This window comes from Methanocaldococcus vulcanius M7 (assembly GCF_000024625.1).
GTDB lineage: Archaea > AGJL01 > Methanococci > Methanococcales > Methanocaldococcaceae > Methanocaldococcus > Methanocaldococcus vulcanius.
The window spans coordinates 461,374-519,044 of the sequence record NC_013407.1; the positions used below are offsets into that span (position 1 = coordinate 461,374).

60 protein-coding genes (2 of these 60 only partly in view) are annotated in these 57,671 nt (G+C 30.8%); 26 read left to right on the forward strand and 34 right to left on the reverse strand.

The features are described 5' to 3' along the window. From METVU_RS02400 to METVU_RS02420, 5 genes are all read left to right on the forward strand, one after another. A protein-coding gene (locus METVU_RS02400) for an NADH-quinone oxidoreductase subunit B family protein (protein ID WP_015732567.1) crosses the window boundary here: on the forward strand, positions 1-248 show its 3' portion. Its footprint begins 211 nt before the window's first position; the window shows 248 of its 459 coding nt (coding positions 212-459); its start codon lies beyond the left edge, outside the window; it ends in the stop codon at positions 246-248. A gap of 70 nt (positions 249-318) precedes the next feature. After that, positions 319-1,449: a hydrogenase large subunit gene (locus METVU_RS02405; RefSeq protein ID WP_015732568.1), complete on the forward strand. Its 1,131-nt coding sequence runs from the start codon at positions 319-321 to the stop codon at positions 1,447-1,449. Between the two features lie 202 nt (positions 1,450-1,651). After that, positions 1,652-2,848 (forward strand): 4Fe-4S binding protein, encoded by a 1,197-nt coding sequence (locus tag METVU_RS02410; protein WP_015732569.1) that lies wholly within the window; start codon positions 1,652-1,654, stop codon positions 2,846-2,848. Continuing rightward, a complete protein-coding gene (locus METVU_RS02415) occupies positions 2,845-3,330 on the forward strand; it encodes a 4Fe-4S binding protein (protein WP_015732570.1) in 486 nt (161 codons plus the stop codon). Before METVU_RS02410 ends, METVU_RS02415 begins: the two co-directional genes overlap by 4 nt. A 42-nt stretch (positions 3,331-3,372) precedes the next feature. After that, the gene (locus METVU_RS02420; RefSeq protein ID WP_015732571.1) at positions 3,373-4,116 is read left to right on the forward strand and encodes a 4Fe-4S binding protein; all 744 of its coding nucleotides are present in this window, start codon (positions 3,373-3,375) and stop codon (positions 4,114-4,116) included. Here METVU_RS02420 and METVU_RS02425 read toward each other — a convergent pair. From METVU_RS02425 to METVU_RS02445, 5 genes are all read right to left on the reverse strand, one after another. Next, a complete protein-coding gene (locus METVU_RS02425) occupies positions 4,113-4,721 on the reverse strand; it encodes a precorrin-2 dehydrogenase/sirohydrochlorin ferrochelatase family protein (protein WP_015732572.1) in 609 nt (202 codons plus the stop codon). The two genes, METVU_RS02420 and METVU_RS02425, sit on opposite strands and share 4 nt — an antisense overlap. 347 nt (positions 4,722-5,068) lie before the next feature. Then, positions 5,069-5,752, reverse strand: a complete 684-nt coding sequence (ribB, locus tag METVU_RS02430) for a 3,4-dihydroxy-2-butanone-4-phosphate synthase (RefSeq protein WP_015732573.1) — start codon at positions 5,750-5,752, stop codon at positions 5,069-5,071. 44 nt (positions 5,753-5,796) lie between these two features. Continuing rightward, positions 5,797-6,204, reverse strand: a complete 408-nt coding sequence (ribK, locus tag METVU_RS02435) for a CTP-dependent riboflavin kinase (RefSeq protein WP_015732574.1) — start codon at positions 6,202-6,204, stop codon at positions 5,797-5,799. 4 nt (positions 6,205-6,208) lie between these two features. After that, positions 6,209-7,477, reverse strand: a complete 1,269-nt coding sequence (locus METVU_RS02440; RefSeq protein ID WP_048196726.1) for a cation:proton antiporter — start codon at positions 7,475-7,477, stop codon at positions 6,209-6,211. A gap of 229 nt (positions 7,478-7,706) precedes the next feature. Then, positions 7,707-8,000 (reverse strand): DUF211 domain-containing protein, encoded by a 294-nt coding sequence (locus METVU_RS02445; RefSeq protein WP_015732576.1) that lies wholly within the window; start codon positions 7,998-8,000, stop codon positions 7,707-7,709. A 335-nt stretch (positions 8,001-8,335) separates the two neighbouring features. On the opposite strand from METVU_RS02445, the gene fhcD reads away from it, so the two are divergent. The 7 genes from fhcD to METVU_RS02480 all read left to right on the forward strand — a co-directional run bounded on the left by fhcD (position 8,336) and on the right by METVU_RS02480 (position 14,069). Continuing rightward, a complete protein-coding gene (gene fhcD, locus METVU_RS02450) occupies positions 8,336-9,241 on the forward strand; it encodes a formylmethanofuran--tetrahydromethanopterin N-formyltransferase (protein ID WP_015732577.1) in 906 nt (301 codons plus the stop codon). 243 nt (positions 9,242-9,484) lie between these two features. Beyond that, entirely contained in the window at positions 9,485-10,159 is a 675-nt protein-coding gene (locus tag METVU_RS02455) for a hypothetical protein (RefSeq protein WP_015732578.1), read from the forward strand. A 272-nt stretch (positions 10,160-10,431) separates the two neighbouring features. Then, complete coding sequence (locus METVU_RS02460; protein ID WP_015732579.1) at positions 10,432-10,929, forward strand: pyruvoyl-dependent arginine decarboxylase; 498 nt, start codon at positions 10,432-10,434, stop codon at positions 10,927-10,929. Between the two features lie 134 nt (positions 10,930-11,063). Next, complete coding sequence (speD, locus tag METVU_RS02465) at positions 11,064-11,435, forward strand: adenosylmethionine decarboxylase (protein WP_211204361.1); 372 nt, start codon at positions 11,064-11,066, stop codon at positions 11,433-11,435. A 265-nt stretch (positions 11,436-11,700) separates the two neighbouring features. After that, positions 11,701-12,582, forward strand: coding sequence for a spermidine synthase (speE, locus tag METVU_RS02470; protein WP_015732581.1), 882 nt, complete (start codon positions 11,701-11,703; stop codon positions 12,580-12,582). Between the two features lie 443 nt (positions 12,583-13,025). Further along, positions 13,026-13,610, forward strand: a complete 585-nt coding sequence (locus METVU_RS02475; protein ID WP_048196729.1) for a hypothetical protein — start codon at positions 13,026-13,028, stop codon at positions 13,608-13,610. Positions 13,611-13,724: 114 nt separating this feature from the next. After that, positions 13,725-14,069 (forward strand): roadblock/LC7 domain-containing protein, encoded by a 345-nt coding sequence (locus tag METVU_RS02480; protein WP_015732583.1) that lies wholly within the window; start codon positions 13,725-13,727, stop codon positions 14,067-14,069. Between the two features lie 32 nt (positions 14,070-14,101). Here METVU_RS02480 and METVU_RS02485 read toward each other — a convergent pair whose 3' ends face one another. Both METVU_RS02485 and cobQ read right to left on the reverse strand, forming a co-directional pair. After that, on the reverse strand, positions 14,102-15,130 hold the full coding sequence (locus METVU_RS02485; protein ID WP_015732584.1) for an ATP-binding protein: 1,029 nt from the start codon (positions 15,128-15,130) through the stop codon (positions 14,102-14,104). 1 nt (position 15,131) lies between these two features. Continuing rightward, on the reverse strand, positions 15,132-16,613 hold the full coding sequence (gene cobQ / locus METVU_RS02490; protein ID WP_048196731.1) for a cobyric acid synthase CobQ: 1,482 nt from the start codon (positions 16,611-16,613) through the stop codon (positions 15,132-15,134). 118 nt (positions 16,614-16,731) lie between these two features. Here cobQ and METVU_RS02495 point away from each other — a divergent pair, with 118 nt between their 5' ends. Then, positions 16,732-17,799 carry a transglutaminase-like domain-containing protein gene (locus tag METVU_RS02495; RefSeq protein WP_015732586.1) on the forward strand — a complete coding sequence of 356 codons (1,068 nt, stop codon included), beginning with the start codon at positions 16,732-16,734 and terminating at the stop codon, positions 17,797-17,799. Here the strand turns inward: METVU_RS02495 and METVU_RS02500 are convergent. Genes METVU_RS02500 through METVU_RS02545 form a run of 10 tightly spaced genes read right to left on the reverse strand, consistent with a single transcriptional unit; the run spans position 17,796 to position 26,544 of the window. Beyond that, a complete protein-coding gene (locus METVU_RS02500; RefSeq protein ID WP_015732587.1) occupies positions 17,796-18,551 on the reverse strand; it encodes an A24 family peptidase in 756 nt (251 codons plus the stop codon). The two genes, METVU_RS02495 and METVU_RS02500, sit on opposite strands and share 4 nt — an antisense overlap. Positions 18,552-18,575: 24 nt before the next feature. After that, entirely contained in the window at positions 18,576-19,733 is a 1,158-nt protein-coding gene (locus METVU_RS02505) for a hypothetical protein (protein ID WP_015732588.1), read from the reverse strand. Then, positions 19,721-20,089, reverse strand: coding sequence for a hypothetical protein (locus tag METVU_RS02510; RefSeq protein WP_015732589.1), 369 nt, complete (start codon positions 20,087-20,089; stop codon positions 19,721-19,723). Before METVU_RS02510 ends, METVU_RS02505 begins: the two co-directional genes overlap by 13 nt. Then, on the reverse strand, positions 20,086-20,640 hold the full coding sequence (locus METVU_RS02515) for a hypothetical protein (protein ID WP_015732590.1): 555 nt from the start codon (positions 20,638-20,640) through the stop codon (positions 20,086-20,088). The genes METVU_RS02510 and METVU_RS02515 overlap by 4 nt, the downstream gene beginning before the upstream one ends. Before the next feature lies 1 nt (position 20,641). Then, the gene (locus tag METVU_RS02520; RefSeq protein WP_048196733.1) at positions 20,642-22,375 is read right to left on the reverse strand and encodes a type II secretion system F family protein; all 1,734 of its coding nucleotides are present in this window, start codon (positions 22,373-22,375) and stop codon (positions 20,642-20,644) included. A gap of 2 nt (positions 22,376-22,377) precedes the next feature. Then, positions 22,378-23,997 (reverse strand): type II/IV secretion system ATPase subunit, encoded by a 1,620-nt coding sequence (locus METVU_RS02525; RefSeq protein WP_015732592.1) that lies wholly within the window; start codon positions 23,995-23,997, stop codon positions 22,378-22,380. Between the two features lie 5 nt (positions 23,998-24,002). Beyond that, the gene (locus tag METVU_RS02530; RefSeq protein ID WP_015732593.1) at positions 24,003-24,377 is read right to left on the reverse strand and encodes a hypothetical protein; all 375 of its coding nucleotides are present in this window, start codon (positions 24,375-24,377) and stop codon (positions 24,003-24,005) included. A 1-nt stretch (position 24,378) separates the two neighbouring features. Further along, entirely contained in the window at positions 24,379-24,876 is a 498-nt protein-coding gene (locus METVU_RS02535; RefSeq protein ID WP_015732594.1) for a hypothetical protein, read from the reverse strand. Next, a complete protein-coding gene (locus METVU_RS02540; protein WP_015732595.1) occupies positions 24,877-25,803 on the reverse strand; it encodes a hypothetical protein in 927 nt (308 codons plus the stop codon). An 18-nt stretch (positions 25,804-25,821) separates the two neighbouring features. After that, positions 25,822-26,544 (reverse strand): hypothetical protein, encoded by a 723-nt coding sequence (locus tag METVU_RS02545; protein ID WP_048196734.1) that lies wholly within the window; start codon positions 26,542-26,544, stop codon positions 25,822-25,824. Between the two features lie 211 nt (positions 26,545-26,755). On the opposite strand from METVU_RS02545, the gene METVU_RS02550 reads away from it, so the two are divergent. After that, the gene (locus METVU_RS02550; protein WP_015732597.1) at positions 26,756-29,896 is read left to right on the forward strand and encodes a hypothetical protein; all 3,141 of its coding nucleotides are present in this window, start codon (positions 26,756-26,758) and stop codon (positions 29,894-29,896) included. Between the two features lie 42 nt (positions 29,897-29,938). Here METVU_RS02550 and METVU_RS02555 read toward each other — a convergent pair whose 3' ends face one another. The 5 genes from METVU_RS02555 to METVU_RS02575 all read right to left on the reverse strand — a co-directional run bounded on the left by METVU_RS02555 (position 29,939) and on the right by METVU_RS02575 (position 34,841). Further along, the gene (locus METVU_RS02555; protein WP_015732598.1) at positions 29,939-30,787 is read right to left on the reverse strand and encodes a fumarate hydratase; all 849 of its coding nucleotides are present in this window, start codon (positions 30,785-30,787) and stop codon (positions 29,939-29,941) included. A gap of 244 nt (positions 30,788-31,031) precedes the next feature. Continuing rightward, complete coding sequence (locus METVU_RS02560; protein WP_048196736.1) at positions 31,032-32,324, reverse strand: proteasome-activating nucleotidase; 1,293 nt, start codon at positions 32,322-32,324, stop codon at positions 31,032-31,034. Between the two features lie 198 nt (positions 32,325-32,522). Continuing rightward, entirely contained in the window at positions 32,523-33,875 is a 1,353-nt protein-coding gene (locus tag METVU_RS02565) for a signal recognition particle protein Srp54 (protein WP_015732600.1), read from the reverse strand. Positions 33,876-33,895: 20 nt separating this feature from the next. Continuing rightward, complete coding sequence (locus METVU_RS02570; RefSeq protein WP_015732601.1) at positions 33,896-34,453, reverse strand: UbiX family flavin prenyltransferase; 558 nt, start codon at positions 34,451-34,453, stop codon at positions 33,896-33,898. Positions 34,454-34,538: 85 nt separating this feature from the next. Continuing rightward, complete coding sequence (locus METVU_RS02575; protein WP_015732602.1) at positions 34,539-34,841, reverse strand: monovalent cation/H+ antiporter subunit E; 303 nt, start codon at positions 34,839-34,841, stop codon at positions 34,539-34,541. Positions 34,842-35,310: 469 nt separating this feature from the next. Here METVU_RS02575 and pfdA (METVU_RS02580) point away from each other — a divergent pair, with 469 nt between their 5' ends. Beyond that, entirely contained in the window at positions 35,311-35,745 is a 435-nt protein-coding gene (gene pfdA / locus METVU_RS02580; RefSeq protein WP_015732603.1) for a prefoldin subunit alpha, read from the forward strand. An 18-nt stretch (positions 35,746-35,763) separates the two neighbouring features. On the opposite strand, the gene METVU_RS02585 is transcribed toward pfdA (METVU_RS02580), so the two are convergent. After that, a complete protein-coding gene (locus METVU_RS02585) occupies positions 35,764-36,609 on the reverse strand; it encodes a CheR family methyltransferase (RefSeq protein WP_015732604.1) in 846 nt (281 codons plus the stop codon). Positions 36,610-37,011: 402 nt separating this feature from the next. On the opposite strand from METVU_RS02585, the gene METVU_RS02590 reads away from it, so the two are divergent. Further along, positions 37,012-38,487, forward strand: a complete 1,476-nt coding sequence (locus METVU_RS02590) for a 2-isopropylmalate synthase (RefSeq protein ID WP_015732605.1) — start codon at positions 37,012-37,014, stop codon at positions 38,485-38,487. Positions 38,488-38,571: 84 nt separating this feature from the next. Here the strand turns inward: METVU_RS02590 and METVU_RS02595 are convergent, their stop codons facing one another. Then, complete coding sequence (locus METVU_RS02595; RefSeq protein ID WP_015732606.1) at positions 38,572-39,663, reverse strand: TRC40/GET3/ArsA family transport-energizing ATPase; 1,092 nt, start codon at positions 39,661-39,663, stop codon at positions 38,572-38,574. Positions 39,664-39,972: 309 nt separating this feature from the next. Then, the gene (locus tag METVU_RS02600) at positions 39,973-40,629 is read right to left on the reverse strand and encodes a DUF116 domain-containing protein (protein WP_015732607.1); all 657 of its coding nucleotides are present in this window, start codon (positions 40,627-40,629) and stop codon (positions 39,973-39,975) included. 206 nt (positions 40,630-40,835) lie between these two features. Here METVU_RS02600 and cfbA point away from each other — a divergent pair, with 206 nt between their 5' ends. Further along, the gene (gene cfbA, locus METVU_RS02605; RefSeq protein WP_015732608.1) at positions 40,836-41,261 is read left to right on the forward strand and encodes a sirohydrochlorin nickelochelatase; all 426 of its coding nucleotides are present in this window, start codon (positions 40,836-40,838) and stop codon (positions 41,259-41,261) included. Positions 41,262-41,304: 43 nt separating this feature from the next. Here cfbA and METVU_RS02610 read toward each other — a convergent pair whose 3' ends face one another. Continuing rightward, a complete protein-coding gene (locus tag METVU_RS02610; RefSeq protein WP_015732609.1) occupies positions 41,305-41,610 on the reverse strand; it encodes a hypothetical protein in 306 nt (101 codons plus the stop codon). A 64-nt stretch (positions 41,611-41,674) separates the two neighbouring features. Then, a complete protein-coding gene (nadC, locus tag METVU_RS02615; protein WP_015732610.1) occupies positions 41,675-42,523 on the reverse strand; it encodes a carboxylating nicotinate-nucleotide diphosphorylase in 849 nt (282 codons plus the stop codon). Positions 42,524-42,754: 231 nt separating this feature from the next. Between nadC and METVU_RS02620 the strand changes: the two genes are divergently transcribed. From METVU_RS02620 to METVU_RS02630, 3 genes are all read left to right on the forward strand, one after another. Beyond that, the gene (locus tag METVU_RS02620; protein ID WP_015732611.1) at positions 42,755-43,159 is read left to right on the forward strand and encodes an Rpp14/Pop5 family protein; all 405 of its coding nucleotides are present in this window, start codon (positions 42,755-42,757) and stop codon (positions 43,157-43,159) included. Then, the gene (gene selB, locus METVU_RS02625; RefSeq protein ID WP_015732612.1) at positions 43,159-44,550 is read left to right on the forward strand and encodes a selenocysteine-specific translation elongation factor; all 1,392 of its coding nucleotides are present in this window, start codon (positions 43,159-43,161) and stop codon (positions 44,548-44,550) included. Before METVU_RS02620 ends, selB begins: the two co-directional genes overlap by 1 nt. 93 nt (positions 44,551-44,643) lie before the next feature. After that, entirely contained in the window at positions 44,644-45,087 is a 444-nt protein-coding gene (locus METVU_RS02630; RefSeq protein ID WP_015732613.1) for a hypothetical protein, read from the forward strand. A gap of 179 nt (positions 45,088-45,266) precedes the next feature. On the opposite strand, the gene hjc is transcribed toward METVU_RS02630, so the two are convergent. Further along, entirely contained in the window at positions 45,267-45,689 is a 423-nt protein-coding gene (hjc, locus tag METVU_RS02635; protein ID WP_015732614.1) for a Holliday junction resolvase Hjc, read from the reverse strand. Next, a complete protein-coding gene (locus tag METVU_RS02640; protein ID WP_015732615.1) occupies positions 45,679-46,146 on the reverse strand; it encodes a methanogenesis marker 6 protein in 468 nt (155 codons plus the stop codon). The genes hjc and METVU_RS02640 overlap by 11 nt, the downstream gene beginning before the upstream one ends. 248 nt (positions 46,147-46,394) lie before the next feature. On the opposite strand from METVU_RS02640, the gene METVU_RS02645 reads away from it, so the two are divergent. The 3 genes from METVU_RS02645 (at position 46,395) to METVU_RS09040 (ending at position 47,608) form a co-directional block, all read left to right on the forward strand. Beyond that, a complete protein-coding gene (locus METVU_RS02645) occupies positions 46,395-46,808 on the forward strand; it encodes a CBS domain-containing protein (RefSeq protein WP_015732616.1) in 414 nt (137 codons plus the stop codon). Between the two features lie 208 nt (positions 46,809-47,016). Next, positions 47,017-47,457 carry a prefoldin subunit alpha gene (gene pfdA, locus METVU_RS02650; RefSeq protein WP_015732617.1) on the forward strand — a complete coding sequence of 147 codons (441 nt, stop codon included), beginning with the start codon at positions 47,017-47,019 and terminating at the stop codon, positions 47,455-47,457. After that, on the forward strand, positions 47,438-47,608 hold the full coding sequence (locus METVU_RS09040; RefSeq protein ID WP_015732618.1) for a hypothetical protein: 171 nt from the start codon (positions 47,438-47,440) through the stop codon (positions 47,606-47,608). The genes pfdA (METVU_RS02650) and METVU_RS09040 overlap by 20 nt, the downstream gene beginning before the upstream one ends. Before the next feature lie 30 nt (positions 47,609-47,638). Here the strand turns inward: METVU_RS09040 and METVU_RS02655 are convergent, their stop codons facing one another. Genes METVU_RS02655 through METVU_RS02675 form a run of 5 tightly spaced genes read right to left on the reverse strand, consistent with a single transcriptional unit; the run spans position 47,639 to position 51,424 of the window. Next, positions 47,639-48,145 (reverse strand): DUF2115 domain-containing protein, encoded by a 507-nt coding sequence (locus METVU_RS02655; RefSeq protein WP_015732619.1) that lies wholly within the window; start codon positions 48,143-48,145, stop codon positions 47,639-47,641. A 10-nt stretch (positions 48,146-48,155) separates the two neighbouring features. Further along, positions 48,156-48,731, reverse strand: a complete 576-nt coding sequence (locus tag METVU_RS02660) for a TIGR00267 family protein (protein WP_015732620.1) — start codon at positions 48,729-48,731, stop codon at positions 48,156-48,158. Positions 48,732-48,786: 55 nt separating this feature from the next. Further along, positions 48,787-49,377, reverse strand: coding sequence for an RraA family protein (locus METVU_RS02665; RefSeq protein WP_015732621.1), 591 nt, complete (start codon positions 49,375-49,377; stop codon positions 48,787-48,789). A gap of 32 nt (positions 49,378-49,409) precedes the next feature. Further along, positions 49,410-50,384, reverse strand: coding sequence for a porphobilinogen synthase (gene hemB, locus METVU_RS02670; protein ID WP_015732622.1), 975 nt, complete (start codon positions 50,382-50,384; stop codon positions 49,410-49,412). Between the two features lie 59 nt (positions 50,385-50,443). Beyond that, positions 50,444-51,424 (reverse strand): ABC transporter substrate-binding protein, encoded by a 981-nt coding sequence (locus METVU_RS02675; RefSeq protein ID WP_015732623.1) that lies wholly within the window; start codon positions 51,422-51,424, stop codon positions 50,444-50,446. Positions 51,425-51,794: 370 nt separating this feature from the next. On the opposite strand from METVU_RS02675, the gene METVU_RS02680 reads away from it, so the two are divergent. The 3 genes from METVU_RS02680 to smc all read left to right on the forward strand — a co-directional run. Continuing rightward, positions 51,795-53,039 carry a phosphoglycerate kinase gene (locus METVU_RS02680; protein WP_015732624.1) on the forward strand — a complete coding sequence of 415 codons (1,245 nt, stop codon included), beginning with the start codon at positions 51,795-51,797 and terminating at the stop codon, positions 53,037-53,039. 108 nt (positions 53,040-53,147) lie between these two features. Then, positions 53,148-54,122: a methanogenesis marker 2 protein gene (locus tag METVU_RS02685; protein WP_015732625.1), complete on the forward strand. Its 975-nt coding sequence runs from the start codon at positions 53,148-53,150 to the stop codon at positions 54,120-54,122. A gap of 286 nt (positions 54,123-54,408) precedes the next feature. After that, positions 54,409-57,671: the 5' portion of a chromosome segregation protein SMC gene (gene smc / locus METVU_RS02690; protein ID WP_015732626.1), read on the forward strand. It continues 256 nt past the right edge of the window; 3,263 of the gene's 3,519 nt are visible here — the first part of the coding sequence; it begins with the start codon at positions 54,409-54,411; the stop codon falls past the right edge of the window.

Consider the following 57,671-nt stretch of genomic DNA (forward strand, 5'->3'; position numbering starts at 1 on the left):
AAATTTATGAAAAGACCCCAGAACCGAAAGTTGTGGTTGCAGTAGGAGCATGTGCTCTGAGTGGAGGAATATTTAAAGAAGGGCACGTAATTGGAGGAGTCCATAAAGTTATTCCCGTTGATGCCAAGATTCCAGGATGTCCTCCAAGACCCTCCGAAATAATAGAAACGATATTAAAAGTTGCCCCCAAGGCAATAGCAATGAGAGAAAAACTCATAAAAGAAAAAATGGAGAAAAATGAGGTTTAATATTTAATAATATTTAATAATATTGCGATAATTAGTGAAAGAAAAATAAACAAAATAAAAGCGTGAAAACATGTCCACAGTTCCAATTGGGCCAATTCATCCTGTCTTAAAAGAACCATTAAGAATAAAGCTTGTCTTGGATGGAGAGAAACCCGTCGATGCAGAAATTGAGATGGGTTATGTTCATAGAGGAATAGAAAAAATCATGGAAGGAAAACACTGTCATAAGGGAATTCACTTAGCCGAAAGAGTTTGTGGAATTTGCTCATACATACACACAATGACCTTTGCGGAATGTATAGAGCATATTTCAAAGATAGAGATTCCAGATAAAGCAAGGTATTTAAGAGTTATAACTTGCGAATTGGAGAGGATACATAGTCATTTAATTGCTTCTGCGGTCTATAATTTGTCTATCGAACATGAAACATTGGCAATGTGGCTTTTAAATGTTAGAGAGATAGTTATGGACTTAATGGAGATGATCTCAGGGAACAGAATAAATATGAGTTATAATGTGATTGGAGGAGTTCGAAGAGATATAAATAGAGAGATGATGGATGAAATATACAAAAAACTTGATGAATTTGAGGAGGAAATAAAAAATATCATTGAAGTTTTCGAGACAGGGCCTTTAATTGCTTTAAGAAGTAAGGATATTGGTATTTTGCCTTATCACGAGGTTATGAGGACGAGGGCAGTAGGGCCTGTTTGTAGAGCATCAGGACTACCAGAAAGTGATTGGCGACTGAGACATGCAACCTATCAAGAACTCGACTTTAAACCTGTTTGGAGAACAGAGGGAGATAACTTTGCGAGAATGATGGTTAGGCATGAGGAGGTCTTAGAAAGTGTGAGATTGATCAGAAAAGCGTTAGAGTATTATGAAGAATGTTCTGGAGATATTAGGGTAAAGGCAGAGATAAAAGGAGGAAAGGGAGTTTGGAAAAACGAGGCACATAGAGGAGAGGTTACTTACAAGATGGAAATTACAGATGGAGGAATAATAAAGCGAATAATGATTAGGACTCCAACAGTTATGAACTTAGAAGCATACAAATACATGTTAAAAACTTGTCCGACAGTTGCTGATGCTGTTTCTACTTACACAAGTATAGATCCTTGCATATCTTGCACTGAGAGGAGTATATACATAGTTAAAGATGGAAAAGAGATTCCAGTAGGAGTAAAACATCCATAAAGATGATTACTAATTTAATTTTAATTATTGTAGTTAGGTGGTTGTTATGGCATCATCACTATGGTATCTCTATAGACCATAGGAGGAGACCTCCTATTGGTATACCACACGTCCATTAAGTTGCCTCTTCCAGAGACAATTAATGTCCAAACTCTATATATTATGTTAAAAAATTAGGCGTATTGAGATTTAGGTGGTTGTTATGGCATCATCACTATGGTATCTCTATGAATTCGCAAGGAGAAAATGGATTAAAAGATTTATTAATGCGAAATCAGATAAAAGTTCTTATATCCCTCCCGAGAGGTATAGAAAAGTCCCACCTATTGTAAAATACCCTGAGAGGTGTATTTCTTGTGAAGGATGTAAAGAGAGTTGCCCTGCATTTGCGGTAGAGATGATTTACAGTGAGGAATTTCAAAAAAACATTCCGTTAATAGATGAAGGTTCATGTATTGCCTGTGCCAACTGTGTAGAGATGTGTCCAACCGGAGTTTTGGAAATAGATAAACATAGGATAGAAACAGAAGGATTATTCTTTGATAAACCAAAATATAATAACCTATTAATTGACGATGAGGTGTGTGTCCACTGCGGAAACTGTGAAAGGGCTTGCCCAATAAACGTAATCGAGCGGAAGGAGGGAAGATATGTAATAAATATGTCTCAATGTATTTCTTGTAAGGAGTGTATCAATGCCTGTCCGATAGAAGATGCGATCATAGTTGTTGATGAGAAAACATTAAAGGAGAAAATAGAAAAAGCATTCGAAATTAAAACTAAAAAGATCATGGGAAAATTGGAAGTTAAAGAAAGCATCGATGAAGTTCCTCATATAGTTGACAGCATATGTTTAACTTGTGGATTGTGTAAGGATGTTTGCGTTGGAGAAATTGATCTAAATAAAAAAGTTATTGTTAACTGTGTAAAATGTGGGTTTTGTATAGATGTCTGTCCAACAACTGCCATAAGGACACATAAAGAGATCGTTCCAAAGAGAAAGGATATATGCTACATGGTTGACGAGGATATGTGTATTGGATGTAGAATCTGTCAGAAGGTTTGTGGTTCTGGTGCTATAAAGATCAGCAAAGAGACAAAACTTCCATACATTATTCCAGATCTCTGTGTTAGGGGAGGGGCCTGTGCAAGAGAGTGTCCTGTTGGGGCTATAAAGATTGTTAAACCAGAAGAAGCCGAAAAAGCTGTTAAAGTTAGAATAATTGAAGATAAAATTATCGAAACTATTGAGAAAGATCTAATCTCATTCACAAAGAAATACGGAAAAGTTAAGGAGGAAATAGAAAAACTGTCAATTAAAAAATTAAAAGAAGAGTTAAGAAAAAAGGTCTACGAAGAGAATAAAAGAATAATGAAAAAGAAGAGGGAGTTGCAATGATAAAAGAAATAATCTCTAAACATTTTAATTTAGAAGATAACATCAAACTACTCCCAAAATTTAACATAGTATTGAATAGAAGAGAAATTATTGTTAAAGAGGATAAGTGCATTGGTTGTGGAAAGTGTAGAGAAGTATGCCCAACTAACGCGATAACTTATAACAACAAACTTCACATAGTTATAAACAGAGAAAAATGTGTATTCTGCGGAAAGTGTAAAGAAGTGTGCCCAACTAACGCGATAGTTATAATTCGATTAAGATGCGAAATAAAAGAAGATGCGAAAATAATTGAAGTTGATAAGTATGAATTTATAGAGTATCTAAGTGAGAGATGTGCTTCTTGCTTAGTTTGTTTAAAGAATTGCCCCTTCCATGCCATCGAAGAATATGGAGATAAGATTAGGATTGATATAAACAAATGTGAACTCTGTGGAAAGTGTGAAGAGATCTGTCCTTTGAATGCAATAATATTACGGTAGAGGAATACACTTCTAAATTTTCAAGATAGAAGGTGGTGTGAGTTGATAGAGATTAAAAAGCCATTAAAGGAAATTATAAAAAATATAGATGGAGAGGAATATTATATAAACGAAATTGCAAAGAAAATAACTCCAATATCTTATAAGTTAATATATATAGATGAAACGAAATGTGTTAGATGTAATCTCTGCTACAAAGAATGTCCAGTAAATGCAATAGAAAAAGCAAAAGTCAAAAATCCTGCCAAAATAATAGAAGACAAATGTGTTAAATGTGAAATATGTGCTCAAACGTGTCCAGTTGGAGCGATCTATGTTATAGAAGGAGAGGCAGAGGTTAAAGATGAGGAAGTCCATTACTTGATAAAAGAAAAGCCAGTTCCACATCGAAAAATAAGATTAAAAAGTTATCAACTTGATGAGGAGAAGTGTATAAAATGTGGTATATGTGCAAGATTTTGTCCAACAAATGCGATAAAAGTGGTTAGGAGGAAGAGTATAGAAGTTAACTTAGATCTTTGCATGGGTTGTGGAGCATGTGAATCAGTATGTCCAAAAAAATGCATAAAAGTTGAAAATGAGATAGGAGATGTGATAAGGACGAGAGATATTGATGTCAATAAAAACTTATGTGTTGGTTGTTTCGTTTGTATAGAGGAATGTCCTGTTAATGCAATAGATCAAGATGGAGATAAAGTAAAAATAAACAAGGAAAAGTGTATACTCTGTGGAAGATGTGTTGATGTCTGCCCAACAAACGCGATAAAGATGTGGGATATACATTAGATCCATTTCTCAATTAAGTTTTTTAAATCTTCTCTAAACTCCTCATTTTTTAAGAGATCTTCTAAAATTTTCTTTCTGTCTTTCGAGTTTGGGATTATTTCTTTTAAAACATCTCTGAACTTTGCTATTCCATCTAAATCTGCTGATTTTAGGTAGTTTTCTACAATGATCCTAATATTTCTTGCTATCAAGGGGCTTTTGCCTCCTGTGTATATACTAAAAATCACACCATCAACTTCTGTGCAAGCAGGAATTATAAAATTGATTTCTTCTTCATTCGTAGATGAATTTACAAATTTATTCAGAGATAATGCAATTTTTACTATTTTTTTGTTTGTCTGAGGATCTATTGCGGTTATTACAAAATCATATTTTGTTATAATTTTTTTTAGTTCGTCATCACTTAACTTTTTAATATCTAATTTTATTAAATTTAAATTATCGCATCTATCTTTTAAAGATTTAATTTCCTCACTAAACTCCATAGAATATATATCAACAATTCCTCCGTTTTTCAATATTTTTTTAGCCCGTCTCGTTCCCACAGATCCACAGCCGAATATAACAACCTTCTTTCCCTTAAAAGATAACAAAACAGGAAGCAAAAGAACCCCTCCTATTTTAATTTTATAAGAATTTTATTAAATTTTATTGGGGCTATATTATTTTGTATTAGTTTATTTTTAATTATTTTTTACTTATTTCTAACACGACGTAGATCTACGGCACCCACTATATGAATGTGTCGAATTGTTCATCGACTCACCTCCATACGCTTAGATGTAATTAAAAATAGTTGTATATATTTATTATGTTTATTAATTCCAGTTAACAACATTAGAATAAGAATAGAATTAAGAAAATAGAAAATAAATTAAAATAAATTAAAAAGAGATAAGATTAAAAAGTTTAAAAAATATAAAAAAGAAATATAGAAGATAGAACAAGGTTTTTACTCAAATTTATCTAAATAGTAGTTTATAATATCTTCTCCATTTAGGTAAACTAAATTATGCTTTTCTGCATATTTTCTTGTTTCTGATTTGCTCATTGCTTCTCCATTATCTCCCATCATCTCACAGATGGTAGTTATTGGAGTTAATCCTGACATTTCTGCAAGAGCAACTGTCATTTCTGTATGTCCTTGCCTATTTTTAACTAAACCTTCACATGCTCTAAGAAGAATAACATGTCCCGGACTTCTAAATTCTTTTCCAAAATCGCTGAATCTCTGTTCTTCCACTAACTCTGTTAATTTTTTTATTGTGAAGGATCTATCTTTGTCAGTGATTCCTGTAAATGTTTTTCTATGATTTATTGTTATGGAGAATGATGATTTTTCATCATAGGGAATGTCATTTGGGTAGAGTTCCTTTAAAACTTTAAATTTCTGAGAGGCAAACTCTAAAATATCCACCATAAACGGAATTCCTAAATTTTCACATATTTTCGGATGTAAAGCTGTGCAGATCAACCCTCCAGCATCTTTTCTCATCGTTCTTATATGTTCTGGCGTTATAAATTGAGATGCAACTACCATATCCGTTTCTCCTTCTCTTTCATCAGAATCATACACCAGTATTATCTCTCCTCTTTTCAGTGCTTTAATTGCATTTTCAACGTTTTTATCACTCATATTATCTACCTTATTAAGTTTATGAATTCATGTATGAATTTTATTTATTTGGGGGAAAATTGTATTTTTACCACATCTCCATCTTTTAACCCAAATTCATCTCTTAGCTTTATTGGAGCCACTACTTCTATAATATCGCTACTATGATATGTTTTTTTCGGCAACACTACTGCACCCTTTATTCTCCTGCCTTCAATTATTATATAAACAGGAAAAACTTTTACTCCAAAGAACTTTTTTCCTTCAAATTCAAAATCCTCAGTTTCAATATATTTAAAATATTTAAATGCTTCTTTAAATTTTTCTTTTGAAATATTTCTCAACATTATATTTAACGTTCCTTCATAAGGCACAAAACCAAGGATCTTTTTAAATGTCTTTTTATAGGGAGGGAGGGAAAGGAAGTATCTTCCTTCCCCAAAGCCAGAAACCACTTCTCCTTCAATTAACACTATCTCACTCCTGCTTTTTTGGTTTATATTCTCCAAGCAACTTTAACGCTAAAATTCCAGCCCACGAGGCCTCTAAAACCACACTCAAAAGGATCGTCATAAATGTTCCTATTATGATCGTTCCTGCAATATCTATCGGAGAGATATATTTAGTTATATATTGGGGAATTTTGTCAGCATTTTTTAAAATCTCGATACCAACAGTTACAGCCAGAGCTGCTGGAACAACACCTCTCGGCCCTTCCAAAGCTAAATAAAGTTTTTCCTTAACTGACAGTTTTGAGCCCAATAGCCCTATAAAAACTCCGATGGGTCTTGCTAAAAATATCGACCCAAATGCCACTAACAATCCTACAAGGAAATAATTCTCTAACATACTAAGTTTTATACACGCCCCTAAAAATACGAAGATAAAAACACGGGCTAATAGTGAAAGATCATCACAGAATGATACAATATACTTGTAGTCAATATCATCAGCCCTAAACAATGAATCCCCTAAATACAAACCCATTATTGCAACAGCCATATATCCACTAAACCCATATCCGAGAGTTTTTGGTAGGAGATCATCTCCCAAGTAGAGGAGAAGCATAGCTCCCCCAAGAACCAAGGGAGCGACATACTCATGAAAATTGCAACTTAATATTATCTTCTTGTAGATCTTTGCCATTAAAAGCCCTACAACTATGGCCCCTCCTGCAAGTGTTATCAGATCTATGGCTGGATTTGATGAGGAGGATAATCCAAACAATCCTAACACTACGCTTGTGGAGACGATGCCAAGTGGATCGTTAAATATGCTCTCTGCCTCTAACGTTATCGCTATTTCTGGGTTTGTTTTAACTCTTGAAAATACTGGAATTAGGGTTGCAGGATCGGTTGCTGAGATTATCGCTCCAAACAAGTATCCAACAGGAGAGTTATACGGTAAATTCAATACTAAATTAAATACAAAACCCGAAACTAAGAGTGTTATTAAAAATGTTATGGTATCTAATCTAATAACTGTTTTTATAACCCTTCTAAGTAGAGAGATTCTCATCGTAAACGCTCCTCCTAATAAAATAAAGATCAAGCCAATTGGTCCTGCATATTCAAATATATCCATTGCAGATTCAGATGGGATTATGTGTAAAAAAGGCCCTATACTCAGCCCCAATAGTAATAACAATGGAATATCTGGTATTTTTAATTTTTCAGCTATTTTTGCTACTAACGATCCAAGAACGAGGGCCAATCCAAGATAACCAATAGCTAACATTAGTTCCATGGTATCACAGAAATACGTGTTTTTATCTTTTGTATTTTTGTTTTTACAAGTTTTAATAATATTTTAATTAATATATAGTTAGATGATAAATCAAGCCACGATGTAATTTGAGATATATAAAAAGTGCAATAAAACTTCAAACATATTGTTTGACATATTCAAGTTAATATACATATTTTAATATATAAATATTTATACATCCACAATAAAAATCTAAAAAGATTAGAAGTCAATGCCTATCCTGAGGAGTTCTAACCTCTTCTATAATCCTTTTACCTGCAACAACCTCATCTATACTGTGAATTGTTCCTCCCAACATTTCTACGATTTCCTGAATCTCATCAAAATCAAGATTACTTCCCTCAATAGTTACCTTCACATTTTCTGTTTCCTTGTCAATTTCATAGACCGTAATGTTTACTCCGTCAATATTTGGGAGAGATGTTAGTTTTAGAGCCATTTCTGTTATTTTTGGCTCGTGTGGTTTTAATATATCTAAAACGATCCTTCTGATTCCATTCAAGGTTATCCCTCTTAATGTTTTTCAACAAATATATCTTTAACCATTAAAGAGTTATTTAAGGTTAATTGTTAAGTATCATAAAATCTTTAATTTTTATAACTTTTGTAATTTTCATTTTTTATTCCTGGTTTTTATAATTTATAAATGGGGTATTAAGAATATTACAGAAGGAAAACAGTTAAAAAGTTAGATATTAAAACTACAAATGATAAGATATTAATATCCCTTTGGGGTAAAAATATTTTGTGTAATTCAAAAAGACCATAAAAATAGAACCAATATATTGAAATTAAATAAGAGTTTAGTGTAAATAATAAAAAGAAAGGAGGGAGAGAATGGAAATAAACGGTGTTTATATTGAAGATACATTTGCAGAGGCATTTCCAATATGGGTTTCAAGAGTTTTAATAACTGCTGCAACAAAAAAGTGGGCTAAAATTGCTGCAACAGAAGCGACAGGTTTCGGTTGTTCAGTTATAATGTGTCCAGCAGAGGCAGGAATTGAGAAATATGTCCCTCCATCAAAAACACCAGATGGAAGACCTGGTTTTATAATACAAATATGCCACCCTAAAAAAGCAGAGTTAGAGCATCAAATGTTAGAGAGATTGGGACAGTGTGTTTTAACATGCCCAACAACTGCTATTTTTGATGCAATGGGGGATAAAGCTGATGAGCAGTTAAAGGTTGGATTCAAGTTGAAATTTTTCGGAGACGGTTATGAGAAGAAGGATGAATTATATGGAAGAAAAGTTTATAAAATCCCAATCATGGGAGGAGAGTTTATAACTGAGGCAAAATTCGGAATTAAGAAAGGAGTTGCTGGAGGAAACTTCTTTATAATGGCAGATACCAATGCAACTGCTTTAATTGCTGCTGAGGCAGCTGTTAACGCCATTGCGAGTGTTGAAGGAGCAATAACCCCATTCCCGGGAGGAGTTGTTGCTTCAGGAAGTAAAGTTGGAGCAAGCAATCCAAAATACAAGTTCATGGTTGCTACAACAAATCATAAGATGTGTCCAACATTGAAAGGAGTTGTTGAAGATACAGAAATTCCTGAAGATGTTAATGGTGTTTATGAGATAGTTATTGATGGAGTTGATGAAGAGGCAGTTAAAGAGGCAATGAAACAAGGTATTTTAGCCGCTACAACAGTTAAAGGTGTTAAGAAGATCACAGCAGGAAACTATGGCGGTAAGTTGGGTAAATACCAGTTTAATTTAAGAGAGTTATTTGAATAAATTAATAAATTACTACCTTTTGATTTTTTGATTTTGATTATTCTTTAATATCATTTCAACATCCCTTCTTTTTTGCAAAGAAAAATATATAAAACACCTCCTACAAATAAAATTTAAATAGTTAATAATTTAAAATTATATTCGTTGATTTAAGTGAAAAGTTTCGAATAGAATAAAACTTAACAACAAAATCTTGTAAAGGTGGAGCTGAATTGAGATAAAACCATATAGGGGGTTTTTGGTTTGAAACCAAAATACGCATTAAGAAAAGATATGATTGGAGAATTTACGTTGAATAAATCCTTTAATACATATAAAGGAAAAGTTTTAAAGGCAGATTTCAATGGGCCGATAGAAGGAATAGTAATGAGGAATAAAAAAGACCATATATATTTTTACCCACTTTTAGCTCTGCATATGGTTAAGCCAGTTAACTGTATTCCAATAAATGTGATTCCCAAGACATCCCTTCCAACGAATCCAAAGAATGTTCATATAAAAGAGGCACTATCTCGAATAGTAGGAAGAACCTTAAAGGTGTATTATGAAACGCCAAAAACCTCATATTTGGGTAGGTTGTTGGGGTTTACGAGGGGAGTGTTCTCTTGGACTCTTGTTTTGGAAATTCATGGAGAAGTGGTATTGTTGTTTAATCCTGATTATATAGTTTATTATGGAACTAAATGGAAATTTTTAAAAAACAATCCTCCATATAAAGAGCCAAAACTTATGAACATAACTAAAACAGCCAATCATTTAAAAAGATGTTTGTTAGAAGATGTTATTATAGAGCCAGAATATCCAAGAATAAACATAGAGGACAAAGTTTACATCTATCCATATGGAGTGGTTTCAAAAGACGATTATTTGGGAAAAACTGTTGAAGAAATATTAAAAGAAAAAGAGTTCCTAATTTAAAGGTAATTAAAAAATAATCAACAAAACTTGTCCTAAACAACAGAAGTTTTTAAAAATTTTAAAATTTTCTTTTTTCGGTATAACTTCTTAATATAATAAAAAATAGGTCATAATATCCCGTTTTTTTCTATAAAAGCTCAGAAAATTTTAATCTATTTTAACACCGAAGAGTTTATATATGAGTAATCATTATTTACACTAAAAAATCTTAAAACTATTATATATAATCGTTCATAAGTCGAAAAAAACATGAGTTTTCGGAGGTGCGTCGAATGAATAAAGAGATAAGCCCGATTCATTCCTATTTTAAATTACCAAACACTATCTCACTTGTAGCAGGAAGTAGCGAAGGAAAAACACCACTAAATGCTTTTGATGGGGCTTTGTTAGATGCAGGGATTGGTAATGTAAACTTAATTAGAATAAGCAGTATAATGCCCCCGAAAGCAGAGATCGTTCCTCTACCAAAACTACCAATGGGTGCATTAGTTCCCACAGCATATGGTTATATTATAAGCGAAACCCCGGGAGAAACAATATCTGCTGCAATAAGCATTGCAATACCAAAAGATGAAGACCTTTGTGGTTTAATTATGGAATTTGAAGGGGTCTGTGGTAAAAAAGAGGCAGAAGAGAAGGTTAGAGAGATGGCAAAGATCGGATTTGAAATGAGAGGTTGGGAATTGAAAGAAATAAAATCAATTGCTGTTGAACATACAGTTGAAAAATTGGGATGTGCATTTGCCGCAGCAGCACTGTGGTATAAATAACTTTCGAAAAACATTAACAGTTAAATATGAAATAGGTATAATTTATGAGAGTAAAAATAATTTAAAGATAGTTTCCGAATTCCTAAAAAAGAAAATTTTATTTTTTATTTATCGATTTTGGAGGTGAAAGAATGTTGAAATACTTAGGAAAACACTTAATATTGGAGTTATGGGGTTGCGATCCAAAAGCGTTGGATGACGAGAAAGGCATCGAAAAAATGCTTGTTGACTGCGTTGAGGCCTGTGGAGCTACTTTAATCTGTGTAAGAACTCACAAATTCTCTCCTCAAGGAGCAACAGGTGTTGCTGTCTTAGCGGAGAGCCATATAGCAATACATACATATCCTGAATATGGTTATGCTGCTTTGGATGTGTTTACCTGCGGAGAGCATACAGATCCATACAAAGCATTAGAAGTTATAAGGGACTTTTTAAAGCCAAAATCAATACAAATAATTGATTTAAAGAGAGGGCTTATGGAAAATGGAACTTTCGAACTTAAATAATTAAATATCCCTTATCCATTATTTATAAATATTTGTGTTTACCCTAAATCCAATTATAATCCCTCAATTACAACATATCAGTTTTAAGGCACAAAACTTCAATGAACAAATCTTAATAAAATTAGTTTAATTATTAATTTTTGAGTATTAATTATTAATATTTATTTAATTGCCACATAACTTAACTATATATTGGTTATTGGTTAGTCCATTAATATAATTTAATTTTAAACCATTTTTTAACATAAATTCTAAGGTGGTGGAAGTGAACCAAAACAACGATTTTAAATGCCAAATATGGTTTACCGAATATCATAATAATAATGTAGCACTTTCAGTAAGAATTAAAGATATACTGTATAGGGAAAAATCCGAATTTCAAGAAATAGAGATAGTTGACTCGTATGATTTTGGAAAAGTGCTTATATTGGATAATACGTTCCAAACAACAGAGAGAGATGAATTTATTTATCATGAATTAATATCACACATCCCTCTTTTTACTCATCCCAATCCAAAAAGAGTTCTTGTTATTGGAGGAGGAGACGGAGGAACTGTTAGAGAAGTAGTTAAACACGATTCGGTTGAGGTTGTTGATTTTGTAGAGTTAGATAAAAAGGTTATTGAGGCGTGTAAAAAATACATGCCAAAATTAAGTTGTGAAATAGAAAATGAGAAGGTTAATGTTTTAATAACTGATGGAATTAAGTATGTTGCTGAAACAGAGAATAAATATGATGTTATAATTGTTGATTGCCCAGATCCTGTGGGACCGGCAAAGGGCTTATTTGAAAAAGAGTTTTATAAAAATATATATAAATGTTTGGATGACGATGGAATTATGGTTCAACAGTCCGAAAGTCCTCTTTATAACTTAGATTTAATACAAAATATCTGCAAATATTTAAAAGAAGCAGGTTTTGAGATAATTAAGCCATATACTTACCCTATGCCAACGTATCCAAGTGGATTTTGGAGTTTTACCTTAGCATCTAAAAAACACGACCCATTAGAAACTGATGAGAAAAAAATAAAAGAAAAATTAAAAGATATAAAAACTAAATACTATGATGAAGAAGTTCACAAAGGGATATTTTTGGCAACTCCAAAGTTTTTAAAAGATGCAGTTAAAAAAGCCCTTGAATAAGGAGAATACTTTAATTATTCTTCAATTTTCGTCTCTATTTTTTGTTTTTATTTTTGCATCGTTTTTCGTTAATAATGCTTTTAAATATTGAAAATTCATACATAAAATTTATTGCTCCATATATGCCACTCTATAAAATTGTCCAAAAAATGTCTGAAAATTAATAAATAGTTGTAAAAATATAATATATTTCAGACATGTAAATCTAAACTAATTAATGTTTTATATATGAACGTTATTTCATCTTGGGAGAGTTATTTTTTTATAAAAATTTCTCCCCCCCCCCCCCCCCCCCCAAAAAATCGGAAAATAAGGTAGAAATCCAAATTTTCAAATTAAATTATATCTTAGTATATATCTCTAAAGAAGTATACATTATTAAAGTTAAATAACAAATTTTTTTACCTCAAAACGATCAAAACCACCAAAAAAGGTGGGATCATATGGAGGAGGTGTATATGGAACAGGCAAGACACCTACTAAAAAATACAGGAGTTGAAAATATGGTAAATAGAACAGCAGAGAGAATGATTCCTTTAATGAATTCACTAATTACAGGATATAGCATTGCACTGGCAAAAACCTTAGGAAGCGGAGCAGGAGCCATGACTCAGATCTTACTATCAGAAGTTGGAGAAGTTTTAAGTGCAATGGTTGATGAAATCTTAGGTAATGATCAAGTTAATTATGAAATGGAGAATGTAGAAGAATTATTAAAAAATGCATTCTTAGAATTAGGAATTGCCAAAGATATTAAAATCGAAAAAGAGAAAAAGGACAATATGGTTATATATAAACTCTACATCAAAGGATCAGTATTTGCCCCAGTTCACAAGATCTTAATCGATAGGGGTTTGAAAGAGTTTCCATTAAGTCCGGAAGGGCTGTTATCTGCTTCAATAGTTAGAAGGGTCTTAAGAGAAAGAGAAGGAGGAAATGTAAAAGCAAGAATTAATGTTAACACTAAACTTCCGATTGAGGATGGAGAGACATTAATAGTTGAAATAAAAGAAGTGGAAAAATTATAAGTAATTAATTTAAATAGATAAGCATATATAGTAATATGCGGATATAATTAGAAATTATAATAAAAATTTTCAAATACATTAAAAAACATATTAAACTCTAAAAGGTGAAAATTTATGATTGATAGGGTTTTGTTGGAGTTGAATAAGACGGAGGGTATTAAGGGTTCTATGGTTGTTGGTAAGGATGGGTTGGTTATTGCATCCCAGTTGCCTGGTAGTGTTGATGCTGAGTTGGTTGGGGCTATGGCTTCTGCTGCTTTTGGGGCTGCTGAGAGGACAGCGGCAGAGATTGGAATGGGTAATTTAGAACAAACAATGATTGAAGGAGAACATGGTAAAACATTAATGGTTGATGCAGGAGAAGGAATCTTAGTCGTATTAACCGATGCAAAAGTAAACTTAGGACTAATAAGAATAACCATGAAAAGAGCAGCAGAAAAAGTAAAAGCAATGTTCTAATGTAAATGCTATAATTTATAGGTCATTATTTTTTATTTTTCATTGTTTTTCTCATTTGTGAGGATAGGATTTTTTGAGTAATATTCAACAGTTTTTAAAGCAGAACTAACAATCATCTCTCTTATATTTGGAATTTCTTTCTCCACTTCTTCTAAAATTTCATGGCATCTTTTTCTTACACTATCTCCTCTATCTCTACTGTATGGACATTCATCTTTATCTTTATAGTAAGAGAGATTACACTCTTCAAGAGATTTTACAATATCTTGCTCTAAAACTGGAAGCATTGGCCTTATAATGGTGCATTCCTCAAGAGGGATTTTGAATGTTCCATAATCAACTTCACTATGATTGAATTTTGTTATTGGCTTCATAAATTTTAATCTCTCTCCTTTAAACATATTTGCCAATATGGTATCTGAATTATCGTCTAAATTATGCCCATACGCTATTTTTACTTTCTCATAGGGAAGGTTATCTCTTTTAGAAATTTCTTTGCATAACTTACTTAATAAATGCCTTTTAATAACAGAACATGAAAAACACGGAGAAAACTCCATACCTCTTGAGTTTTTACTAAGAATTTCAGACAACTCTACGACATCAAGTTCACTTTTTAAAGTGATATGCGGGATTGAAAGCATTTCACAGTGATGTTTTATCAACTTAACTCCCTCACTATCCTCTTTCCAAGGCCTAATGCCTCCTATGTTGACATCTACGGTAGCTGCTATTAGTTTTATTCCATACTTTCTTCTATATGGTTCTAATAGGTGTAAAAGTAATAAACTATCTTTACCTCCACTTAATCCAACAATTATAACGTCTCTTGGAGAGATTATTTTATTTTTTGTAATGAATCTTCCGACTTTTGTTGATACATATTCATATGTTTTTGAATACACTACTGAAATACCCAATTCCTCCTCGATCTTATTCATCTTATATCTCGAAAGACGGGCCATTCTTTTATTGTTTATAATAATTTTATCTCTTCTTATTGTTATAAAAAAAGGATTTACGTGTTTTTTTAGTTTTTTTAAATTTATAACGTGATCCATACTACCCCTCAAATATAGGATTTAAGTTAACATTTTTTTCCACAATTTCAGCAAAGTAATTTAAATTTCTTTCTATACTGTCTTTATATGAGTCGTGATTTATCTCCTCTAATCCTTTTTTCTTTCTAATGATGTTTATTATATAATTTCTAAACATGTAATTTTCAAATATCCCATGAAAATATGTTCCTATAACAATTCCATCTCCAAATCTTTTAATTGCACCATCAAATCCATCTCCTCGATTTCCAAATCCTCTTTCAACTTTTATAAGGGGCTTTTCTCTGGAATGGGTAATTCCTTCATGTATTTCATATCCAAAAACATTAAAATTCTTTCCTTCTATTGATAAAACCCCTCGAGAATTTTTTATTACCTTTTCATTACCAAGATATGTTTTTGCATTAAATATACTTAACCCATCTACATCTCCAATTTCTGATTCTTTTCTTTCGCGATCTATCAACTTCTCTCCTAAAACTTGATAACCCCCACAGATTCCAATAACAACCCCTCCCTCTTTTAAAAAATCTAAAATTTTCTCTTCAAAATTATATTTCCTTAAATACATTGCCTCCTTTGTAGAACTTCTTGTTCCGGGAAGGACTAATATATCTCCAGTTATATCGTCTTTAAAGTCCAAAAATTTTATATGTGCATCGTATCTCAGGGGATCTAAGTCAGTGAAATTAGATATTTTACTAAATTTAACTACATCAATTTCGACTCCACTTTTTATATTTCCAAATTCCCTCATTTTTTGAATTGACTGGCTATCCTCCTCTGGCAGAACAAGGTTTTCATCATATGGAACTATACCTAACACAGGAATTCCAGTTAACTCTTCTATTTTTTCAATTCCCTCTTTTAGGACATCTACATTACCTCTAAATTTATTTATCACAATTCCTTTAATTAATTTCCTCCACTTTTCAGGAAGGAGTTTTATAGTTCCATATATTGAGGCAAAAACACCACCTCTATCAATATCTGCAACTAAAATCGCCTTAGCATTTACCATTTCTGCTATTCTTAAATTTGCAATATCATCCTTTAATAAGTTTATTTCACAACAACTCCCAGCCCCTTCCATAACCACATAATCATACTCCCTATTTAAAATTTCTAAACTTTCTTTAATTTTTTTTAGAAAAAAGTCCTTATTCTTTCTATATTCGTTATAATTCATATCTTTATATGGTTTTCCATGAACTATAACTTGTGATGTAAAATTCCCCTTTGGTTTTAATAAAATTGGATTAAAATGCACTGACGGCTCAACTCTACAAGCTAAGCTTTGGGTGTATTGGGCTATTGCAATTTCCCCATCTTCCTTCGCAACCCTTGAATTTAAACTCATATTTTGGGACTTAAAAGGAGCTACTTTATATCCCTTATTTGCCAAAATTCTACATAATCCAGCAGTTATCGTTGTTTTTCCGCTATTAGATGATGTTCCCACAACCATTATAAACTCTGCCATTGTTTCACCAAAGATGATAAATTAAAAATGTTATAAGATTAAGATAGATATATCAAATTAACTAACATAATAATCAATATTATTTAAACTTTAAAAATTTTAAATTTGGTGGGAGGATATGAAAATAAAATTCCTTATAACAGTATTAGTTATCGCTACTATCTTCAGCTCTTACGCATATGAAAAAACTTACGATATATCCCATGTTTTTTATTATACGCTAACCTCGGTTAAATTTGAAGAATTTGTAAAAAATGCTGAGATAATTTCTCCTCTAAATGCAAATAACAAAACAATAACAAAAGATACCATACTGGTAGGAACACCAAACGATAATCCTCTCATAAAAAAGTATATAGGATTTTTTGAGGTAAAGGTAAATGAAACATATCCTGGGAAAGATAAGGGAGTTATAGAAAAACAGATCATAAATGGACATACGGTGGTTATTTTAACGGGCTCAGATATTCAAGGAGTTTATTCATCAATTTTAACATTTGCAAACTTGAATGATTTGCCGGATAAACCGATAATATGTGAAACATTCAATAAAGCAGAGATATATGGGATTCCTTCGCTTGATAGTAAGTATTTTAGAAATTTTGTTGAAGATCATTTATTGACATTAAAAAATATTGAGGAGGTTAAAAATATATCATATCACCTGAGGGGAGATAATAAAAAAGAAACTGCCGAGAATATTGCAAAATGGGTAGCGGAGCATGTAAAGTATGATTATGGAAAAGCTAAAAAAATAGAAAATGGAAAATTTGAATGGAAAGATATATATAATCCTCCTTTAAAGACAGTGAAAACAGGAAGGGGAATATGTTTAGATTATGCAACATTAACCTCCGCTTTGTTGTTGAATGATAATATAACCCCCTATATTTTAGATGTTTATTTATATAATGAATCATCTATGCGTTTATCTAAAATAAGTCACGCATCTGTTGCAGTAGAGATTAACAATACTTTCTTTGTTATAGATCAGCAACCAAAATTAATTCCAATAAATGAATATACCACTCAAACGTTTGAAGGAAATTTAAAAATTGCAAGTATTGTAATGTTTAAGGTCGTGAAAGAAAGAGATAAGATAAAAATAATAAAATATCGTGAAATTCCGGGAGTTGCTATATATGGGGATTTGGTAGAGTTGTTAAATATGAGATTTAATAATTAACCAAACATTACCAACTTTAATAAATCAAATATTATGGGTTGAGGATAAAGCATATAGATAATGTATGAGATGCAGATAAATACCAAAAATGGAAGTTGTGGAGTTGCCCAAACTTCTCCTTTATAAGTTTTTTCCTCTTCTTCATTTATTTTTGGTAGTAGGGAGAGGTTTTCATCGTCTCCCATAATTGTTTCAAATTTTTTAACATCTTTTATGTCTTTTTTTATGGCAATAAGCAATAAAGGAAAATGTTTCAATTTTAATTTTTTATAATTCCCCTTTTTTATATTTGTTAGTAAAATAACTACACAGTAGGGAATAACAAATATTATTGCATTTAAAAATATAACAAAAGTAAAGATCAGGCCTTTTAAATAACTAACTCCCATTAAAAATTTACAATCCCCTCCTCCCATAAGATTTGCATAATATAAAAAAATTCCAATTATATAGAATATTAAAAATGATAGTGCAAAATAAGATTTAAATAAAAAAGCAGATATTATAAATAAAAAAATTCCACAATATCCAATTTTGCTAAATCTTTCAAATTTAACAGAAATAGTTATTAAAAAAATTGCAAGAACTTCAATAAAAAACACTAACAAATTGCTTAAACCATATAAAACGTGTATAAAAGCCCCTATCCACAACATAGACAGCCATAAGAAATCATTCACCTCCCTCTTTTTCCAATCTTCAAATGCCCCATATATTGAGCAAATTAGCCCATAGATGTATCCTAAATCCATTATTTCACCAAAAGTTGTTTTAATTTAATTTATATTCCAACTCTGATATTCAAAAAGATTATTTGAAGAGGAGTAAAACATTCTTGGGTTTGTTATAAGAATATCTGCCAAAACAAGCCCTTTTGAGGATATACCTTTTTGTGGAGCGTAGATGGTTATGTTATGGCAGAAATTTCCATCATGTAATGAAACATAAAGTGTTGGAGGATTTCCATATATAACGTTAAAATAATTGTTTTTGCATGAATTGTTTAAAATGATATAAGATGTGTCTGTAAAATTGTTTATAGTTTCATTAAGTTTATGGATAAAAAGCACATCTGAATAATTATTTAGTAAAATAATGTATATTGGTGGCTTTGTATCGTTAAATATGAAATTTTCACTTTTATTTATGGTTGTGCTGTAATTTTTATACTGACTTTTGACATACATCATTCCAGAAAAACTTCCGTTTATGGATATACTTACATATGTGTTGTTTGTATAACTATCAAAATATCCACTTGCATTTACACACGAAATATTTTCCATTAGAGAGTTGTTAAAGGCATATTTTGCCATTATAAAAATGACGAAGTTTCCTTCTTTTGATACATTCAGAATACAATAATATAGATGGACATATGAAATATTAGAACTGTTATATATGGTTTTATTAACAACCAAATTTCCAAAATTATCATAAACAAACACATTGGTATAGTTTCCAGTTATATTGCAAATTCCAGTAATCGAGTTATTGTTTGGGATATATATGGGGATGTTATCTTTAAATTGATAATTTGAAATGTTTAAGCTTCCGTTAAATGCTCCTCCAAATCCATAATTTGAGGCATTATAAAAAAAAGTTCCATTATTCAATAAGAAGTTGAATGTTAAGTTTTTTGCCTCATATGCGATCGTTGAAGATAGTATCTTTCGATAGTTGATCTCAACCCCCTCATCCTTATAATTATTTTTTAGAATATATAAATTTTTACTTAGATTTGAGTTTGAATTTAGAGAACTTATCAAACACATCTTTATGGAATTTTTGACATCTTTCATTTTGAATGCCATTAGATAGGAATTATCAGATATGTTAGAACTAAATCCAAGTAAGAAAAACAGTATTAATCCTATAGATAAGATAACCGCTCCAATTATAAAAAATTGACTTTTTTTGTTCATCTCCACCATAGTATCAACCTTAATTTATAGAAATTTACCGAAGAGTTATTTTCAAATATAAAATTTCGTTCAACAACAACGCCCTCTTCTTCATTGGAATATATTAACTCTCCATTTTTATAGATCTCAAAACCATAACCAACATTACTCGGTAGTTTGATTTTCCTATAAAGGGAGGAGACGTTTTCAAAATCACTCTCCTCAATATGTGCTGAATATAATGCGTTATATCCAATAAACTCCAAGGAAGAGTTGTAATTAAAATTTTGAGACATTATCAAATAAGAAAAAACCAAGATAATCATAATACAGGCAACAGTTGCTTCTAAAATTCTAACAAAGCCAGATCTATTTTTAGGAATCATCGTCCCACATCTAATACTCCATAGTATTTAATAGAGATGTTTTTATTTTTATCAACCACACAAAATGGAATTTCAAAGATCTTATTACAAAAAATATGAGGGAATGTCTTATAATGTATTGTATAGTTTTTTGGATAGAGTATCTCTATGTTATTAAATTCTTCCTCTTTATATTTTGCAGATATGTTGTAATGCCCAATTATTTTTAAAAGTTCTTGATTTTTTGTGATTATAAACTCGTCTTTTGTTGGAGAATATGCAATAATATATGAACCATTCAAATTCTCAAGTGTTTTTATTAAATTCCTGCTTTCAGATGAGTTTTTAACTATAAAACCATCAATTACATAATCTATCTTATTAACTTTAAAATTGAAGATTAGATCTCCCTTTGAAATTGAGAAATTATATTTTAGATCGTCATAATACATTAAAAATTCTTTTCTTGTATCTTCAACATCATAAACACTGTGTAAATTAACGGCCTCAGTTATAATATAGGCAGATACTATCAAGAACATAGCAGTGGCAAGTAAGTAATCCAGTTCCATTTTATCCCCCGATGTAGAGTTTAAAGAGCATATATCCAACAATTAACATCAGTAGTATATGTTTTATCCCTGCGATTACTGACCTTTCAGTGAGTATTCCCAAGGAAGCTCCAGAGAAAAGTGCATAGATAAGCACTCCTTGGAATAAATAACTCTTGTAAAACTCAATGCCTAAACCCCCATGAACGTTCTTTAAAAGTGTAGGGAGGAGAGAGTGAATCATTATATATGAGGTTCCAAGATAGAGAAAAAAGGAGAGGTAGATAACAACTACGTATATAAATTGCCGTGCACTTATCTCCCTCTTCATTTCACTTAACTTATATGCATGAACAGTTACTGATGTTAATATATCTTTTATATCTCCACCAGAGACGGCACATTCTTTTAGTATTGAAGCAATTCTTTTTGCGATTAGAGATTTCTCTGTTCTCTCCAGGTCTTCAAATACTTCATTTACTGGCCTCCCCCACGACATCTGAATTGCCATCTTTTTAACGATCTTTGTTAAAGGTCCATAGTTGGTTTTTGCACAAACCTGCATTGCTCTAATTATATCCATCCCACTTCTCACAGCCATTGTTAAATCGTTTAAAAAGATTGGATAATATTTTTCTTTCTGATTTTCAATAATAAAATGCCAATAGCTTGTTAAAATAAAAGGCAAGATCAAGAATAAAATTCCAAACATTAGAAAATCGGTTCCATGAAACATAAATAGGGACTTTCTAAGGAAGAACAATATAAAAAATACAATAGAGAGCATCCAAAGAAACAATGTAATAAAATGAACTGGCTTCCATTTAAATTTCATCTTTATGCCTTCTATTTCTGGCTCGTCAAATTCTTTCAAAATATCTAATAGGGAGACGTTTAATTTAAAATCTTTTGGTAGGATTCCATATACCAATCCCATAAATATTATTGATGCTATTGGAACCCATAGATAAAAAGTTAAAGGGAGGAGATTTGGATTTCCAAACATGGATGCACTTTGTAGGATTGCACTGATCGATGAAGCTACTGGAACAGTCATTACAACGAAGAGAGGGATCATACCACAAGCAATTACATAAAATTCAGACAGTATCTCAACTTTTTCAATTGCTTCCAACAACTCCAACTTCCTATCTTCCATCAATCTATCATATATCTCGTGAAAGATATTTTTCATCTCTGCTCCAACGATTAACGAGGCGACAATGTTATAATAAACAGATGATAACTTTTTACTTGGTGTTATTCTTGCTCTTCTTAAAAATGTTGTTATAATATCATAATTAAACACTTTTGTGTCTTTAACGATTTCTTTTGCCTCTTCACTCATCCCTCCATAAATATCTTCCTTTGACAGGGATGTGAAGATCTCCACCACAGGAATGTTTGCTGATGAGAGTGCAGAGATAAATGCAAATGCATAGGGTAAGTTTTCATCGATACTTTTTGCTTTTTCTTCGGCTAAGACATAGGGATATAAAACTCCCACGAGAATAACAATAAAAACTCCCCCAATTAAGGCAAAGATCGCGTAAAGTATATTAAATATTATTAAAAATATAATAAATAATATAAATCCCACTATTATGGCAGTTAAAAATACAACTGGTAAGTACGTGGAGGAAACTGCCTTTACTCCTGCTTTTAATAAGATTTCATCAAATTTCTCATCCTCTATTTTAAAGAGCTTCATAGCCAATTTATAATACTTTAACTTTAAATTGGCAAAAAAATTCAATTTTAATCACCTTTTTGCTCTTTATACTCGCATATTCTTTTAACAAATTCTTCAAAATCTGGCTTTTTTTCACTTAGATCTTTTAAAAATTCAGCTCTTTTATAGAGTTCATTTATTATCTCCTGCTCCGAACTTCCAATAAACTCTGCAATTCTTTTTAAAAGATAACTCTTTCCTGAAAATTTGAATGTATCTGTTTCAGGATCCCACCAAAAAACATCATGCAATATAATATCATCAATATTTGGGTCATATTCAACGATCTCTGTTATGGATTTAGTTCTTCTGACAAATCTTTCTTTATAGATTAATCGAATTTGCATACATATTGCATTTAGTTGTTCAAGCATAATTTTTGGAATGTTCATTGGCTCAGCGTTCAATCTTCTTATAACGGCCTCTGGTGATTTTGCATGTATTGTTGATAAAGCAAGATGTCCTGTTGTTATTGCTTGAAATAGTATCTTCGCTTCCTCTCCTCTGACCTCTCCAACGATTAAATAATCAGGCCTCTGTCTTAAAGCAGCTTTTAACAGATCCATCATGGTTATCTCGTATTCTTCTCCTCCAAAACCACTCCTTGTTGTTCCAGCGATCCAGTTTTCGTGATACAATCTGATCTCTGGTGTATCTTCAATAGACACGATCTTCATTTGAGGAGGAATAAAAAGAGAGAATGCATTTAGAAGGGTTGTTTTTCCAGTGGCGACTTCTCCGGCAACCATTACAGAGTTCTTGTATTCTATAAGCAACCAAAGGTATGCGAGCATCTCTGGAGAGATACTTCCGTATCTTATCAGGTCGGTTGGCAAAATAGGCGTGTGTGTAAATTTTCTTATTGTGAAGGTTGATCCAAATCTTGAAATGTCTTTTCCAAGGGTTACGTTTAACCTACTACCATCTGGAAGTGATCCATCTACTATTGGATTAGCCAGTGTTAAGGATTTTCCACATCTTTGAGCCAAAGATATACAAAAAGAATCCAATTCCTCATCGGTTTCAAATTTTATATTGGTTTTTAGATGCTCATATTTTCTGTGAAATACATAAACCGGTTTTCTTACACCAGTGCAGCTAATATCTTCTAAACTTTCATCTTTCATTAGGGCATCGATTTTTCCATAACCAAGTAGATATTTAACTAAAAAGTAAATTAATTTGTGTTTTGTTATTTCGTCAATTGAAAGCTTTAAATCATCAAAGATCTCTTTAATTTTTTCTTTTAAGTAATCTTCTAATTTTTCTTTATCTATCTCCTCAACAGGAACATCTAATAATACCTGCACAACTTTTCTTAATTTTAGAAATAACTCGATCTCTTCTTTTGTTAATATTGGTTCTACAACAATGTATTTTTTTATTTTCTCAACTTTATCATATCCAATTACAATATCTGCCATTCCAATTGCTTTTTTTTCATATATCTCTAAGTTTTTTATCTCCTCATAGACCTCTTTTAATATATCGATATAATCTTCCCCGTAATCTGGTTTTTTTACGGGTTTTTTTGATAAAACATCTTTTATCCCTATATTTTTATTTTTTAGGTTTATCTTGCTGTTTATATTGTTAATCAAATCCTTTATTTCCTTTATATTTAGATTTTTTAAGTTTTTTTTCATATTTATCACTCTACATCCACTAAGTAGGTGTTATTTATCTTTTTGGCTGAAATTTTGGAGATCTCTGATGAGCAGATTCTTTTTTTGAAAATGATGTTATTATCAAACCTATGAATGTAGGTTTTATTTTGATAGTATATGATAAAAGAGGCATTTTCAAATAGTACTTTACAGTTTAATGGTATTTTTACAAATAAGGTAATATTTCCTTCATTTGATAAAATCAAGGTATTGAGGATTTCTGAGGTTATTTTTTTGTCTATCTTATCAACATATTTATATTCACTTATGTTAATTAAATCTGAATAGATATTTGCTACAAAAATTATCAGCAGTATTGAGGAAGCGATAAGTAGTGTTGATTTAAGTATGATGTGCATACTATCCCATTACTAAATTATATATATAAATCTTTGAGTTATTAGGATAAAAGTATCTCACTGAGCCAGAATAGTTGATTGAAATATTGCCTCCGAAGGTATAGGAATTCTCTCCAAGATACTCAATATACAAAACCTTATTCGAAAAAGATGTAATATTATACAGGAAAATATACAGAGTGTCTCTTTCCATATATAGATCATAATCTACTCCCTCAATTGTGGAAATATTAAATGACATTTGATTTGTTGTATTGGATATATCTACATGACAATTTATGAGTTTAATATTATCTATATCAACGTCTCTTTTAGATCCAACACCACTACTGATTATATTCTTTATTATCTCTTTTATTTCATTAGATTGCAATGTTTTTTGTGTTTTAGAAACTTGTCCTAAGGCAAAATCTATTAAATTAGATCCCCACTCATAGGCCATAATAGAAAATACAAAAAGAGACATTATTACTAAAATTGTAGAGATGTATGTGTTCATTTATCTCCCCTTTTTACTAAGATATATTGCCAATCCAATAATTCCAAACCCAGCAATTATTCCAAAAAATACCACTAAATATGAGTATGGAAATTGATTTTTTGGGTTAGATTGATTATCTAAAATAATAACATCATCAATCGTTGATTTAAAAAATTTAACATATAAATGAGGTTCTACAAGATAGGCGGTAGAGTTTGAAATAAATATATCGTATTTTTTATTAAATGTGAAATTTCCTTTATAATTTTTTATAAGATAAGAGGATCCGTTATCTTTAATCGATGTAATATTTATTATTGCATATCCGAAGAAGTTTGAAGTGTTGAAGAACTTGGTATGATGAATTTCACAAATGTTAGAAATATTTGTCAAATAAATTAAACTTACAAGATTTTTACTTGTTTTGTTGTATTCTAAGATATATTTCCCATTCGTTTCAGCTAATTTATTTTCTGCAAGAATTAATACTTTTATATTTTCTGGAGGGCTTCTCAATCTAATTGATCCTCCAAGCGTTCCAACGTAATCTTCTATCACTGGTATCGTTATATTTAGGGTGTTATTTATTTTAGAAATGCTAAAATTGTAATAAAACAAAACAGATTGTGATGTATTTTTATATAACAAGTTTGAATAATTATACCCATATATTTTTTCATATAGGATAATTCCTGCAGATTTAACACAGTAAGGGTTGCCTGTTCCGTTTATGATGTCTTTAACATATGCAGTATCATTTTTTACGAGGATATAAAGATACTCATTATAGGGGATTAAAGCTTCGTTTTTATAGGAATGGTTAAGAGTTAGGTTATAGCTGATATTTTCTCCAGTTAAATTTTTTGAGGAATTTTCAAAGGCCACGATATTTGATAGAATTAACAAAAACATAATACATGTAATACATAAATATTTAATTTTCATAAGATCACCTTTTTACTTTTAACTGATTTCAAACGTTATTTTTTTATCAACTTCTCCGTATTTTGTTGAAGCCACGATTTCAAAGATTAGAGTATTTGGAACCTTAGTATGGTTTATGAGGATGTAGTAGGTTATATCTTCCTTTGAGTTTCCATTTAAGAAAAAACTTTTAGAGGGGCAGTTTAAATCAATTAAATCCAGTAAATTTGAAGTATTTATAGGAGTTCCGTTAGATGATGATGCATAGTATAATCTACCTTCTTCGTCATAGAATTTCATTGATGAAGAATAAGTTGTTCCATTGAAAAAGATGTACTGTCCGCTATAATTGTAGGGCTCTCCATCTCTATCCAGAAGTTGGTTATGATTATTTTCGTCGATATTTACAGAAGCCCAAGAGATGTTTGGGGTTAAACAGTATACTCTTGTATTTATATACATACCATCATCGATATTATTAATAAATTCCAGTTTTATTGCTTGAATAAATCTCTCTTCAGGGTTGTTTTCAATTTCAGAATCAGAATTTAGATCAAGATTTGTGAAATAATATGTTTGAATTGTAGAGATCTCAATTGGCTTTATAAAACTTCCAATCGATGCATCTATTGTTGGAGTTATCTTTTCAGTGGTTCCTTTAAATACATCATTACTCCAAGCATAGTATGCCGCTCCGATGACTATTGCCGTTCCTATGAGTAATAACATTGTAATTATTAATGACATTCCTGACTTGTTCATAATAAACACCACTAAGTTTATGTAAGTGTTTGTGTATATTTGTGATAAAATAAATTTTATAATATTTAAGATTATCTTAACCATAAAAATATTTCCATAAAATTTTTAGGTATTTGATTATTAGGGTATGATGTTTTAAAAATACGTGAGATGTTAAAGCATATATACTCTATTAATTGTATTACAGTATATAAAATTAGGGGCAATTATTATGAGATTTAAATATTTATTGTTGATTAGTTTATTGTTTTTCCTGGCATTGTTTTCAACTAATGGATTGGAGATAAAAGATATAGAATATAGTGATTCCACTCAGTATCTCATAATAACAGTAAGCAATCCAACAAAAGAGATTAACTCAAATATATCAATATATGGATATATTAATGGAACGTTAGATACCCAAGTAGAGATGATGAACTACACGATTCCCGAATATTCGCTAATGTTTATTAGAAAAAAAATGTTATTTAATGAAAAAGGATTACATACGGTAGTTGTAGTTATAAAAACAAAAAATATGACTTACACATTTTACAAAAAATTGAATATAACTTATGCATACAACAGTAAAGTCCCTGCTCCAGAAGAAAGTGTTTCTAAAAAAATAGAGATTGAAGGAGTTAGTTTTGAGATATGTCCTTATCCGTATCCTCCATTTTATGATTTTGTAGATGTATGTATACGAAATAATGATTATATACCTCACTATGTAAACGTTTCTTTTTCTGCATCGTTGCAGGGGCCTTATTATATAGTAAAAGACAATAAGATAATAAAATCTACGGTTCCTTCTAATGCTACTATCATAACTTCTTGGACGCCAGATATTTACGTTCCTCCAAAATCAAAAATCGTTATTCCAATAAAAGTTAATTTTTACTATTCCGGAGATTATGAGATAACAGTTAAAGCGGTTAGTGATGATCATTATTCCACTTCTGCGTCTATAAAAAACGAATCTGTGGTTTTGAAATCAATTATTGGGGATGAAATTAAGGTTTATAATGTTAAAATCTCCTGTCCTATTCTTCCATATAATATAACTTGCGAAGATGGCTATGATGATTATGCTCACTCAAACTGGTTTGATGTTAAGTTATACAATACAGTAGATTATGATGTGTATGGAACCTTGGAGGTATTTCTATGTAAAAAAGAAGGAAACGATCTTCTTATTTTAGATAATAAAACTATTAATAAATATTTTGTAGCTGGAGATCTTAATGAAGGATATGTTATTCCAATAAAACTTAATACTTCCGCAATAAATCCTTATGATTCAAATTTTGAAATATTTATACTTTGCAAAACCGGGAATATGCAGACATTTTATAATAAAACATTTAAAAAGCCCATTACTATAAACAATTTGAATATAACTAACTATCCTCAACACTACTACTTTGTTGACGACACCATATTTTATGATGTTTATGTTAATATAACCAACAACATGAACAAAAAAATATATGCAAATGTATCGATGACAGATATATATAATCGTACATACTCTCAAGAAGTAGAACTAAATAGAAGCTACAATTTAATAAAATTCAAGGGATTAAAAATTGATGCAAAAGATCTTTCTCATGAAGGAAGTATAAAATTAAACTTTACTATAACTGCAATAACGCCCCCATATACTAAATATTATACAATAAAGAGTAATAAAAGCATTGATCTTTCTTTAATTCCAACTCCACCAGTTTACGTATGTAGTGATTTAAATGATGAAATATATGTTGGGTATTATCAAAATTTATCATTTAGTATAAAAAAAGTAGTTGGAAGGAATGTTGAAGCAAGAGTGTTTATTACTGTCCCAAAAGAAATAAAAAATTACACATTTTTTGAAGAAAAGTATGTTAATATAAAAACTATGAAAGAAGTTCCTGTAAATATTGAAACATTATTTTTGAAAGAGTATAATGGTCCCATATATATTCACGTAGACACAAATATGGGTGTTAGGGAGTGTGTAGTCGCAAGAATAGTAAATGCAAAGCCAATTGTATCATGTGATGACGTAGAAATTAACAACTATACTGTTTTTATAAAAATAAGAAACTGGACTCAGGGTTTTGTAAAGAATGAACCAATTGTTGGTTATCCAGTTAATATAACCGTTTTTTTAAAGAGTGAAGTTCCAAATTTAAAAAACGTAAAAATTTGGGCTGCTGCAATGAATGAAAAAGGAAATTTAATAAATTGTAGCGAAGTAAAGACGATAAATATTTATGGAACATATAGAAAAGTTAAGCTTAAAGTTTTATTTAATAATTCTTTAGAAGGATACTTAGTTATATTTGCAAAAACTGGAAAAGCAATTATTCCACTGTATTACAAACCGATCATGGTTACTTATCCAATAATTTTTAATTTGGAATACAACCCATCAGATCCTTGGGCAAACTTAACACTCTCTCACAATTATCAGGTTCCTATAAAGATCAATGCTTCTATTGATGGATACTCAAAAATAATAACAATTTATCCTTATAAAGAGACAAAAGTTCCGTTCTATGTTGATAAAAATAGGAATAATATAACTGTTAAAATATCCATTCTTGAAAATATTTCTTCTATAAAAAATTTCCAAAAAACATTCTATTTTTTAACATTAAAAAAAGAAAGTAAAATTTATCACATAAAAAATGAATCTTTAATAAATGAGTCCCTTCAAAATATAACTCAACTTAATAACATTACTAACAAAAAGAAATCAAATATAACAACCCATATTCCACCTATAAGAAAAAATGAGAGTGTAAATAACTTCACAATTCCTCCAAATATCCAAACAGGATCATCCCCTCAAAAATACAATATTTCAAAAAAAGAATTGGAATTATTCTACAACATAACTGGAATAACTGCATTTAAAAACTTTATTTTATCCAATATAAGAAATATGATACTACTATTAATCACTGCTATGATCGTGACAGTGATCGCTCTACTGCTGTATGAACCTACACGTCCGAAGATAATATCACTCATTGCAACAATACTCTACAAATTAAAACTCAGAGAACGGAAAGAATCAAAAGAAAAAATAGGAAAATTACCAAAACCTCCAAAGATTTACATTAGAGAGGTTATATATTCCCTTGGAGATGTTGTAACAATTGAATTGTATTCTGATTGGAACTTTGGAGAAAGTTTATACATCCTATCTCCAAGTAATAAAAAATACAGAATAAAACTTCAAAAATTGGATGATAAGAGATATGTAGGGGTGTTTAAAATCCCTGAAAATGAAAAAACTGGGCAATATTATGTTATTTACGAACCTGAGAATCTTCCTCTTGCTGGATTTTTAGTTATAGGGATCAAGGATAGAGAATAAATGTTAAACAAAAATAATAAGGATAAATTAAAATCATTGGTTTTAGTCCAGTTTTATCCTTCTACTTGCTTTTCTATTTGCCCAGCATTGGATACAAACCCCTACTGGCAGAGAGGCAGTGTGGCATCCAGCGATTTCAATAAATACATCTAAGGATGTTATTTTTCCTCCTAAACCCATTGCTCCAATGCCGAGTTTATTTATTTTTTCTAAAAGTTCTTTTTCGAGTTTTGCAATTTTCTCATCGGGATGTCTTTCTCCTATTTTTCTTAACAGTGCTTTCTTAGCTAATTTTAAAGCTATATCTGCGGTTCCTCCTATCCCAACGCCTACAACGATCGGAGGGCAAGGTTTTCCTCCAGCTTCTACCACTGTTTTTAAGATAAATTCTTTTACTCCCTTTATTCCATCTGATGGTGTTAACATTTTTAGGGCACTCATATTTTCGCTTCCTGCCCCTTTTGGGAAAACAGTTATTTCAATTTCTCTATTTAACTTTTCGTCAAATTCAACTTGTATAAATGGAGATTGTAAACCTACATTTGTTTTAAAGTTTTCTCTTGTTATGGGATGGACTACGTTTGGCCTTAGGGGGATTGTTTCGGTTGCTTTTTTCACACCTTCTTTTATATCTTCCATTATTTCCATTATTTCCGATGAGTTAATATTTTTTCCAATTTTTAAAAATATTATTGGAACCCCTGTGTCTTGACATAGAGGAACTTGTTTCTGTTCAGCGATTTTATTATTTTCTATTATTGCTTTTAATGTATTTTTTGATAGATTTTCTGTTTCTTCTGAATAAGCAACGTTTAATGCATTATTTACATCTTGGGGTAGCAAGACAACTGCCTCTTTAAATAACTCAACCACTATCTCTGATATATCCATGCTTTCTCACCTTTGGATGCTATTAAATAATGATTGTAGGTAGATGCAATAAAATAATATAACAATTATGTAATTATGATTATTGTAATTATTGAACGATAGTTAATATAAAATACCATAATGCACTGCCAATTTGTGATATAAGTAAGAAAAGAAAAATAAAAAAACTTAAAAGAACAGAACCAAATATATCATAAAATTAAAAATTAAAATTAAGACAGGACTAAAAAGTAATTTTCATTGTTTATCTATAGAGCACTTCTAAGTGTGCTGGTTCTTTGATTTTAACTTCTTTTTTACTCATAATTTTTTCTACTGCTTTTTTAAAGTCATCCATTGTTATGTAATCCCTTAGCTCTCTAATTGCGTTCATCCCTGCCTCAGTGCAGATTGCCTTTAACTCAGCCCCTACACAGCCCTCGGTCATCTTAGCGATCTCTTCCAGATTAACGTCCTTGTCGAGATTCATTTTCTTTGTATGAATCTTCAATATCTCTAATCTACCCTTCTCATCAGGAGCTGGGACTTCAATAATCCTATCAAATCTTCCAGGTCTTAATATTGCAGGATCTAAAATGTCAGGTCTGTTTGTGGCTCCAATTATTTTAACATCTCCTCTTGCATCAAATCCATCCATCTCTGCCAATAACTGCATTAATGTTCTCTGAACTTCCCTGTCTCCTCCAGTTAAAGCATCTGTTCTTTTTGCAGCAATGGCATCGATCTCATCTATGAATATGATTGAAGGTGCTTTCTCTTTTGCTAATTTAAATATGTCTTTAACTAACGAAGCTCCTTCTCCAATAAACTTTTTAACCAGTTCAGAACCAACGACTCTTATGAATGTAGCGTTTGTTTCTGTGGCAACTGCCTTTGCCAATAATGTCTTTCCAGTTCCTGGTGGTCCATAGAGTAGAATACCTTTTGGTGGCTCAATTCCAATTTTTTCGAACAATTCTGGATGTTTCAATGGAAGTTCAACGACTTCTCTAACTTCCTGAATCTGTTTTTCTAATCCTCCAATGTCCTCATATTTAACAGATGGCTTTTCATCTATCTCCATTGCCTTAGCCCTATAATCCTTGTTTTCAGGCAATACATCAACAACAGTTAATGTCTGCTGATTTAAACAAACTCTCTTTCCGGGAGTTAGGTCTTCTGGATTTACAAAGTGGGAGATGTTGACTAAAAAACTTGGCCCGGTCGAACTTTTAACAACTACTTTCCTTTCCCCTATCTTATCAACAACGGTTCCAACGATAAGGGGTGGAACTCTCATTCTATCAAGTTCTCTTCTAAGAATTTCATTTTCTTTCATCAATTGTAAGTTTTCTCGTTCAAGTTCTTTTTTTTCCAACTCTAATTTTAATATTCTACTTTCTAACTCTGCAATAACTGCTTTATCTTTTAACTGTTCTTTAACCGTATCCTCTCCAATATTCTCTTTTTCCTCTATTTTCTCACTATCTTCTTCTTTAAATTCAAATGATTTTTTTTCTTTTTTTAATTCTGCTGAAATGAATTCCTCAAAAACCATAATCATCACCAGTAAATTTAATTGAATCTGATAATTTAATGAGTTGATATTTTTGATGAAAAGTGTAATTGTGTTATATATTATTAATTGTAATGCAGGTATTTATATATCTATGGAATGTATTATCAAACATTTAAATAGAGGTAAGTAAAGATCATTAAGCATTATATAAAATTATCGAACTAAGATATAGAACATTTAACCTTCCCGATACATCAATTGCCTCATAATTTGTCCTAATGGCCCTCCAATTCTTAACATTTTTCCTTTTCTTAATTTATCAATTGCATTTTTCGTTGTTTCATAGTATCTCAGCACTTCCCTAACATCACTTTCACTCGTTCCAGATCCTCTCGCAATTCGTTTTATTCTTGACGCTTTAATAATTTTTGGATTTTCTCTCTCTTCCTTTGTCATGGAGCTTATAATTACCTTGTATCTTTTTATCTTGGATTCAGTTAAGTGAGAGAGTTCTTTTGGCATTCCTCCAAGTCCGGGAATCATACTCATAATCTTTTTCATAGATCCCATATTTTCAATTGCCTCTAATTGCGTCATCAACTCATTTAGAGTGAATTTACCTTTCATTATTGCGTCAATGCTCTCCTCTGTTTTCTCATCAACCATATCCTCAGCTTTCTCTAATAAACTGTCTAAGTCCCCCATTCCCAAGAGTCGAGATATGAATTTTTTTGGATCGAATGGTTCAAGGTCATCGATCCCCTCTCCCACACCAATAAATTTTATGGGTGCCTGTGTTTCTGCAACAGCACTTAACGCTCCACCTCCCTTGGCGGATCCATCCAACTTCGTAACTATTATGCTTCCAATCTCTCCAACTGCATCTTTAAATGCTTTGGCTTGTATTCTTGCTTGCTGTCCAATAGTTCCATCAATAACTAATATTATCTCATCAGGGTTAGTTATTTCTTTAATTTGTTTCATCTCTTCGAGAAGTCCTTTTTCTTCTTTATGTCTCCCAGCAGTGTCTATTATTAGAACATCAGCTTTTTTAAATTTTTGCATTCCTTCTTTAACGATCTCTACGGGATCTTTTGTTCTTGTCTCATCCCCATATAGTGGCACGTGAATCTTTTCTGCTAACTGTTTTAGTTGTTCATAGGCAGCTGGTCTGTAAGTGTCAGCAGCAATTAGAGCAGGTTTTAGACCTCTCTTTTGGACATATCTTGCTAATTTAGCAGCAGTTGTTGTTTTTCCACTTCCTTGAATCCCAATTAGCAATATCACGTTCTGTTTTTTTGGATTTAATTCGAGTTTTTTGGCTTCTTCTCCTAAGAGTTTAACGAGTTCTTCATAAACAATTTTTATAATATGTTCTTTCTTTGATAATCCTTTTGGTGTTTTTTCTTCCAAAGCTCTTCTTTCTATTTCTTTGCTCATCTTTAAAACTAATTTAACATTAACATCCGCCTGAATTAAAGCCCTTTGTATATCTTTTATAACCTCCTTTATTAGTTTTCTGTCAACAAAAGCAGCAGCTTTTAACTTATTTAGCGCCTTATTTAAATTTTCTCCTAATTTGTCGAGCATAATCATCACCATAAAAAGATTTATATATTTCCCCATCTTGTAAACAGATTATTTTCTATTTTTAGCAGATCTAATACTCTTCCAACTACGAAATCAATAATATCCTTTACTGTTTGTGGTTTGTGATAAAAGGCAGGGATTGGTGGCATAATAACTGCCCCTAAGTTTGATAGTTTTAACATATTCTCTAAGTGTATGCTGTTAAGTGGCATTTCTCTTGGCATAATTATTAATCTCCTTTTTTCTTTTAATGCAATATCACAAACCCTTACAATTAGATTTGAAGAAAATCCATTGGCAATTCCAGATAGGGTTTTCATTGAGCAGGGAATTACAACAACTGCGTCAAAATGATTAGATCCTGAGGCAACTGGGCTAAAAAAATCGTCATTTTCATAGTAGTTCGTTGATAATTCCGTGAGATCTTTCCAATCTACTCCGAGTTCTTCTTTGATTATCTTTTTTGCAGAGTTTGAAATAATTAGATCGGTATGAATATTTTTTTTATTTAAGATTTCTAATAACCGTTTCGCATAAATAACCCCACTTGCTCCTGTTATACAAACAACTACCCTCATAACTCCACCGTTTCTTAGTGAAATGCTTAATTTCATAATTTTGAATTATATATGTTTTTGATAGAGTGTAGAATATCATTATTTATTAATCAAACATTTTCTTTATGTATGGCTCGAATGGAACAATATCTTCTCTACTTCTTGGGCTTATAACTGCTACTTTTAGTTTTCTTTCTTCAGGGAGTAGATCGATAACGAGAGTTCCTGGTGTAGCGGTTATTGACCACGAGAGGAGTATTAATCCGGTAGGATTTTCAATTATAGATTCCATTTCAATAATTTGGGGCTCTATTTTTCCATTTATTGATCGTCTGACAACATCTACCCACGATTCTGTGATTGCCTTTATCAACACTGCTAAATATCCGATAGTTGCGAGCAATCTCATGGTGGTTCTCCTCATACATAATTGTTATTGTTGTAATTGTTGTATTTTATTGTCTTACTGTATTTTTATTATCTTCGTTATCTTTATTTTTATTGTTTTTCTTGGTTGATATTTTTGTATTGTTTATTTTTATTCCATTTGTATATATTGAAATTTCGAATATTTCGGTTAATTTATATGCTATCCCAAATGTATAAACATGATTATATACTAATATGCTTGTATTTGTTTTTATTTTTTAATATTTTATTGATCTTCTTCGTATTATTTTAGATTATTAAAGTTTCTTGTTGTATATTTTGTTTTCTTCTCTTGTGTGATTTTTATTTTATTGTTAACTTAAATCTTTTTATAGATAAGAAGGTTAAAAATATATAGGGAGTTATCTTTATTATTTATTTAAAATTATTTAAAATATAAAATAATTGAAAATAATTGTTAAAATTGTTAAAGATTGAGGTGAAGTATTATGGATGAAAATTTGAGACAGAAGGCAATGGCATTGGAGATATTTAATCAGCAACTTCAAATGATACAGAGTGAAATAACATCCATTAGAGCTTTAAAATCAGAGATCCTTAATTCAATTGAAACAATTGAGAATATAAATGCTAATGAAGAAACATTAATTCCAGTAGGTCCGGGAGTGTTTTTAAAAGCGAAGATTGTTGATGATAAAGCGTTGATTGGTGTAAAATCAGATATTTATGTTGAAAAGTCATTTAAAGAGGTAATTGAAGATCTAAAAAAGTCGGTAGATGACTTAGATAAGGCAGAAAAAGAAGGATTGAAAAAGGCAGAGGAATTATCAAAAGCAATTGCCAATTTAAGAAGAGAATTACAATTGGAAATGCAGAAGGTCCAACAAAAAGAGCAAGAAAATAAGAAAAATGAAGAAAATTAAGTATTTAGGGTCTAATAATTATTCAATTGGTTTTTGATAGATCCTTTCTCTTGCATTGTATGTTTTAAACAATTTTTTTGCTTCTCCATGAAGAATTTCTGTTTTTCCAAGTATCAGAAATCCTCCAGGATTTAACGCTTCATAAAATTTTAAAAAAATTTCCTCTTGAATTTTCTTGTCAAAGTAAATTATCACATTTCTACATAACACCATATCCATATTTTTTAATGGAGGATCTTTTATTAAATCATGAAATTGAAACTTAACAAATTTTTTTAAGGTATTTTTTACCATATACTCTTCTTCATTAAGTTTTATAAAGTATTTTTCTATTATCTCAGGAGGAAGATTTTTCAGTTGTTTTGCTTGATAAACTCCCTTTCTTGCTTTTGCAAGTATTTCTTTATCTATGTCAGTTGCAGTTATAACTGCATTTAGCAACTTTCTCTTATATTTTTCCATCGCTTCGCTTAAAATTATTGCAATACCATACGGCTCCTCTCCGGATGAACAACCTGCACTCCATATTCTTATTTTTCTTACCTTTCTATCTTTTACCCACCCTTCTATAATCTTCTGAATTTCCCTATAAACAGTTATATCCCTCCAAAATTCTGTAACGTTTACAGTTAATGTTTCTGCCAATTTTTCATTTTCATCTTCATGACTTTTTAAATATTCGTAATATTCCTTAAACGAACTGCATTTTGTAGCTTTCATTCTAACTTTGATTCTTCTCATCACATAACTATCTTTATACTGCGTAACATCAATTTTTAAAACATTTTTTATATGGTTTAGTATTCTTTTGAAATACATCTGTTCGATTGGTGTTAACTTCTCAGTGTCATTCACCCCTCCCATTATACAACCCCCACTACGTATTTTGTCAACTTCTACTGTTGGTAGGATCTGCAAAATGTGCAGATTGCAAATTAATAATATGTTGAAAACATGTATTTAAATAGTATATATTTTAAACCATTTCAGTAGTAAATTTTTATATTTGGGTATTTTATAGTATGTGTTTTGTTTTTACTATCCTGCTAAAAATTTGAGCACAATAATCGTTAAACTTAAAAATAAAAATAGTAAAATTAACAGTATCCAAAGAGTTTTTATATTGGGAATTGTGAAATAACTACCAAATATTATATTCTAAAAAACTTATCTGGTAATCAAATTTTATTTTTATTTTTTAAATAACTCAATTTTTGCAGATTTACCTCAATTCTTTAAAGTTTAAAATTAACAAGAGGGATCATTATGAAAGTTAGAATATTTGACACTACTTTGAGAGATGGAGAACAAACTCCCGGTGTTTCACTAACTCCAAGTGATAAACTGGAAATTGCAAGAAAATTGGATGAGTTGGGTGTCGATGTAATAGAAGCAGGTTCTGCAATAACATCTAAGGGGGAAAGAGAAGGAATAAAGTTAATAACAAAAGAAGGTTTAAATGCAGAGATATGCTCATTCGTGAGAGCTTTACCGATTGATATTGACGCAGCAGTTGAGTGCGATGTAGATAGTGTCCATCTTGTAGTGCCAACATCTCCTATACATATAAAGTATAAACTTAGAAAAACAGAAGATGAGGTTTTAGAGACAGCTTTAAAGGCCGTTGAATATGCAAAAGATCACGGATTGATTGTAGAGTTGTCTGCAGAAGACGCTACAAGAAGTGATGTCAATTTTTTAATAAAGTTGTTCAATGAAGGAAAAAAGGTTGGGGCAGATAGGGTTTGTGTATGTGATACTGTTGGAATCTTAACTCCTCAAAAAAGTCAGGAATTATTTAAAAAGATAAGTGAAAATGTTGATCTGCCTGTCTCAGTTCACTGTCATAATGATTTTGGAATGGCCACAGCGAATACTTGCTCAGCAGTTTTAGGAGGGGCAGTTCAGTGTCACGTAACGATCAATGGAGTTGGAGAAAGGGCAGGAAACGCCTCTTTAGAAGAGGTTGTAAGTGCATTAACAGTACTTTACAACTACAAAACCAACGTAAAAATGGAAAAGTTATATGAAGTTTCGAGATTGGTTTCAAGATTGATGAAACTTCCTGTGCCTCCAAACAAAGCGATCGTTGGGGATAATGCATTTGCTCACGAGGCAGGAATACACGTTGATGGATTAATAAAAAATACTGAGACGTATGAGCCAATAAAACCTGAGATGGTCGGAAATAGGAGGAGAATAATATTGGGAAAACATTCTGGAAGAAAAGCATTAAAGTATAAACTTGATCTGATGGGTATAAAAGTTAATGAAGATCAGTTAAATAAAATATATGAAAAAATAAAAGAGTTTGGAGATCTTGGAAAATACATTTCAGATGCAGATCTCCTGGCAATAATTAGGGAGGTTTTAGGTAAAGAAATAGAGGAAAAGATAAAATTAGATGAGTTAACGGTGGTTTCTGGAAACAAGATCACTCCGATTGCTTCTGTTAAGCTTCACTATAAAGGAGAGGATATAACGTTAATAGAAACTGCCTATGGAGTTGGGCCTGTCGATGCGGCAATAAATGCAGTAAGAAAGGCAATAAGTGGTGTTGCAGATGTTAAATTGGAGGAATATAGGGTAGAGGCAATTGGAGGAGGAACAGATGCTTTAATTGAGGTAAGGGTAAAGTTAAGAAAGGGAATGGATATTGTAGAGGTTAAAAAAGCAGATGCAGATATAATAAGAGCATCTGTTGATGCAGTTATGGAAGGAATAAATTTACTTCTCAGTTAAAAATTAAAGATTAAAAATAACATTAAAAAATAAAAAATAGAGAGAGATTAATGTTTAAATCCTAATAGTTTCTTAGATTATGGTTTAAGTGTTAACTTTAACTTCTTTCACTTCTTTTTCTGTTTTACCTTCCCCATTAATTTCTTCTTTTTCGTTCTCATCGGTTTTTTCTTCTCCATACAGTATTTTTGCAATTTCTTTTAATGTCTCAATACCCTTTGCCTCTGTTCTTAAAAGAGGGACATATGCAATAACTTTATCTCCGAATTTCTCTTTGATCATTTCTAATCTTTTTAATTGAAGTTCTCTCCTTGCTCTACAAAAATCACACTGCACATCTTCCGGGATGAGTTGATTTACAATAACCGCATCAATTGGAATTCCATACTTTTGAAGAGCTTTCATTGCTCTCTCGCTTTCCAAAATACTCATCTCCTCTGGAATAACGACCAATCTAAATGCAGTCCTCTCTGGATCTGATAAGATGTTTCTCGCTCTGACTATTCTCTCTTTCATCTTCTCTAATTCTTCTAACATTTTATCATAGTCAATATCCTCATCTTTTCCTCCAAAGGGTAAAAATCTTTTCATCATCTTCATAAATCCACTCATCTGTTTTCTTAATTTGATCATCTTTGTCATATACTTGTCCATAACCTCAGGCATACCTAAAAATCTTAATGTATGTCCGGTTGGGGCTGTATCGAATATAACAACATCAAATTCATTGCTATCCATATATTTGAGGAAAACATCAAAGGCAGCACTTTCATCAGTTCCGGGAGATAAAGAGGCCATCTCTAACTGATCCTCTAACATCTCTCCTAAGAATGGATTTTCATCCATCTGTGCTTTTAGTTTTTCTTTATACTCTTCCATTGCCTTCTGTGGGTCTATTTCCACAACATACAGGTTATCAAAGCCCTTAACTTTTGTTGGTTCATGTCCAAACTCTTGTTCAAATATATCCCTCAAGGAGTGAGCAGGGTCTGTTGAAACAATTACAACTTTTAAACCTTTCTGAGACAAATAAACTCCTGTCGCAGCACTCATTGTTGTTTTTCCAACTCCTCCCTTACCTCCAAACATTATATATTTTGTTCCATCTTTTTTTTCTAATTTTTTTTCAGTAATTCCTCTTAATGAGTTTATAGAATTTTTAATTTTTGTTAACATGCTAAGATCACCTTTAAAACTTTAAATTCTTTGAATATTTAAGTATTCTTTTTTATATTATGGTAATTTATATATGGTAATATGATAATATACCGTGCATATCTCACATATTAATATTAGTTTTAGTATCTCTCGGTTTTATTGATTTTGGACTAAATACAATTTTATTATGAACGTTTATAATCTTTTTAATCCTTTAATTGTAATATTTATTGAAGTCCTTAATGATCTTTATTAAAGATCTACGGTCAACTATTGTGGTTTCCAAATATAAAAAGGTTTATGTTCAGACCTTTTCAAAATTTTAACTTATAGGGACTTTAATCTTGATATTAATTCTTCCATATCTACTATCGTATTTATGCATCCATCTCTTAAGAGAGGTTGCCCTTGGGAGGGAATTCCCTTCCTTGATAAGGAGTTCATTCCATAAAACAGATCTCTATTGCAGGCAACCCCAAAAACTGCCTCTGGCATCTCTTCTTTCAATATTCTTTTTAAAAATGTAGATCCCGGAATTATATAAACTTTGTAGCCCCTACTTTCCGCAACTTTTAAGATCTCTCCAACCCCACATCTATTGCAAAATACACACTCTACACCTTTGGGAGTTAATTTTGCAGGACATTTAACATCTCTAAGGCAGTGGGGAAGAACTAAAACTCTTTTTTTTGCTTTTTTAAATTTATCTTCATAATACTTATTATAAAATTCTATTCCAACTCTATAAAAGGTATCTTCCGTTCCAACTAATAGAAAAATTTTAAGTAGGACTGAATAAAGGTTATCCATTAAAAACAGAGCTAAATTTGGGAATATTAGTTTATTTTTCTTTAATAATATAAATCCAATCACTAAGATTAATAAGAAGGATAGAAACGCAAGAGTAAGCAATACAATCGTTATGACTCCAATAAGTTGTAGAACTCCTCCCAAATCCAAGTTCTCTTCCTCCAAGTTAGTCATTTTAAAAATTAATCGCTTTTAAAAATTAATCGTAAAAATTATAAAGCTTTAAACTTTAACTCTCAAAGGTAAAACTGTTGTTATATAAATGTCCCTGATTAAAAAGTATATGTTGTAATACTAAAACACTACTTATGAAAAACTATATATAATAGTTGGTATGAACCATACATCATAAAATAATACACTATAAAAATGGTGAGTTTATGGAGGCGCTGGTTTTGGTAGGACATGGTAGTAGATTACCATACAGCAAAGAACTACTGGTAAACTTGGCTGAAAAAATAAAAGAGAAAAATTTATTCCCTATTGTGGAAATAGGTATGATGGAATTTAACGAACCAACGATCCCTGAGGCCGTTAAAAAGGCAATAGATCAGGGAGCTAAGAAGATAATTGTTGTTCCAGTGTTTTTAGCCCATGGTATTCACACAACAAGGGATATTCCAAAGATGCTCGGGTTAATTGAAGATACTCATGAAGATGATCACCACCATCATCATCACCATCATCACCACCACGATTTTGAAAAGTTAGAGATTCCTGAGGATGTTGAAATTGTATATAGGGAACCTATTGGAGCAGATGATAGAATTGTAGATATAATTATAGACAGGGCTTTTGGAAGATAATTTTTATAACATTGATTTGAACATTAAATCTATTTTGACTTAACTATTTAAATCTTTTAGTATTTTTTAATTTTCTTATTGGATCTTCATCAGAAATATTATCGTCATTTAACGCGTTCTTTAAAATGGTGTTTTCACTTTTCATTATGTTGTTTATAACATCCTCGGATGTTTTTGACGATACGCTTTTATTTAGGGACTTTAACATTTTAATCTCACTTTCTATTTTTTCTTGCTGACATTTTTCGTAAACACTAATACTTCGGGATTTTTCTTTCATTAAAATGCAGTATGCTCCAGCAATGCCAACAGAAACTATTAGGAGTAGTATTATTACAACGACACTCATACTAATTCCCTTTAAAGTTATTATCTTTTAAATTATTTGAGCTTATTTTCAATTTTATTAATCTCTAAATTCTTTTTAAGGTTAAACTCATATCTACACTCTTTACTGAGTGAGTTAAAAATCCGAGAGAAATAACATCGACATTGTGAATTGCATAATCTAAAATGTTTTTTTCAGTAATTCCTCCACTGACTTCAATTATGGGTCTAAACTTATTTTTTATTTCAAATTCATTAATTATTTCCAATGCTTTTTTTATTTCATCTGGCTTAAAGTTATCAAGCATTATAATATCTACTTTTTCCTCAAGTGCCTCTCTAAGTTCTTTAAAGTTGCTAACCTCTACTTCGATCTTTTTTGTAAAACTAACTTTTTCTCTTGCTTTTCTTACTGCTTCCTTTAATCCTACTACCGATATATGGTTATCTTTAATTAGAATACAGTCATCTAACCTAAATCTGTGTGGATCTCCTCCCCCGACAATTACTGCATACTTTTGTAGTGGGGAGAGCATTGGAAGTGTCTTTCTTGTGCATGCTATTTTAACGTTTTTATTAACTGCTCTAACTTTTTTCACTACTCTATTGGTTGTCGTAGCGATCCCTGAAAGATGCATTATCAAATTTAAGGCGGTTCTTTCAAGAATTAATATTGTTTTTGCATCTCCTTTGATTTTTAAGATCTTTCCAAGTGCCTTATCTCCATCTTCAACAAGCTTTTCACACTTTACTCCATAATTTTCAAAAAACTCAACGATAAAATCTATTCCACAAACTATACACGTCTCTTTCGCTTCAATAAACCCCTCCGCAATTGTGTTATTTGGAATTATAGATTCAGTTGTTAGATCTCCAAACCCGACATCATACTCCAATGACTTTTTTAGAACTTTTAATGCATAATCTTTTAGCATTTTATCCCAATTTATTTTTATAATTTTTATTTTTTAATTCTTTTGCTATTGAAACCAACATTATATTATGCATAATAACTTACTTATTGAATATATACTTTTTAATATGGAGATAACATATTTAAAAATTGTCGGTTTTAGAAAGAATCGTCGTTTATTATAACTTCTATATACTTTAAAATAACATAATATTTTAAAATACTTTAAAAATAAATACTCACGGTGAAAACAATGCTTAAAACACTACCTCCCACTTTGCGGGAGAAAAAAAGATATATTGCCTTTAAAATAATTTATGATGAAGAAATAAAAGAAGGAGAGCTGGTAAACTTAATAAGAAGAGCTGTTTTAGATTATTATGGAAGTTGGGGAACCTCAAAGGCAAATCCCTGGCTCGTTTATTATAATTTTCCATATGGAATTTTAAGATGTCAGAGGGATAATGTTGATTACGTTAAAGCATCCTTAATACTTGTAAATGAATTCAAAGAAAAACCGATAAATATCATATGTCTTGGTGTTTCTGGGACGATAAGAAAGGCCAAAATTAAATTTTTAGGAATAAAACATCCAAAAAGATGGTTTTTAGTTAGAAGAGAGAAAATGAAGAAAAAATCTAATAAATCGGTGGGATGATGAAGAACGTAAATGTTGGGTTGTTTGGGCATATAGATCATGGAAAAACAGAACTGGCAAAACAATTAACAGAGATAATCTCAACATCTGCATTAGATAAACCAAAAGAATCAAAAAAAAGAGGAATAACTATTGATTTAGGTTTTTCTTCATTTGTCCTTGACAACTATCGAATCACCTTAGTTGATGCTCCTGGACATTCTGAGTTGATAAGAACAGCAATTGGGGCAGGAAATATTATAGATGTTGCCTTGCTTGTTGTAGATGCAAAAGAAGGGCCAAAAACACAAACAGGAGAACATCTTTTGGTGTTAGATCTATTAAAAATTCCTACAATAGTGGTTTTGAATAAGATAGATATTGCAAGTAGTGAGGAGATAAAAAGAACAGAAGAACTGATGAAGCAGATATTGAACTCAACTTTGTACTTAAAAAACTCTAAAATTGTAAAAATTTCAGCAAAGACAGGAGAAGGGATAGATCATTTGAAAAAAGAACTTAAACAGTTATTAGATACTATTAATATAAAGAGGGAGATTGATTGTTATTTAAAGATGCCAATAGATCATGCATTTAAGATAAAGGGTGTCGGAACAGTTATAACTGGAACAATCCATAAAGGAACCGTAAAAGTTGGAGATCTACTAAAAATTTTACCAATAAATCAAGAAGTTAAAGTTAAGAGTATACAATGTTTTAAACAGGATGTAGAAAGAGCGTATGCAGGAGATAGAGTAGGAATGTCGTTAATGGGTGTAGAGCCAGAGAGTTTGTTTAGAGGATGCGTATTGACATCAGAAGATACAAAATTAAAAGTGGTTGATAAATTTATTGCAAAAATAAAGATTTTAGACCTTTTTAAATATGATCTAACCCCTAAGATGAAAGTTCATGTAAATGTTGGGCTATTAACAGTTCCTGCTACAATAATTCCATATACGTTGGAAAAAATAAATGATAAGGAAGAACCTATTGTGCTGAATGAAGTTAAAAAAGGAATGTCTTGCTACTGTATGTTTAAGTTAGAGGAGAAGGTTGTAGTCGAAGAAGGGGATAAACTTCTGATCATGAGATTAGATCTACCTCCAACGACTTTGAGAATTTGTGGTTTTGGAAGAATAGTTGATTTTAAAAACGTAGATCTTAAAAAAATTGTAATTAAAGAAGGAAAAGTTGTTAAAAAGAAAGATAGAGTATACATAGAGGGACTTGCCACATCAAAAATATCGGGAGAAAAGCTTATTGGAGAGAAAGTTTATATCCCAGAGAAGGACATTTGGGGAGTTATAAAGGGAACATTTGGAACTAAGGGTTATTTGTTGGTAGATTTCGAGGATGATGTAGAGGGGGGAGAAAAGGCAGTGTTAAAGAGAGTTAGAAAGTGGGGTTGAGATCAGCAGATACTAAAACCGTATCTTTTATATACCCTACATAACAAAAATACTCTTTACACACACGAATTTTAATTGTTTTTGGTGAGAGTTGTGTATGTAGTGAACCTGCCATATAAAAAGTTGGGTGTGGAGTTTAACGAAAAACTTGTAATTTTAAAAATGAAGTGTAAAGACATTGAGGAAGATATTAGATTAAATTTTGAATCAGCGGCATTATTAAAAATACTTATGGAACAAAGTGCGATAATCGCTGAAAAAATAAACAAGGATTTTAAAAAAGATGGAATAAAGATTAGTGAGATCTACGATGTGGGAACTGTCTTTGGTGTGGATGGGAGAGTTTCTATTGGTGTATTACCTGCTGATGAGAGTAGAGTCGCATCGGTTCTTGTTGGATTTCACAAAAATGACAAGCACATCTCTGTTGTAGTGAAACCGAAAAAAATAGCTCTACTTAGTATGATAATTTCAAAAATCATTATTGAAAATTTAAATTTAAACCAGAAAAAGCAGAAGTTTAAGATTCAGATGTAATTATTGTCTAATTATATCTAATTATATAAATGTCTAATTATAAATTTTAACTTTTAAAAATTATGAACATATCACGCTCCTTTTATTTTCTTTTTTCTCTTTTTATATTCTCTTTTATACTTTAAATCTACTTTTCCTTTTTCATTTATTTTCGTTATATATTTCTGTCCCAATTAATTTTATATTTCATCTTTTTTAGTTTCACATATCTCTTCTATCCTTAATTGCTTTCCTTTTCCTACAATCTCATAAAAACTTAGGGAAATTACTTTGATCTCTTTGCTTATCGGATAATGTTTTCCTCTTTTTGATAGTAAATTGGGATCTACAAATAAAACTTCTCCATCAAGTTTCACTGCTAAATAAGGTGTTCCTCCAAATATTTTGGAGAATGTTATAAGTTTTTCAATATCTTCTCGATTTACATAAAATTTTGATTTTGAAGATGACTTACATTCGAATATTAGTATCTTGCCATCTTTTCCGGCAATTATATCAACTCCTTTACTTCCCGCACTTCTAACTACTGCAAAACCTTCCTCTTCTAAGAGTTTTTTTAATTCTCTCTCAAACGAACTTCCTTTTCTATATTTATGCTTCATTTTTGCTCCCTAATACCTTATCTATTATTTTTTTAAATTCTTCAACTGGAATTTTGCTTTCTCTCTTTATTAACTCTTCTTCCTTAGCCCTTAACTGATCTATTGGCATTATGCCATTTTTATCTATATTGTCTAATGCCAATCCAACTTTATCTAATACTCTCTGCTCTGCCTCTAATTGATGGAAACCCTCTCTTGGACCCCCTCCTCTGAATGCCCTACATCTCCTTTTATCCCAGATTGCATATCCTCTATCCTTGCAGAATATTCTGTTTCTTTCAAAGTTCCTAATTTTTTGGGCTAAGGTATCTACTAAGTCCTCTTCTCCTTCAATATATGCTCCAAAACACGTTTCTTTTACAAGGACTGGCTGATTTAATGAATTTATATATCTAACCAACCTTCCTGGTGTTGTTAATGCATTTTCTGCTAATACAATAACTTTGGTTTTTTTCATAATTTCACCGTAAATCGTTTAATTTTTATGTCTATTAATTTTATGTCTTTTGTTATTTTATTATTTATCCTTATCCGTTTATTACTTTTAAGATGTTAATCATTAAATATTGGGCATTTTTTGCGGTTTTTTATTAATCAATCTCTTTATAAAGTTTTCTATTTATAGTCAATACTCGGTATTTTTATATCACATTATTTTTATTTTTAATTAAAAATAATTTTTCTTCATTTTGAAAAGGTGTTAGAATGATCGAGACCCTTAGTAGTATAAAGATTAGAGATGTGATGACAAAGGATGTGATAACAGTTGATAGTGAGGAGGGAGTTGTAGAGGCGTTTGAAAAAATGTTAAAATATAAAATTAGCTCTCTTCCAGTAGTCAATGAAAAAAACGAGGTTGTTGGAATAATTACCACCACTGATATTGGATACAATTTAATAAAGGATAGGTATACCTTAGAAACCAAAGTTGGGGATGTAATGACAAAAAATGTAATAACGATAAAAGAGTCAGCTAACCTTTTAGAGGCAATAAAAAAGATGAATTTAGAAGATAAAAAGGAGATTATTAATCAACTTCCAGTAGTTGATGAAAACAACAAATTAGTTGGAATTATATCTGATGGGGATATTATTAGGATTATCTCGAAGATAGTTTAAGTTTTCTTCTATTTTTATTATTTTTTATATAATTTTTATTATATTGTTGTATTGTCTACTTATGTGTAATTTTGTGCCATAACAACACACAAAACCACAAACTTTTTATAGAACTTCTAACTAATACATTAATTAGGAAGTAAAATATAATATTTATGAATAAATTTTATGAAGTTAAGATATAAATTGAATAAAGGAGGGGGAGATTATGACAAACGAAGTTTTAGATATAAATGAGGCAGTTAGGGCATATATAGCTCAAATTGAAGGTTTAAGAGCAGAGATAGGAAAGTTAGATGCGACTATCGCAACTTTAAGGCAATCATTGGCTACTTTAAAAGGTTTAAAGACATTGGGAGAGGGAAAAACTGTCTTAGTTCCTGTTGGAAGCATTGCACAGGTAGAGATGAAAGTAGAAAAGATGGATAAGGTTGTAGTTTCAGTTGGGCAAAATATCTCCGCTGAATTGGACTATGAAGAAGCATTAAAATACATAGAGGATGAAATAAAAAAATTATTAGCATTTAGATTAGTGTTAGAGCAAGCAATTGCGGAGTTGTATGCAAAAATAGAGGATCTTATTGCAGAAACTCAACAAACATCTGAAGAAAATGTAGAAGAGGAGGAAAATGAGGAGAAGTCCGAATAAAGATATTCATGAGATAATAAGTTTTCTAAAATCGCTACCAGAGGGTAGGAAGATCTATATTGAAATGTCAGGGATTTGGGTAGAGGTTAGTAAAGAAGAGGCGATAAACTTTTTAAAAAAGAAAGAAAACGAAAATGAAAGCTGTAAATAAACTTATTTTTTATTTTTTTATTTTTTTTATTTAATTTTTACTGCTTTTCAGTTCATCAAAACTTCTGCAAACGCAGAACTCGCAGAGGGAGTATTCGTTGATTTGTTTATTCTTTACTGGACAGTAGTAGGTGTTTCCTTTTTTAATGATCCTTACATTTCCTGGGAAGGTTAAGTAAGTTGGATGTAGTGGTTTTTTTGCTATGAACGCTAAATAAGGACATAGTATTTTTGATAGTTTTATAAATTTTTCTTCTTCTGGTGTGTTGTATTTTTTAAATCGCTCTATTCTTTCTAACATCTTTTTTAATTTTTCTTCATCTATCTCCTCATCTTTAATATCTTCACACTTTTTTTTCTTAATTTCGTGGAATGTTTCAATTAAATATTTCATCATAGAATTTATGTAATGTTCTCTATATTGTGGAGGAAGATATTTGGCATCTTTTTCTATAAAGCTTCTTACCATCATTATATCATAAATGCTGAAATTTTCTAACTCCTTTTTTAATTTTTTAAGAAGTTCTCTGGATTTCATAATTTCACATCTAAAAAATTCCTTCTATCAAAAAACATAGCATTGCAACAACTAATGCTCCTACAACCATTTTTATTCCAGATATTATTACATTTTCTCTTGAGATCTTTCCAATAAATACTCCTAAAATAAAAAGTATCGTTATAGTTATGCCTATTGCAACATAAAGAGCAGTTTTTATATCAAAAACGAAAAATGGCACAACTGGAAGGGCTGATCCTATTGTAGTCGATATTCCATCAATAAGACCGCAGATCATTGTCTCTCTTATTGCTTTTTGATATATCACAGATTTTTTTAAATATCCGCTCTTTTTTAGTAAACTTTTTTCTTTCTGTATTCTTTCTCTTTCTAATGAGGCCTTCTCAGCAGTAAAAGCTCCAAGAATATTGGATAAACCGTTAGCTATCCCCCCTCCAAGCCCTGCCGCAATTATAACTGACGCATCTGCTGAACCACTTGCTCCAATAACAACTCCAAGGGCGGATAATGAGCCATCAATTAATCCTCTAACGATGTATCTTGTCTCTGCCTCTCCGTTTATTCTATTTAAGATCGGTTTTAGACGACGCGGAACTTTCAACACTTATCACCTTTGTTTAGTTTTTTGGAATTTTTGATTTATTGTTAGTGATATAAACTTATTTCAGACCCAAAATGTCTTTTAAATCATAACATTTTAATAATCTCTCCCGAATAACCTGTTCTTTATGCTTAACTTGTTTAGCATTTTCGATAATTTCTCCTAATATTTCCTTTTTGATTATGGCAACCCCATTACAGTCCCCTACGACTATATCTCCGGGGTTTATTTTAACACCGCTAATAATCAATGGCACATTTATCTCTCCAAGATTTAAAGGTTTCCCTGCATTTGGGCAGAAATTTTTCGCAAAGACGGGGAATTTTATATATCTAATATCTTCTAAATCTCGGACGCATCCGTCTATAACAACTCCTTTAACACCCTTAATTTTTGCATTTAATGATGCTAAGCCGCCCCAAACAGCTGTTTCATATTTTTTATCTCCAACGATCTCTGCGATAATGATCTTACCTCTGGCAAAGCTTATCGCTTTAATTAAAGTTCCCCAATCGTTATAATTTGTTTTTACAGTTATTGCTTCTCCAAAGACAATTTTCTGAGTTTCTAAAATCGGTTTTATCCCGTTTAACGGCTTAGCCCCTGCATCACATAAATTTGGAACTGAAAAATTCTTTAAGATGTTCATACATCCCACTTGAATTTTTTCTTTCTGATTTTTTACTGTTTTAGTTTTTTGGCAATTTCCTTAGCCCAGTATGTTATAATAAAATCAGCCCCTGCCCTCTTTATACACATTAATACTTCGAATATTGCACTATCTCGATTTAACCAGTTATTTTTTGCTGCTGCTTCTATCATTGCATACTCTCCACTTACACAGTAGCCACCAATGGGAATATCAAATCTATCCTTGGCCATTCTTATTATATCTAAATAAGGAAGGGCTGGTTTAACCAAAATTAGATCAGCCCCTTCCTCTATATCTAAGGCGATCTCTCTCATTGCCTCTCTTGCATTTCCTATGTCCATTTGATAACTTCTCCTATCTCCAAATTTTGGAGCACTTTCAGCCGCTTCTCTAAACGGTCCATAAAAAGATGAGGCATATTTGGCTGAATAACTCATTATAGCAACATCATCATAACCATTTTTTTCTAAAACTTCTCTTATTGCTTTAACTCTTCCATCCATCATGTCCGAGGGAGCTACAATATCGACTCCTGCTTCTGCATAGGATAAAGCGATCTTTGCCAATATTGGGAGGGTAGCATCGTTCAAGATCTTTCCATCTTTAACTATTCCGCAGTGTCCATGGCTTGTGTATTCGCATAAACAACAATCGGCAATAACTAAAAGTTCATCCCCTAACTCATCTTTAATACCTCTTATAGTTCTTTGAACAACTCCGTTTTTATCATAGGCAGAGCTTGCTGTTTCATCCTTATGCTTTGGGATACCAAACAATATCACTGCTGGAATTCCTAAATCCGTTATTTCTTTTGCTTCGTTTATGGCTCCTTCTACACTAAACCTGTATTGATTGGGCATTGATTTAATTTCTTTTTTTTCATTTTCTTTCAGATTTTCATCCACAAAAATTGGCATGATTAAATCATTCGTTGTTAAAGTAGTTTCTCTAACTAAGTTCCTAATTTTTTGGTTTTTTCTTAATCTTCTTGGCCTTATTAACATATTAACCCCTTCTTTCTTGGCTTTCTATTTTTCTATTTTTTAAAGGTTTATTTTGATTTTTATTTCGTAAGTTTAATGAAGTGTTTTAAATCCTCAGTTTTGTAGATTTTTGGATGTAGGAGCTTTGCATATTCTTCCAAAACCTCTATTGAATTTAATGTTTCATGTTTTAAGTAATCACTTGAAGTTATATAAAAATGTCCTGTTTTGTATGCCTTAAATTTTAGAAATTCGGGGTTTTCTTTTAATAGTTTTTTGGTATCTATCTCCTCTCCCATACTATCTAATATACAAACATCAGCATATCTGGCTTTATTTATGAATTCTCTTCTGTCTATTGGTTGATAGCATATTCCTTCTACATTTTCAAATAAATAATTTCCTTTTAGATCGTTTATTAAGTGAGGTATATAGTGGTCTTTTCCATATACATATGCTCTATTTTTATGATAACCAAAAAATGCTACAACGGGTTTGTATCTAACTTTATTAAGTGAGTTGAATATTCTCTTTTTTTCTTCCACTATTTTGTTGAATATCTTTTCTGCTTTTTTAAACTTACCAAATATTGATGCATAGAATTTTATCCACTCAATCTTTCCAAGAAAGCTCGGTTCTTTATAATTTCCAGTTTTTGCATAGTTGATATTTTTATTTCTTAACCACTTAGATAGTGGATTAAATATATTCCAATCAATGAGAATTACAATATCTGGATTTATATTTAAAATGTTTTCGTAGTTGGTAATTCCATCTCCCCCAACATTCAATATTTCTCCATCCACATATTTTTTATAGATGGGATAATTTTTTAAAACAACATCTGCCCAAAAAACTCCTTTAACACTTTTGATCATCTTCTTAATGTTCAATAAATAGGCAGTATCTATAAACATGGCATCTGCAACTATAACACTTTTTGGAGGTTTTTTTAATAGAATTTTATTACTTTCAGAGTCAAAGATATGATCATCCATTATATCAAAATGAACTGCATATTTAACCGCACTGTTGAAATATCTATAAAAGTTTGGTGTCATAATACCACAGTAGTCATTGGTAAAGATAATTTAAATATTATTTAAGATTTCTTTATAATTGGGTATATTTATTTTTTCTGCAAAAACTTTAAAAAATAAAAACATTAAAGACATTAAGAAAAAATACCCCACTGCTAAAATTGTTAAAATTTCTTTATAGTATTACCACATACCAACTAAGAACGAACAAATAGAAGAAATAACCACAATACTCCTCTTATGAGCGATACTTTTACTTTATAATCTATATAATCTAATATACTAAACATATGAATACTTAAAAGGGCTTTGAAAAATAAAAAATAAAAAAACAGAAAAAATAAAGGCAAAAAAATAAAATCAAAAATAAATTAAAATAAGAGGGATGCCCATGTTTCTAACACTTGATGATTTTAATTTTGAAGATAAGAGAGTGGTTCTCAGAGTTGATATAAATTGTCCAATAGATCCGAATACGGAAGAAATATTAGATGATAAGAGAATAAGAGAGATAAAAAACACAATAACTGAACTTATTAATAGAGGGGCAAAGGTTGTTATTTTAGCCCACCAAAGTAGACCTGGGAAGAAGGATTTTACAACTTTAAAAAATCATGCAAAGGTTTTATCGAGAATTATTGGAAAGGATGTTAAGTATGTGGATGAGGTTATCGGAACTACGGCAAGAGAGGCAATAGTTAATATGAAAAATGGAGATGTGGTATTGTTAGAGAATATTAGATTTTATTCTGAAGAAGTTTTAAGTGAATGGAAAAAATGGGAGGACATAACTCCAAAAAAACAGGCAGAAACAAATTTAATTAAAAGATTGTCTCCTCTTTTTGATTATTTTATTAATGATGCCTTTGCAGCAGCACATAGGGCTCAGCCGTCATTAGTTGGCTTTTCATATTATATGCCGATGATCGCTGGAAGATTAATGGAAAAAGAAGTTAGTGTGTTGTCTAAGGTATTAGAAAACCCGGAAAAGCCATGTGTTTATGTCTTAGGAGGGGCTAAGGCAGATGATTCAATAAGAGTTATTAAAAATGTTTTGGAAAATGGAACTGCTGATAAGATCTTAACATCTGGAATCGTTGCAAATATATTTCTTATTGCAATGGGCTATGATTTGGGAATAAATATGAATGTTATAGAGAATCTTGGATTAGTAAATCAAATAGAAGTTGCAAAAAGGTTATTAGATAAATTTGGGGAGAAAATAGAGGTTCCTGTTGACGTGGCAATAAATGTAGATGATGAGAGAATAGAGGAGGAGTTGGATAAAAACAAAAAAGTAAGTGGATTAATAAACGATATTGGAGAAAAAACCATAAAACACTATCAAGAGATAATTAAAAACGCAAAGACCATTGTTGCTAATGGTCCCGCAGGGGTGTTTGAAAAAGAAGCGTTTGCGAAGGGAACTGAAGAGTTATTGAAAGCGATTGCAGTTTCTAATGGATTTTCAGTGATTGGAGGAGGACACCTTTCCGCAGCTGCGGAATTATTCGGACTTGCAAGTCAAATAGATCACGTGAGCACTGGAGGAGGTGCAACTTTGGACTTTTTAGCTGGAGAAAAGTTGCCAGTGATAGAAATGCTTAAAGAATCATACAAAAAATACAAAGAGTAAACTGTTTAGAAATCTTATAAAATCATTTTTAATTTTTATAGAAACCTTTAAAAACTATGGTATTAAAAATTAGATGAATAATATTACCAAAAAGAGAAAGGGGATCCTATGGATTTAAAAAACATCATCAACGAAATAAAAAATTTTGAAGGAATTTTAAGGAAAATTGCAATAAAAGACGTTATTGAGACATTTAAATTTGAAGATGACGACTATGATTTTGATATTATTGTAGATTTTGGTGATGATGCTGCTGTTATAGGAATAGATGGAGATAAAGCAATATTATTGGCAGCTGATGGAATCTGGGGAAAACTCTTAGAGGCAGATCCTTGGTGGGCAGGATATTGCTCTGTTTTAGTTAACTGTAAAGATATTGCAGCAATGGGAGGAAAATGTATTGGAATGACCAATATAATAAGTATAAAAGATAAAGATATTTGCAGAGAGGTTTTAAAAGGAGTTAAAGACGGTGTAAAAAAATTTGGAGTGCCAATGGTTGGAGGGCACACACATCCAGATGCGATATGTAATGTTTTAGATGTCTCAATAACTGGAATTGCTAAAAAGGACTGTATATTGAGAAGTGATAACGCAAAAATTGGGGATAAAATCATATTTGCTTATGACTTAGTTGGGCAAATTTATAAATCATTTCCATTAAATTGGGACACAACAACAATGAAATCAAAGAAAGTAGTTAAAGCCCAGATGGATGCATTAGTTCAAATTGCAGAGAATAAGTTAGCTAATTCATGCAAAGATATAAGTAATCCCGGATCTATTGGAACGTTAGGGATGTTATTAGAAGTTTCGAGGAAGGGAGGAATTGTAGATATAACAAAAATTCCAAAACCTGAGGAAATTGATTTAATACACTGGCTTAAAGTGTATCCAGGAAGTGGATATGTGTTAACTGCAAAAGAGGAGAATTTTAAAGAAATAAAAGATATTTTTGAAGACGTTAAAATGACTGCTGAGATCTGTGGAGATGTTATTGCTGAGAAAAAACTTTACCTTACAGATGGAGAAAATAAAGAGATTATTTTTGATTTTGAGAAAGAATTTATATGTGGCTGTTAAAACTGCTTAAACATTAAAATTTCTGTTATCCAATATACCTAACAATGTAATCTTAAATAAAAATTAGAAAAAGTATGAAACAAAAAATATAAAACATATACAGATCTATTTTTATCCGATAAATTTATAAATTTTGAAATTACAATGTGTAAAATTATACAAAGATTATATAAATATATGTAAATGTAAACCTAAATGAACATAAAAAAGAAAAGGCAAAATGCAAATAAAAAGTAAAATAAAAATAAAAAGATAAACATTAAAGCCCCAGTTTTTGGTGATCGGCATGACTACATTAGAAAAAATTGAATTAAAAAATTTTAAATCTTTTAAAAAACTATCCCTCGATATTCCTAAAGGATTTACAGCAATTGTTGGGCCGAATGGAAGCGGAAAATCAAACATAGTAGATGCGATCCTATTTGTTCTTGGAAAAACGTCTGCAAAAAAGTTAAGGGCAAATAAATTCAGCGGGTTGATTACATATCACAACGGAAAACGTGCAGATTTTGCAGAGGTCTGTATTTATTTTTTAAATGAAAATGACACATTTAAAACATTTAACATAAATGCAGATCGAGTGGGAATATTAAGAAGGATAAAAAAAAGTGGGGAGAGTAATTATTACTTGATCTGGAAAGATAATGATAAAGAAAAACGGAGAAAAATGTCTAAACAGGAAATTATAGATTTATTTAGAAAATTAGGACTTTTAGGAAATAATGTGATCTCTCAGGGAGATCTTTTGAGGATAATCAACGTATCACCAATAGAGAGAAGGAAGATAATTGATGAAATTAGTGGAATCGCTGAATTTGATGAAAAAAAGAAAAAAGCAGAAGAAGAATTAAAAAAAGCAAGAGAATTAATAGAAATGATAGATATAAGAATAAGTGAGGTAGAAAATAATCTAAAAAAACTCCAAAAAGAAAAAGAAGATGCAGAATTATATTTAAGCTTAAATAGTGAGCTAAAATCTGCGAAGTATGCTCTCCTCTTAAAAAAAGTTGATTATCTAACAAAAATACTGGATAATTTAAAAGAAGATATAAAAAATTTAGAGGAATTAAAGTCCGAGTTTTTAGATAAAGTTAAATCACTTGATGATGAAATAAATTCCTTAAAAAATAGATTAAAAAATATAATAACTGAGTTAAATGAAAAAGGCAATGAAGAGGTTTTAGAACTTCATAAATCTATAAAAGAGTTGGAGATAGAGATAGAAAATGATAAAAAGATATTAAATTCATCTAAAAATGAAGTAATCAAGATTGAGAGGGAAATAGAAAATAAAAAAAGAGAGATTGAAGAAACTAAACAAAAAATTATAGAAAATAGGGACTTAATCATTAAAAAAGAAGAAAAAATAAAAGAAATTGAAGAGCAAATAAAAAATCTAAATTATGAAAAGGAACGACTTAAAACTACTATAAATGAAAGTGAAAATACAATAAAATACTTAAAAAAGATGGAAATGGAACTTACCGACGAAATCTCAAAAAATCAGAATGAATTATATTCTCTAAGAAAGAAATTAAATGATTTAGATAACATACTGAACAGAAAAAACTTTGAAATTGAAAAAAATACTGAAACCATAAACAAACTAAAAGAAGAGCTTGAATCAACAGAGGAAGTAGATACAAAATCTTTATACATTGAATTAGAAAATATAAAAGTAGAGATAGAATTTTCTAAACGAAAGATAAACGAAATTGAAGAAAAAAAGAAAAATTTCCAAAATAAATTAGATGAATTACATGCAGAATATATAAAAGAAAATGCCCGGATTAAAGCAATAAAAGAGATGGAAGAACTATCTATTGACCGAACAATCAAGGAAATTTTAAATGCCAAACTCCCTGGCGTTATAGATATTGTAGGAAATCTTGGAAAAACAAAAATTGAATATAAAACTGCAATTGAGGTCTCTGCAGGAAATCGGCTTAATTACCTCGTAGTTAAGAGAATGGAAGATGCAGTTAGGGCAATAAAATATTTAAAAGAGAGAAAACTTGGAAGGGCAACATTCTTGCCAATGGATAGAATTGAAGGACGGGAAACAGTATTTATAAACGAAAAAGGAGTAGTTGGACGAGCCATAGATCTTGTAGAGTTTGATGAGAAATATAGAGATGTATTTGAGTATGTTTTTGGAAATACTGTTATCGTTGAAAATATAGACGTAGCAAAAGAGTTATCAAAAAAATATCGAAAAGTAAGGTTTGTAACACTTGATGGAGATGTGATAGAGCCAAGTGGAGTTATGATCGGAGGGACATTCAAGAGTAGGGCTAAAATTAAAGTAGATGTTGATTTAAATAAATTAAATAGGATAGCTGATGAGATTATAAAAATTGAAAACGAACTAAAATCTCTGAAAGATGAAATCGATAGATTGAATGAGATAATTAGAAAAAACCTGTCTAAAAAAATGGAAATTGAGAATACATTGGAAATTATCAAGAAAAATGAAATGAGAAGAATGGAAATTTTAGAGAAAAATTCCTCATTGATAAAAGAGTTAACTCTGAAAAATGAAGAGATCCTTGATGAAATAGAAGAATTAAATCTTGAAAAAGAAGAAATTTTGAGAAATATAGAAAAAATAGAGAAAAAAATAGATGAACTGATGGAAAAAAGAGAGAATGTGATAAAAGAGCTTAGAAAATATGAAAGCGATGAAAATTTAAAAAGAATAAAGGAGATCGAAGAAGAGATAACAAAATTAGAAAAACAAAAAATAGGACTAAAAAATGAGATTGAAAAAGGACTCACACTGATCAAAGAAATTTTAATTCCAAAAACAGAAGAACTAAACAAAAAAATATCAGAGTTAATTAATAAAAAGTCGGTTTTAGAGAAGAATATATCGTTTTATGAAGAAAGTATAAAGAATAATTTAAAAATATTAAACGAAAAAAAGAAAAAATATAACGAATTAGCTAAAAATTTAAAGGAACTAACAGAAAAGAAAGAGAAGATTGAAAATGAGATTGAAACATTGGAACATGAAAAAAAGAAATTATTGCAAAAAATAAAAGAAATTGAAAATGAAATAAACGAACTTAACGTTGAGAAAGCAAAATATGAGAGTAAATTAGAAGAAGAAGAACGAAAACTTTATTTATGCGAAAAAGTAGAAATAAAAGATGGTTTAGAAGAAAAGACAATTGAGGAACTGGAGATATATATAGGAGAGCTTGAAAGTGAAATAAAAAAGTTAGAACCAATAAATATGAGGGCTATTGAGGACTATAAATACGTTGAGGAGAGATACAAAGAATTAATCGAAAAAAGGAAAGAATATGAGAGAGACGAGAATAAATGCCTCCAATTAATGGAAGAGATAGAAAATAGAAAAAAAGAAGTGTTTATGGAAGTGTTTAATAAAGTTGCCAAGAATTTTGAAGAGGTTTATAGAGAAATTGGAGGAGTTGGAAAATTAAGCTTAGAAAATGAGGAAAATCCATTTGAGGGAGGTATATTAATAGATGCTTCTCCAAAAGGAAAAAAACTTTTAAGTTTAGATGCAATGAGTGGAGGAGA

What these genes read in the sequence shown, in the direction of transcription:
- METVU_RS02405 (WP_015732568.1), top strand. Translation starts at nt 319, where the DNA reads ATGTCCACAGTTCCAATTGGGCCAATTCATCCTGTCTTAAAAGAACCA.
- METVU_RS02410 (WP_015732569.1), top strand. Translation starts at nt 1,652, where the DNA reads ATGGCATCATCACTATGGTATCTCTATGAATTCGCAAGGAGAAAATGG.
- METVU_RS02415 (WP_015732570.1), top strand. Translation starts at nt 2,845, where the DNA reads ATGATAAAAGAAATAATCTCTAAACATTTTAATTTAGAAGATAACATC.
- ribB (WP_015732573.1), bottom strand. Translation starts at nt 5,752, where the DNA reads ATGAGTGATAAAAACGTTGAAAATGCAATTAAAGCACTGAAAAGAGGA.
- METVU_RS02440 (WP_048196726.1), bottom strand. Translation starts at nt 7,477, where the DNA reads ATGGAACTAATGTTAGCTATTGGTTATCTTGGATTGGCCCTCGTTCTT.
- fhcD (WP_015732577.1), top strand. Translation starts at nt 8,336, where the DNA reads ATGGAAATAAACGGTGTTTATATTGAAGATACATTTGCAGAGGCATTT.
- METVU_RS02460 (WP_015732579.1), top strand. Translation starts at nt 10,432, where the DNA reads ATGAATAAAGAGATAAGCCCGATTCATTCCTATTTTAAATTACCAAAC.
- METVU_RS02475 (WP_048196729.1), top strand. Translation starts at nt 13,026, where the DNA reads ATGGAGGAGGTGTATATGGAACAGGCAAGACACCTACTAAAAAATACA.
- METVU_RS02480 (WP_015732583.1), top strand. Translation starts at nt 13,725, where the DNA reads ATGATTGATAGGGTTTTGTTGGAGTTGAATAAGACGGAGGGTATTAAG.
- METVU_RS02485 (WP_015732584.1), bottom strand. Translation starts at nt 15,130, where the DNA reads ATGGATCACGTTATAAATTTAAAAAAACTAAAAAAACACGTAAATCCT.
- cobQ (WP_048196731.1), bottom strand. Translation starts at nt 16,613, where the DNA reads ATGGCAGAGTTTATAATGGTTGTGGGAACATCATCTAATAGCGGAAAA.
- METVU_RS02495 (WP_015732586.1), top strand. Translation starts at nt 16,732, where the DNA reads ATGAAAATAAAATTCCTTATAACAGTATTAGTTATCGCTACTATCTTC.
- METVU_RS02500 (WP_015732587.1), bottom strand. Translation starts at nt 18,551, where the DNA reads ATGGATTTAGGATACATCTATGGGCTAATTTGCTCAATATATGGGGCA.
- METVU_RS02505 (WP_015732588.1), bottom strand. Translation starts at nt 19,733, where the DNA reads ATGGTGGAGATGAACAAAAAAAGTCAATTTTTTATAATTGGAGCGGTT.
- METVU_RS02510 (WP_015732589.1), bottom strand. Translation starts at nt 20,089, where the DNA reads ATGATTCCTAAAAATAGATCTGGCTTTGTTAGAATTTTAGAAGCAACT.
- METVU_RS02515 (WP_015732590.1), bottom strand. Translation starts at nt 20,640, where the DNA reads ATGGAACTGGATTACTTACTTGCCACTGCTATGTTCTTGATAGTATCT.
- METVU_RS02525 (WP_015732592.1), bottom strand. Translation starts at nt 23,997, where the DNA reads ATGAAAAAAAACTTAAAAAATCTAAATATAAAGGAAATAAAGGATTTG.
- METVU_RS02530 (WP_015732593.1), bottom strand. Translation starts at nt 24,377, where the DNA reads ATGCACATCATACTTAAATCAACACTACTTATCGCTTCCTCAATACTG.
- METVU_RS02535 (WP_015732594.1), bottom strand. Translation starts at nt 24,876, where the DNA reads ATGAACACATACATCTCTACAATTTTAGTAATAATGTCTCTTTTTGTA.
- METVU_RS02540 (WP_015732595.1), bottom strand. Translation starts at nt 25,803, where the DNA reads ATGAAAATTAAATATTTATGTATTACATGTATTATGTTTTTGTTAATT.
- METVU_RS02545 (WP_048196734.1), bottom strand. Translation starts at nt 26,544, where the DNA reads ATGAACAAGTCAGGAATGTCATTAATAATTACAATGTTATTACTCATA.
- METVU_RS02550 (WP_015732597.1), top strand. Translation starts at nt 26,756, where the DNA reads ATGAGATTTAAATATTTATTGTTGATTAGTTTATTGTTTTTCCTGGCA.
- METVU_RS02555 (WP_015732598.1), bottom strand. Translation starts at nt 30,787, where the DNA reads ATGGATATATCAGAGATAGTGGTTGAGTTATTTAAAGAGGCAGTTGTC.
- METVU_RS02560 (WP_048196736.1), bottom strand. Translation starts at nt 32,324, where the DNA reads ATGGTTTTTGAGGAATTCATTTCAGCAGAATTAAAAAAAGAAAAAAAA.
- METVU_RS02565 (WP_015732600.1), bottom strand. Translation starts at nt 33,875, where the DNA reads ATGCTCGACAAATTAGGAGAAAATTTAAATAAGGCGCTAAATAAGTTA.
- METVU_RS02570 (WP_015732601.1), bottom strand. Translation starts at nt 34,453, where the DNA reads ATGAGGGTAGTTGTTTGTATAACAGGAGCAAGTGGGGTTATTTATGCG.
- METVU_RS02575 (WP_015732602.1), bottom strand. Translation starts at nt 34,841, where the DNA reads ATGAGATTGCTCGCAACTATCGGATATTTAGCAGTGTTGATAAAGGCA.
- pfdA (WP_015732603.1), top strand. Translation starts at nt 35,311, where the DNA reads ATGGATGAAAATTTGAGACAGAAGGCAATGGCATTGGAGATATTTAAT.
- METVU_RS02585 (WP_015732604.1), bottom strand. Translation starts at nt 36,609, where the DNA reads ATGGGAGGGGTGAATGACACTGAGAAGTTAACACCAATCGAACAGATG.
- METVU_RS02590 (WP_015732605.1), top strand. Translation starts at nt 37,012, where the DNA reads ATGAAAGTTAGAATATTTGACACTACTTTGAGAGATGGAGAACAAACT.
- METVU_RS02595 (WP_015732606.1), bottom strand. Translation starts at nt 39,663, where the DNA reads ATGTTAACAAAAATTAAAAATTCTATAAACTCATTAAGAGGAATTACT.
- METVU_RS02600 (WP_015732607.1), bottom strand. Translation starts at nt 40,629, where the DNA reads ATGACTAACTTGGAGGAAGAGAACTTGGATTTGGGAGGAGTTCTACAA.
- cfbA (WP_015732608.1), top strand. Translation starts at nt 40,836, where the DNA reads ATGGAGGCGCTGGTTTTGGTAGGACATGGTAGTAGATTACCATACAGC.
- METVU_RS02610 (WP_015732609.1), bottom strand. Translation starts at nt 41,610, where the DNA reads ATGAGTGTCGTTGTAATAATACTACTCCTAATAGTTTCTGTTGGCATT.
- nadC (WP_015732610.1), bottom strand. Translation starts at nt 42,523, where the DNA reads ATGCTAAAAGATTATGCATTAAAAGTTCTAAAAAAGTCATTGGAGTAT.
- METVU_RS02620 (WP_015732611.1), top strand. Translation starts at nt 42,755, where the DNA reads ATGCTTAAAACACTACCTCCCACTTTGCGGGAGAAAAAAAGATATATT.
- selB (WP_015732612.1), top strand. Translation starts at nt 43,159, where the DNA reads ATGAAGAACGTAAATGTTGGGTTGTTTGGGCATATAGATCATGGAAAA.
- hjc (WP_015732614.1), bottom strand. Translation starts at nt 45,689, where the DNA reads ATGAAGCATAAATATAGAAAAGGAAGTTCGTTTGAGAGAGAATTAAAA.
- METVU_RS02640 (WP_015732615.1), bottom strand. Translation starts at nt 46,146, where the DNA reads ATGAAAAAAACCAAAGTTATTGTATTAGCAGAAAATGCATTAACAACA.
- METVU_RS02645 (WP_015732616.1), top strand. Translation starts at nt 46,395, where the DNA reads ATGATCGAGACCCTTAGTAGTATAAAGATTAGAGATGTGATGACAAAG.
- pfdA (WP_015732617.1), top strand. Translation starts at nt 47,017, where the DNA reads ATGACAAACGAAGTTTTAGATATAAATGAGGCAGTTAGGGCATATATA.
- METVU_RS09040 (WP_015732618.1), top strand. Translation starts at nt 47,438, where the DNA reads ATGAGGAGAAGTCCGAATAAAGATATTCATGAGATAATAAGTTTTCTA.
- METVU_RS02655 (WP_015732619.1), bottom strand. Translation starts at nt 48,145, where the DNA reads ATGAAATCCAGAGAACTTCTTAAAAAATTAAAAAAGGAGTTAGAAAAT.
- METVU_RS02665 (WP_015732621.1), bottom strand. Translation starts at nt 49,377, where the DNA reads ATGAACATCTTAAAGAATTTTTCAGTTCCAAATTTATGTGATGCAGGG.
- hemB (WP_015732622.1), bottom strand. Translation starts at nt 50,384, where the DNA reads ATGTTAATAAGGCCAAGAAGATTAAGAAAAAACCAAAAAATTAGGAAC.
- METVU_RS02675 (WP_015732623.1), bottom strand. Translation starts at nt 51,424, where the DNA reads ATGACACCAAACTTTTATAGATATTTCAACAGTGCGGTTAAATATGCA.
- METVU_RS02680 (WP_015732624.1), top strand. Translation starts at nt 51,795, where the DNA reads ATGTTTCTAACACTTGATGATTTTAATTTTGAAGATAAGAGAGTGGTT.
- METVU_RS02685 (WP_015732625.1), top strand. Translation starts at nt 53,148, where the DNA reads ATGGATTTAAAAAACATCATCAACGAAATAAAAAATTTTGAAGGAATT.